This window comes from Prevotella sp. 885, from assembly GCF_002265625.1.
Taxonomy (GTDB): Bacteria; Bacteroidota; Bacteroidia; order Bacteroidales; family Bacteroidaceae; genus Prevotella.
Genome location: NZ_NOVE01000014.1, coordinates 1 through 57,671, shown reverse-complemented (window position 1 = coordinate 57,671; position 57,671 = coordinate 1). Strand labels below are relative to the sequence as shown.

Here is a 57,671-nt window from a genome sequence, read left to right as displayed (position 1 = left end):
GAACCTTGCCGGGGCAGGCGTTGACCGTATTGTAGTCAACGTACATCACTTTGCCTCACAGATAACCGATTATCTGAAGCAGAACCGTAACTTCGGACTGGACATCCGAATATCCGACGAAAGCGAGCGCCTTCTCGATACTGGCGGAGGCATACGCCATGCCGAGCCGCTCTTCGATGCCAATTCCCCAATACTCATTCATAACGTAGACATTCTCAGTAATGTGGACCTGCGCAGCTTCTACGACCTTGCCTCGGCAAGCCACGTAGACGCCGTGCTGCTCGTAAGCAGCAGAAAGACCAAGCGTTACCTGCTCTTCGACGATGACATGCGTCTTGTGGGTTGGACCAACATCGAGACGGGCGAGGTGCGCAGCCCGTACCCCGACCTCGATCCTAAGTCATGCCGCATGTACGCCTTCGCCGGCATACACGTGCTGTCGCCACGTCTGCTGACTGCCATGCACGACTGGCCCGACAAGTTCGGCATCATCGACTTCTATCTGAAGTCCTGCGCCACGCATAACATCGTAGGCTATGTGAAGGACGACCTGAAGCTGATGGACATCGGCAAGCTCGACACCCTCGCACAAGCCGAAGACTTTCTTAAGATGCTCAGATAGTTCTCAAAGAGGCCTAAATAGGCTCAGATAGGCTTAGTAAGGCCCATCCCCCAATAAAAAAACAACAAACACAAACAATAAAACAACCAAAGTAATGCAACAGAAGATAATTATTCTTGATTTCGGTTCGCAGACCACGCAGCTCATCGGCCGCCGTGTGCGCGAGCTCGACACCTTCTGCGAGATTATGCCCTACAACAAGTTTCCCAAGGACGATCCCAGCGTTATTGGCGTAATCCTCAGCGGAAGCCCTTACTCGGTGCATGACAAGGAAGCTTTCAAGGTGGACCTCAGCCAGTTCGTAGGTAAGATTCCGGTGCTTGGCATCTGCTACGGCGCACAGTTCATCTCTTACGCCAACGGTGGAAAGGTGGAGTCGGCTGACTCACGCGAGTACGGTCGTGCAAACCTTGAGCATTTTGACGCTTCCAATCCCCTCTTCAAGGGATTCGAGGAGAACTCGCAGGTATGGATGAGCCATGGCGACACCATCACAGCCATCCCCGAGGACTACAAGTGCATAGCCTCTACCGCCAACGTAAAGTTTGCGGCATACGCATCCACCAAGCAGCCCGTTTGGGCAGTACAGTTCCATCCTGAGGTGTTCCACTCTCTCCAGGGCACACAGCTCCTCAAGAACTTCGTAGTGGACATCTGCGGAAGCCGTCAGGACTGGAGCGCTGACTCGTTCGTTGAGACCACCGTTGCAGAGCTGAAGGCTCAGCTTGGCGACGACAAGGTAATCCTTGGTCTTTCTGGCGGTGTAGACTCAAGCGTTGCAGCCGTACTCCTCAACAAGGCCATCGGCAAGAACCTCACATGTATCTTCGTCGACCACGGTATGCTCCGCAAGAACGAGTTCCGTGACGTTATGGAGGACTATAAGTGCCTCGGTCTTAACGTAATCGGCGTTGACGCCAGCGAGAAGTTCTTCTCAGACCTTGCAGGCGTAACCGATCCCGAGCAGAAGCGTAAGATCATCGGTCGCGACTTCGTGGAGGTGTTCAATGCTGAGGCTAAGAAGCAGACCGGCGCCAAGTGGCTCGCACAGGGCACCATCTATCCGGATCGCATCGAGAGTCTGAACATCACCGGTAAGGTAATCAAGAGCCACCACAACGTGGGTGGTCTGCCTAAGGAGATGAACCTCAAGCTCTGCGAGCCCCTTAAGTGGCTCTTTAAGGACGAGGTTCGTCGTGTGGGACGCTCAATGGGCATGCCCGAGCACCTCATCACACGTCATCCTTTCCCCGGACCGGGTCTTGCCGTACGTATCCTTGGCGACATCACTCCCGAGAAGGTACGCATCCTTCAGGACGCTGACGACATCTACATCCGTGGCTTGCGCGACTATAAGGTTCGCCTCTCTGGTGAGGACGCACGCCGCGTACTTGCAGCCGGCGTTCCCGCCGACATGCAGAACGGTGAGATTGAGGTTTCGCTCTACGATCAGATCTGGCAGGCAGGCACCGTGCTCCTCTCGACAGTACGCTCTGTAGGCGTAATGGGCGACGAGCGCACATACGAGCATCCCGTTGCTCTCCGTGCCGTTACCTCTACCGACGCCATGACCGCCGACTGGGCACACCTCCCTTACGACTTCATGGCAAAGGTGTCTAACGAGATCATCAACAAGGTGAAGGGTGTAAACCGCGTCTGCTACGACATCTCGTCTAAGCCACCATCAACAATTGAGTGGGAGTAATCGGAATACCGATAAACAGCCACTTAAATAAAGATGAATTAATTTAAACTCAATAAGTTAGGGGATTTGTTGACGTAACAGCTTGATTGTCAACAAATCCCCTTTCTTGTACATTTTATCCAAAACCGTCCCCGATTTCGTCCCTGCTTATCACCGTTTGGATAGCTATCCGATAGAGTTGAAATCCAATAGCTTGGCAATCTGTTCGGGGGTTGCCTTTACATATTTGTAGAACGTGCGTTCGTTGGTATGACCTGTCAGCTGCATAATGGTATACATTTCACAAATGCCTTCCAAATGAATTTCTTTTCCGTTGAGGGATGGAGTTATGTCTATATCAAATTTGTACATGCCACTTGCTTATTAGAACAATCCCCACTCGGCAAATTTCTCGAATCCGCCAATTCTCGTGATGTAGTTACGAGCGATTTCCACTATTTCACGATAAGGCTTACCATCTATCTCTGTGTCACCGATGGCACAAAACAACTCCACAGGCTTGCCTGTTTTTTGAGCTTTCAAGAAAGCGTAGATATTGACGGAAACATCTGCCTTGGAAAGGTCCTTTCCCATTAGACCGCCACCCGAAACAGATTGCGCCATATCACTGCCCAACTTTCTGTTTGTTGCACCCGAATCGACATCAATGCCGCCTGTCCAATACCCCAAAGGATTAATTACTGCTGTAGGGTAAGAAACTCTTAACTCCTCAGTCTTTGCACAACTCTGACAGATAATTAGCTTATTGTCTCCCAACACATATTTTCCATCAGTAGGGTATTTCATATAAATGTCATGTGCGATTTTACTGAGGTTACGCTCCTCCTCAGTAAGTGGAACTCCCTTAAAGATACCATTATCACCACAACGAACTTCCTTGTCTTGGTTGCTTGCAAGTATTGGGTCTTGAGCTACCATAATGAGCGAAACCTTCAAGTCTGTACGCTTCGTGATACGGCTTACAATAGCCTCAGCCTCAGCGTCTGAAATGTTCACGCTACTCTCAATAATGAGATTAACAATACCATGTCCGAGCAGTACTTCAACTGCAATTTTCGGATCCTCTACCTTTGAGTACGCAAGGTCTACAATAGCTCCTGCGATACGGTCTGCCACCTTATCTGGATGGCTTGGATTTACTTTTTCAATCATTGTTCTTACTTTTAAATGTTATTCTTTTTATTCATGTAACTTTCTATCGTATCGTAACTTATACCCTCTGAGATGTATTTGTTGATTAACTCATACTTTTTAGTACTTACCCTAAACTCCAACTCTCTTATTTGCTTGTTCAGCGGCGTTAATGTGCGCTGATAAGTGATGTTATCCATGCGACCGCTTTTCAGTTCTGCCTTCAATGCTCGCTTACGCATCTTGATAGAGTTGATTTGAGCCTCACACTCCTCTCTGAAGGATTGAATAGTTGAAAAAGCCTCACTAATCTCAGCATCCTTGTACTTCATATAGGTATCTGCATACATAGAGTACCATTTTTCTGATTCTTTGGTTAGTCGCTCTACTTTCTTTTTCAATTCGTTTATCTCAGATTGCATAAAGCGTTCATTGATTTCTGCTGAATAGTCCTATCTTTCATCATCCTCAGCGTGCAGGATGTCAAGCACCTGTTCAAGTGTATAGGCTTGATAGATGTGCTTTGCCTCGTCATAACGTGTATTGATAGCAGCGAATGGTCGCCAATGGCTTATAAATGAAGAAACTTGTACCGATTCTGTCCTGCCATCCTCGTAAACCTCGGCACAGTGGTTCGCACCGCTTAACGGACTGCCTGCCAAGTGAAATACAAGGCTTCTTCGGTTCTCTTTATCTACTCGTAAAGCCATAGAACATTCATTCCACCATTCCAAGTATATGCCCAATGTTGGAGCATTGAATCCCGAAGTACCTGTGTAGGCGAGTCCGTTTTGTACAGCTACAGGAGCAAGAAACATTCTACTGTCACGCATGATGCGCTCTTGATGCGCCAAAAGGTAGAAAGCGTTATCCGTGAAGAGTTTCTTCTGTTGCTCCACGTCTTCTGTTGTTCTTGGTAGGGGCTTACATGGCTTGTTGCCAATTCTCAGATATGTACCTGTTGCATCCAATTTCATTTTATCGGGTACAAAGTCGCCTTGATGTGATTCTTTTGGGATACATTCAAGTACAGCACCATTCATTAATGTGATGCTGTTCTTTGGTTGTTCTGTGTTACTATGTGTCATGTTCTAATCTATTTAATGTATGAATGAAATACGTTTGCCTAAAATGTGAATATCTTTCGTCTCCAAGAGGTTGTAGTCTATTGGTGGTTCTACGCCTTGTATAAGACAATCACGGCAAATCATGAGAATCTTGCCAAGGTTATTCTGACCAACAAACACACCGAAGCTATTCACTTTGCAAATCTCCATGTTGACTAAGCGTTTCAAAGCTGCCTTGCTAATCTTTGGATTGTCCGTCTTAGCCTGTCTTGTAACTTTCTTTTTAAGCTCAGCTCTTCTTATAGCCAACTCTGTATTGGTACATCCCCAAACTTCTTTGGTGTCACCATGTTGCTTGGTAGTGTCCTCTATGATGATAGCGTCATGTGGTAGCTTTAAGAGTAAATTTGCAAAGTCGGCATTACCCATACACTTCTGCCATACAACGTAGAGCATCCATTGTATGCGGAAATCGGCAAAATCTTGGCGGATGAGGTTACTGTTTCTTTTCTTGATGAAACGTTTAGCTGCAAAGCCACTTGTCTGACGTTGCATATCCTCTTGTACCAACAGATGCTTTTCTGATGAGTCCGAAAACTCACCACATAGATAAAGCGTCTCACTATCACGCCAAGTTACACCTCCGAATGAAAATGGATAGCCACCTGCCATGTTAGAAAGACGCACGTTAATGCCATTCACTATGTCCGAAGCCTTGGCGAAAGACAAACAATTAAAGTGTGAAGCGTTGATGTGCTCCACACGACCTAAAATGATTTCTGATGTTTTTGATGTTGCCATAAAATTTTAATTTAAAGATGAATAATCAAGCCTTAAACTCACATCTATTTTACCACCGTGGCAATGGCTAATCTGCTCGGTTGGTTCTGTACTTAAACAGTCTCTTGATGCTTGTCAATAAATAAAAGAACAACTCCCCATTTTGGAAAGTGAGTGCAAAATTACAGTCTTATTTTGAAAAAGACGAAAAAACTATGCTAAGAATAGTTAACGATGAATAGTTTGGAATTATGGATATTTGCCGGAATGCTTCCACGAAGATCCAGCAGTGTGTGCATTTTGACTGCGCCTTTGCTATACTTGCCCAATGCCCATGCAGCCAGAACAATGCTTGTTGAGATAGTTGTTGGAGTCAAGCGCATAGAGGACATTGTCTATCGTTATCTCAGCAACCTTTGTGTTTGAATACATTGGCCGGACGATACCGATTAATTTGTTCTTTTTAAATTGTCTATAATTTCTTTCAATGTAATAGCTTCTATACCTTCAGCCTCTTTGGATAATTCTTGTTGTGTAACGGCAAGAGTATGTGCTCGACAGAGAAAGCCATCTACTTGAGCATTGCCTTGTTTGTGGCAATGTACACATTTGTAGGATATGGATGTTGTTCCGCTCAACGGACTACCTGCAAAGCTGTATATGAAAGCTTTGTGACCACATACACAAGGATGTGTCAGCCACTTGTCTTCATTTGCCCAAAGCTTCAGCATCGTGCCAATATGGATTGGCAGCTGTACCATATATACTTTAAGTGGTATTGCAGCCATCGCCCAATCTTTATGAGTAAGGATTTCTTCTCTGTGCTTATATAGCAATTCTATGTTGTCTCTGTATGGACTCCATATCTTTTCAATTTTCCTTTCCTCCTCTCTTTGCTTGGCTAATGATGCAACTGTATCATACACATTCTTGAGGCTTAGATGCTCAAAGTCACGTGCAACCTTGCTGTATCGGCAACAATGTTCGTCTAAGCTACGTGTTCTATCTACATAATCGCCGAGAAGAGAAAACTCTTTGACCTCGCCCGACATAGTTACAGTAATGAAACTCTTTGATAGTTCCTTGGGGTAAGATGATGCAGTTAATATATAACATGTTACACCTTCATCATTGATAGTTGCCATTTGTGGCATACATTTCCACCACTCCAACAAACCTCCTAATGTATATATACTATCTCCTTTTTGATAGACATGAGCTAAGAACAATCTGCTGTTGTTAAAGATAATGTCTTGATGCTCATAAAAGAAAGCTGCATGTTCACAAAAATATCTTATCGTATTGTTGTTTCTATGCTTTTGGCCTCCAAAGAGTTTAAGTACTTTTCCGTTTACCAATGTTATAGAATCAAATGTTTTCATACTTCTATACTTTTAGTTTGACATTGATGTTTTATCTGTTGGAAACGAAAGCCGTCTCCCCAAGATGTATATGTTTGAACGATTAAGAAGAGCATAGTCTATTGGTGGTTCTACGCCTTGTATAAGACAGTTACTGCAAATCATTAGTATCTTTCCTAAGTTGTTTTGTCCTGTGAATATCCCGATATTGTTAATCTTACCTGTTTCCTGTGCAACAAGTTCAATCAACGCCTTCTTTGAAATCTTTGGATTAGACACTTTAGCTTGCTCTACGACTTTGTTAGCTACTAAGTCACGATAAATAGTCAACTCATGGTTGCTACATCCCCATACCTCTTTACTTTCACAACGTTGTTTAGTTGTGTTTTCTATGATAACGGCATCTTGGGAGATTTGTGACAATAAACGAGCAAACTCAGCATTGATTAATCCCATCAACAATGTCCGAAGCCTTTGAAAATGATATGCAATGGACCTGTGTGGCATCATAGCGTTCCACACGTCCAAGGCTATTGATAAGATTGCTGACTGAGCGACTTGAATCGCACAAGATTGAATATAATTCTTTCATAATCAGAAGTTTATTAGTGTTAAACTAATCGCATCCTTTTTACCACCGTGTTTCTGTTATCGGTTGGTGCTGAATCTAATCAGTCTCTTGATGCTTAAAAATGAATTGCTATGTCATGTTGTAAAGACACGTCCTTTTGATTCATCTTGTTTGTTGATGAATCGAGCTAAATGCTTCTAAACTTGATTTGATTTTACCATAAAAGATTTTATTTAAAAGTTAGACTTTTCATGTCGTTGCTCCACCGTGGCTTCTTGTGCTCGGTTGGCTTCACCTCAAAAGGTTACTCTTGACATTTTCAGCAGCAAAGTTAATATGTTGTTTTGGAAAAGACGAATATTTTAATATAATATTTGTTAATGAAATGATTATGGGCAGCTATTTACAAAACAGCTACCCATAGAAAATAATACGATGATAGGCATATTCTCTGCCGATGACCTACGGTATAGCTACCCCTAATTGGATTATCTCGGATTTTACAATTACCACCTTTTTCTTGGCGCGGCTAATCATCACGTTGAGTCGATTTCGATTCAGTAGAAAGTCCATAGTTTGTCTGTAAAATTCATGGTCAGTCACGCTAAAGCTGAGGATGACTAGATCAACGTCCTGCCCTTGAAGTCGTTCGACAGTATCAACGAGAGGTATGTCTGAATTCAATTTAGATCGGAGGGAAGTTCTTATCGCTAAGACTTGTCTTCTAAAAGGAGTTACGACCGCAATATCTTTTGCATCTATACCCAAGGATAGAGCGTGTTCGACAAGATTGGCAATGAAGTCTGCTTCCTCTGGATTTGAATCTTCCCAGGTATGAGTGGTAGAAACATCTATTGTCTCGATAGATGAGCCTGAGGATAGCAACTTTTTGATACGCTGATCGAGGTTCGGTCCTTGGATTTGCAAACTGCGATTTTTGGAAAAATCAGAAGCAATGATTTTCTCACCAAAAGGCTCGTAAAAGTTGCTGCTGACACATTGCGTAATATCCTCATTCATGCGATAGGTGACACGGAGTTTGCCTTCGAAGGAGGGGTATAGATGTATGATGTGTGAAAAGATGGATACCGACAACTCGTCACTTTGTTGCTTTTCGTGGAAGATAGGCGGCATCTGCTTGTCATCACCGAAAAAGACGATGGTGCTAGCACCAAACACACCTAGTACGCTTGCCTCAGCCAAAGTCAGTTGGCTCGCTTCATCGACAAAGATGATTGACGGGCGGAAGCTTGTATGCAATAAGCCTAGGTTGATGATGGCACTCTGTAGGGTCATGCCCACAACATCGGCAATTCGTCCTCTGTAAGCAGGTCGCTTTTTATAGGCGGCTTGATACTTGAAGTATTTCTCATAAATGCAAATAGATTTGTCCACATTATCAGACTTCAATTTGGAGCCAATCTTAGATATGGGGGCATTGGCACACATTTTACGTATCTTGTTCAGTGCATTGTTGACAGCGTGGTGAGTTTTGGCGATCACGACGACATTTTTTCTCCTTTTGGCAAACGTTCGTGCTAAAACTCCAAGAACATCGGTCTTACCAGTACCCGGAGGTCCTTGAACACAATAAACAGACGGACATTGAAGTACCGCTTTGCAAATCTCCTGCTGCTCGTGGTTGAGGCGGGCGTAGCAGGAGTCAGAAGTTGGAACATCCAATGTCGTGAAACCTTCTTCGTCTGGCTCTTCGATATTTGCCAATAGTTTCAAGAAATATGCGCCGGGTAATCCAGACGCTATACCCTCAAGTAGATTAATGAGTGGGTCTAGCATCACTATGTTATTGACAGATATGCGGTAAGAGAGGGAGAGTGACAGTACGCCATCATATTGGATGGTCATTGACTCTAGTTCATTCTCAATGACAGAGACAATTAACTTTTGACCATCGGATGACTCTAGAGTCACTTCGTCGCCTGGTCGCACCTTTGTATAGTTGACTTTGAATCCCAGCAGATATTCGTTGTCTTCATGACGGAGCACAGTGGCATCAACGATGAGAAGACCGTTGTCGATCTTCTCGTCGTCTGTCAATTGGCTGCTTGCGTCAATATCCTCTTGCAGAAACTGCTTCTGTTCCTTGAGATATGTCAGCAAGTGGTCGCGCATTTCTTCCAACTTGGAATATTTCGTCATATTAGTAGTTCATGAACCGTTTGAAATAGTTTGATACTTTTGGGTCGCAGCTATACATGTAGCATCCCTTACGACCTCTTGTCAGCAGCACCTTGTAGATGTTGCGAATCAGTCGGTCGCCATTCTCATCTTTCTCTGTGAGGTTACGTTCCTTATTCAACTTCGGCAAGCAAATCAAGGCATCTTTTTTAGCATCGTACTTGATATCTGGACCTAGGATAACACCAACATAGTCGAACTCGAATCCCTGTGCCGAGTAGATGCATCCCACTTGGTTGATGCCTTGCGGATCTTTCGCCCAAAAGTCTGCGCTTCGAGCGTATTGGGATTTAAACTCCTTGGAAGGTTTAGCCTTCGTTTCCCAAGGCATGCTCCAGTCGCCTATCTGAATCTCTTTTTTGAGGTCACCATTTTCATCTGCCTTGCTCGACCAATCCCAACACCAGCCTGCCACAATACGAGCCGTAGTCTTAGGTTCTTTCTCTTGGTCGTTGAGCTTGCGGATTTCCTGTTCCAGTTCCTGAGGGGATTGGAAAATCTTAAAGTCGAAATCCTCTTTATCCAGTTTGAATTTCTTCTCGTTGGGTACTTCTTTATAGAGTACGTTGTCCACCCAAGTTACAAAACGGTCAGCTCCCACACATCTGAATTGTGTCGTAAGCTCATGCGTATAGACATTGACGTTTGGCAAAGGATCCTTTGTGAGATACTTGAGGCCTTTTATCCGATCAATATTACGCTCTTCAGTTGCAATATTGCGCTCAATCTTTGCCATTTCTGCATCAGAATGATCACCATCCAAAGCTTGGCGATAGGCTTCTAGCTTTTTCTCGGCGTTAGGCTTTGTCTTATTAGAGTACTCTGCTTTAAATTCTTCAATCTGCTTAATGTACTCACCTTGATAGTTCCCTGCAAGTTTCTTGATTGCCTCGGAGTAACCAATCTCTTGATTCTTGACGGCTTGATGGTCATCAATGAAGAACACTGTCACCTTAGAGCAGTAGATGAGCGAGAGGGCTTGATTGAGTGGGCAATACACAGATTCCACTCCACACTTTTTCTTAAGCGATCCATCTGTTTGGTCGTTAGACTTTTCCTGAACACGATGTGCTTCATCGACAAGCAGGACATCTATTTGACTTTCTTTATAGCAAGCAGGGCGGAATTGGTAAGTCTTCTGTATCAAATCTTCTACTCCGCCAGTATGCTTCTTTCGGTTGCCGTTACTGCAATGGAGTGCCTCTGAAAGTTGCTTGGTGAGGGCTGTAGAACGAGTTGCATAATAAGCGTTACACTCCTTGCCGTTCTGCATAGCTTCTTTGTAAAGCTCAGAAAGAATCTTCAGTGCGATGACCGTCTTTCCTGTGCCTGGACCACCTTTTACGATGAAGACGCTCTTGTCGTTACTGTCAAGAGTCTTCTTCAAAACATTCCAAAACGTCTTGTATGCGTCGTCCTGATCGCCGAGCAACACGAACGTGTTGTCGTTTGGATCAATCATCATGTTGGCAGCAGCTTCAATCAAGGCCTTAGTTGGCTTAAGGTCTGTGCCCGCCAAGCTCTTCGCAATGCCTTCACCCTGTCCGTTGCAGAGCAGATTGTGCAGATTCTGGCTCAGTTCTGCCGTCATATCTTTAGAGTAAAGTGGACATCTCTCACGGAGTTCGGCAAACATATCATCGAACAAACCTTCCTTGCCTTTGCTCTCATAGTTGTAGCAATAAGCCAAGCTTGTCAACTCGTACTCCTCTTGGTCGAAGAGGTTGACAAAGTTGCGGAAGTGAATTTCGTATCTCTCTGCCTGCTCTGATGGGTGATCGACAATCTTGTCACTTCCACCAACGAAAACATTTACCCAGCGTTTTCCATAAGCAGAGAAAACTTCCACTTGATTACCCCACTGCTTTAGCTCAATCAGGATGACATTCTTTTTCCCATCCTTACCTGTGCCAAACAAAACGCAATCCACACGACCACCCACGGGTGCTGCATATTCGAAGGAAACATACACGTCGTCAGGATTTGGCAAATTGGCATCGCTCAACAATTTAGAGATGACTTTGGCGTTCTCTTCCCACGATTTTGTCTCGCTGTTGTACGTATCCAATAGGAACTTTCCACCCAATAGCATCTTTTCGATGTATTGGCCACGTTCAACATCCTTTTGAAACTCTGAAACTGTTGCCGTGTAATAGGCTTGTCTTAATTCTTTGGTTTTCATTTTCTTGTTGATAGTTAGTTACACAATATACGAATAGTGTTCACCATGTTTGATGGTGAACATAAATACCTCTAAACTTAATTTGATTTTCTTGCCATAAAAGATTTTATTTAAAAGTTACTATACTTTTCATGTCGTAGCTCCACCGTGGCTTCTTATGCTCGGTTGGCTTCACCTTGTTCACAAGGCTACTCTTGACATTTTCGATTGCAAAGTTAATATGTTTGTTGGAGAAAGACGAAAAAACAGTGCTAAGAATGGTTAATGAAATATTGTTTAGAACAACAATTCCTTTAAAGAAAGCCCATAGATTAGCGTAGACAATTGTTTTGAATATCAAGTTGAAGAAATAGAATATGTTATTGATTACCGCATACTCCTCCTTCTCGCTTTCATTCTTGCAAGTGAGATACCAAGGACCAAACAACCATCCCAAGAAAGGATGTTTTTTCTCAAAGGCTTTGCGTGGGTAATTCTTTAATGGCCAAGGGTCGGCGAAAAACCATGACGTTGGTGAAAATGGAGAGTATTGGCCATTCTCATTGAAATCTTCCTCATAGTCTGTCTGATTAGACATTGTAGATTCTTGGGGCTTCTCCTCTTGCTTTGGTTTCCAACTATCATTAGGGCAACCACAGTTAGGGCATGACTGTAATTTTTCTGAATATAATTCACCGCAATCGGGACATTTTACTTGGCTCATAGTCTGTATTGTTTAAAGGTTTAGTTCAGCAGTCCTTGTATGCCAAAGACCGCTGAACTATTGTTATTATTAAAGATTTATCTTGCAAAATTGAAATCAACGGTTGCTGTTCCGTTGAAAGTATAGGAATACTCGCCACCTGCCATTTTGAGGTTGTCGAATTTGATAGTCATATCATCTTTGCTCTTGTCGATAGATACAACCTTAGCAGAACCGCTTTTGTAAGTAAGGGTAGTGTAGCAAGCATCGGATTCATCCTGTGCCCACAGCTCCAACGATTTCTTGGAGAAATCATCACCTACCTTTGGCTTTTCTGAATCCGTGTAAGAGAATTGATAAAACCAACTGTCTTTAGTGTTACCAACTTGGTTGAATACACCAACACTAAATTCGCCTTCACCATTTTCCGCATCGAAACTTCCCTCTTGAACAACATACGGGTTAATTTCGTAACTCTTACCATTGATTTGGATTGTGTTTGATGAAAAAGGATTATCATCATCATCGTCACTTCCGCAACTGATTAGTGCAAATGGCATCAAAGCGAGCAATGCCAACATCAACAACTTAAAATGCTTTTTCATTTTGTTTCATTTGACGCACCATAGCCCAAACAGTGCTGTTAGTAATTTGATGTTAGGGAGCATAAAAAGAAAAGTGAGGCTTTATTGCTCCTTTTCCCTCTGTGTGACGGCTTGGACTCCGTTGGTTTATGGAAAAAGGAGAATAAGCCCCACCTGTACGTATCTCGTCTTTGTATACGAATACACGTCAAGTAGAGGCATATTCTCACTACACTCCTATAAACCATTTTGCGAAAGTGTCCAAGTTTCACACGGAGGAGTATGGCGAAATACGCTTCTCTAAATATGTCCGTCAATAAAGCCTATTTCGGCAATATGACGCTGTAAAATTAACTAAAAATGTTGAGACTAAAGAATTTCTCTTCATGAATTTGCTGTTTTGTGTTTGTATTTAGAATAATTTCACTTTATCCGTGCAATCTATACTGCATCTGTGTCACAATAACCTTTTAGATTTGATTGATACATTTTTTATATGGTTTTATTTCTATCATTTATTCTCATGTTGCAAACATACTACTTGAGAGACTACTATTGCAAAATTGAATATTAAAAAATCTGAAGACTTGAAAGGAAAGGCATTTGATTTTAAGTATGATAAATCTTGTAAGTAGCTGATTGTCACGGAGGTGTCCGATGCTTGTGCTGTCCCCGATAAATATCCCCGACAATAGCTAACTCTCTGAATATCAGATATAGAGTATAATTGAGTGGGAGTAAGCTTCAATAACAATTCTCTATAACGCATACGTAGATATGTGCAAAAAAACTCATTGAGGGATAAAAATATTTAAATTCATCCCTCATTAAGGGAACTTTTTGGGATAATTTATCCCTCAATGAGGGATTGTTTGTATCTTTGCTACAGTTTTAAATGATATTCATCTAAAAGATCAAGATATGATAGACAATAAACTATATGAATACATGGCGGAGTTATTGAAGCGTACTCCGCTTGATTTCATCAGATATAAATATGATGAAATCAACTGGAATGGACGATTAATAGGTATCATGGGACCGCGAGGCGTTGGAAAAACCACCATGATACTTCAGCGCATCAAACTATCTAAGGAAGGTCATCACCTGTATGTGTCTGCCGACAACATTTAGAGGATGTGAAAAATGGACGTATCGTAAAAGACGATATCGAGACGGGGCATGGAATCATCATCACTCTCTGGTACTTCGGAATGAATTATTAGAGTCTCAAAACAGCAAAAAGAGGATGTTTCAGCCACTGAAATTCCTAATTCCTTACTTTTGACACAGCCTCACTTAGCCTAAATGTTAGGCAGGGCTTTGACAAAAACCTGACTCCACAATCCGCTTATGCTTTTCGAGCCTTCGGCAATTCCTTTATGGTATATATGGTCTTATGAGAACAAGTTCTCACGCCCATATATGCCATAAATGAATGAGAAGTTTTCGCCTCTCTCGAAAAGCACAAACGGAAAAACAAAGAAAAACACAAACAGGTGGCTCCCACCATCCGAATTTTGAGTTTTGATTTATTCTCGGCTTCGCCTCCGATTATGAATTATTCAGTTTGAATTGGAAGATTTCATCCTATTAATTCAAATGAACAATTCATAATGCGCCTTAGCGCACAATTCCTCGCTCGGCTTTGCCGCTTGCCTAAGCAAGAATTCTAAACTCAAAATTCCTAATTCGGACGGCGGGTGCCGTCCGCTACCTTGTGTTTTTATATGTTTTTCCGATTATGGGCGCGTGCTGTGCACAAATAAAAGGCTTTACGTTAGGTTGTCGAGAACAGGTTCTCGTAAGACCTAATGTAAAGCCTTTTATTTAAATCCGATAGGATTTGCGCCCATAAGCGGATTGTGGAGAAAGGTTTTTGTCAAAGCCCTGCCTAATCTAATTAGGAGTTAGGAATTTTGAATTTTGCGCCAAGACGCATTGTGAAATGTTCAATTTGAATTGGTGGAATAACAATAAGTGATACAGCATTTTACCCTATCAATTCAGTAAGCAGATTGAGTATGAGCTGCGGGTCCCGCTTTGCGGAACCAAGAGAGAGAGGGTGAGATGATGCTTATCCCACAGCTGCGCTCCTTCGGAGCTTGCAGTGGGTTTCTGATTGATACGTGTCCCTTCAGGACACGGCGCTGTACAAAGTTACGTATTACACGGCTCTGATTGATGAGCTGCTATGGGAGGCTGCGTGGCTACGGCGAGACGCCATAGCCTCCTATGTTTGCCTTTGCAGCTGTAAATTGCAGTTTAGCGGTGAGACGAATTAAAGAAACAACAAATATAATTATTACGCTCAGACGCGGGCGCTCGGCTCTGCCGCTTTCATAGCGTAGCGGAGAAAGAACAACGAATTTTATCGAATTAACGAATTGTTGGATGAGTAGTAGAACACCGCAAAAATTCGTAAATTCGTTCAAATTCGTTGTTTCGCCGTCTAAGGCAATATAATATACTTTCGTTGTTAATTCGTTTCGCTGATAAATTCCTGTTTGGCGGTTAGTTTGCATGACAATATTTGCATTTCTAACGCTCAATACTCCCAGTTGAACGCACAACAAAATCTTTGGTGCGAAATTCTTGAGTTTTGAGCGTGCAGCGACAACGTGCTGATGTGTAGATAGTTATGCGGTCGTGGAAAGAAATGTGCAATGAATAACGGAGCTAAACAAGCACAAAGGGCTGCAATAGCGCCACTTTTACTGTCTAATAGTGGCACTATTGTACTGTAAAAGTGGCGCTATCGTTAAGCATTGGTGCTGTTTGCACAGCAAAACACCGTAAAAACAGCTTTTTGATTCTCTATAATTGATTTTTATTTTGTAACAGCTTTTTACTCTTTGTACGATATTTGCATGTAGACAAGAAGACATGAAGAACATGTCTTTGAGTTTGATTTATTTGTATGTTTCGTAAACATCTTGAGAATATTGTACCTTTTTCTGAAATTATTCTCGTACTTTTGCAAGCGTATGGATTCATTATTTCTACTTCAGTTTGCATGTTTTATATTCATGCTTGTCAATGCCTTCTTCGTGGCACTCGCTATGCCGATTGCCATCTTTTCCACCACCTTATTATATATAGTAGGTCCTGCCGTATTGCTTGCCCTGCTGTTCTTCAATCTTACGTTTATCGCTCTCGGCAGCAGTTATGTCCCTACCGAAGAACTTCTGGATAAAGAAGAGGAAAATAAAGGTTCTTCGAGAACAAGATATATGAGAAGTGGGGGGTATCGTCAGGTTCTTGCCAAAAAAGCAAGATCATTTCTGCCGAGTGTGGATTCTCTTGTCGCACTCATCTTTACCGAATATTCAAGACAAAAGAAGGCTGTTCTCCTACAGAATGGAGAGCCTTCCAGTCTACAGAAGCAGCACAAAAAGATTCAAATTGAGCGTATCCATTTTTTGTAAAAACACCAAAGAAAAAGCAAAAATTTTATCGAAAAACAGCCAAAAGGGTGTCGCATTCCTACGAATGCGACACCTTTTTGGTATGAATGCGACACTTGAACAGTGAAAAACTGCACCTTCTTTCGTGTCAATGCCCTATATTTGCAACATGAAGGAAATAATAGAAACTATGCCAAGGATAGAATTAGCCCTGATTATCATCGGGGTGTTTGTACTCATATTATGCCTTATCTTCGGATATGCCATGATACATGAGTACAGGATGTACCTTGAGAATCATTGGAAGGCTCGCTATAGCTTTCGTGACTTCATCAAGAGAGAACGCTTTTATATCTTTCTGCTGTTGGCATCCATATTTATCTTACTGACCAACCTCTTGTATTTCCTGGAATGAAAAAAAATAAACGAAATAATATGGTAAATCATTTGACAACAAAAAATCGGCTGCTGGTCGCTATGCTTGCATTTGTTCTTCCATTTGCTTTTGCGAAAGCAGAAGTAAAAGAAGGCGGAAAGACTCGTTGGCAAGGCTGGTACGTCGGTATTGAGGGTGGGATGCCTTTCGGCTTCTCCACTTTCTCAAGTTTCGGACACGACAAGACGCACCTCGGTTGGGCTGCCGGCGTATATGGCGGCTATCGTTTTGGTTCCGTCTTCTCGGCAGAGCTGTCCGCCAAGTATGGAGAGATGAGCTTGTCTGCACAAGACTGCTGCGTAGAACGCTGCTATTGGCTTGGTAGCGACGGTGTGCTTTACAAGGCAGGTGTCTTAGGCATGGACAGTTGGGAGTATGCCGATCTGAAGAGCCATGTCAGGATGGGACAGTATGGGGCAAGAGTGAACATTAATCTCCTGGGGCTGTTCCATAAGACGGCTGACAGCCGATGGGATTTGGCTGTCTCGCCTCATATATATGCTGTAACGACCAAGGCTGACATCCGGACTATAGCCGATGATGCCAAGGTGATGAAAGGCTCAACCGACTGGCATCTTGGTTATGGCGCGGATCTGCAGGTGGGCTACCAACTTACCTCATGCCTGAAACTTGGCATCTATTCCGGACTGACTCGTCTTACTGGCGAACGCATGGACGCAATGCCGGAGCATCTGCATAAGAACAACTTCGTTTGGGAAAGCGGCATAAGGTTGGGAATAAGCTTCGCAAAGACAAAGAAGAAGAACATGGCTGTGGAAACAACGCCGACAACAATACCGGAAGTGCCGACAACAATACCGGAAGCGCCGCAGCAGGTGACCACTCCTCAGGCTGACCACCTCCAGAAGGAGACGGCAGATAAGGCTGAGACAAAGGTTGCTGAGCAAGACGTGGCAGAACAGCACAAGGTGACATTCCCCGTTGTCTACTTCGCATTCAACAGTATCGCCATCAAGCAGAGCGAGCTGTCAAAGCTGAATGATATCCTACGTACATTAAAGGAGAATCCGGACATGAAGGTGACGGTGACCGGCTGGTGCGACACAAAAGGCAGCGTGGCTGTCAACAAGCGCATATCCCGCCAGCGTGCAGAAGCGCTGAAGACATGGCTTGTGAGGAATGGCATTGAGGCAAGTCGCATTACTGCCGTAGGAAACGGAAGCGACGGCTCTCTGGAAGCCGGAAAAGCACGCCGAGTAGAGACCACGGACAATAATAAGTAACCCATAAAACACGGATAGAAGATGAAAGCAAAAAGAAGATTTAATATTTGGTTATGGGTGCTGTTATGCGTCCCATGCCTCTTGGCAAGCTGCGACCATAATGCTCATGATGGTGAGGACGAGGGTGGCTTGTCAGTATCGCTCACTTGGGCGGATGAAGCCGACCAAGGTACGGAAGTGAAGGACGTGAAACTCTGGATATTCAATGCCGATGACGGTTCATTAGTAGAGGAAAAACATTATGGCAGTGCGCAGGAGGTGGCAAGCCAACGCTTCGTTCTTCCTGTAGGGCATTATCAGATTCTGGCTGCCGCCAATCTCATAGAGCCATTCTTCACCACTGACCAGACCAGGGCTTTGACTAATTGGAACAATATCCAGATAGGGTTGACCAATCCTAAAGATGTGAAGCATAATGCTTATTTTGGAGTTGCCGATGTGAAGATAGATGACAAGGAAGGCAGCTATGTGGTGCAAAACCCAATGAAGAGCGTGCTTGCCGAACTGACCATCATCATAGAGAATGTACCTAAAGGCACTGAGATGAGTGGCAAGGCTTTAGACTGTGCCTGGTGTCTATTCCCTACACTGAAGAATAGTGATGGCGACTATGGGTTGCCGAGCATAAAGCCAACGGAAGTGGAAATACCTACTATCTTGGCTACTGAGTCAACTTTGCAATCAGAAGTCATCCGGCTGATGCCGACCATACAGGGAAGTTCCGCCTCTCATATTTATCTCCGTCTCTTGCTGCCTAACGGGACCTTGCAAGAGTATGACATCACCGCTCCTGCGATGAAGGTTGGAGGAAAGTATGAGTTACGACTCAGCTACAACCAAATGCAGCCAAAGATGAATCTGGAAGCTACCATCAACGGTTGGACGAACCTCAACAATGAAGTAGAAATAAAATAATAATAACTTTTAAAATGTTTATTATATGAAAAAGATGACTAAGTTCTTCGCCCTTGCACTCTTGGCTGGTGCAATGGTTTCATGCAGTACAGAAGATACAGCTCCTTCTACCCAGAACGATAAGGTAGCCGTGCAGTTTACTGGTGGTATCAGTGTAAACACCCGTGCTGCCGGTTTAGCCTGGGCTGATGGTGACGAGATCGGTATCTTCATGACAGGAGCAAATCAGCCTCTCTCGGCGGATGCAATCAAAGAGGGTGTTGACAATATTTGCTATCAGACAAGTGGAAGTATAGGCTTTTCACCTGTTTCTGGAGGTAAGACTGTTTTCTTCCCGATAGATGGAGATGTGGACTTCTATTCTTACTATCCACAGACCACTGTCAATGACTACAAGGTAGCACTTGATGTAACAGACCAAGGGGAACAAGAAGCTATCGACTTCATGTATGCCAAGACTACAGGCTGCAACAAAGCTACGCCACAGGTATTCTTGAAGTTCTACCATAAGTTAAGCAATCTTGTTTTGGAAGTTCAACCAGGTAACGGTCTCACGCAAGAAGACCTTAAGAAAATGACTGTGACAGTGAAAGGTCAGAATACCAAAGCCACTTTCAATCTTGCGGATGGGACTATCTCTGGTGAAGGAAATCCTACGGACATCAAGATGCAAACTACCCAAGCTGGCAAGCTGTATGAGGCAATCCTGCTCCCTACAGAAGAAGCAAGCCGAGTGATAGAGTTTGACCTCAACAATGGTTACGACGCTCCTTTCGTATGGACAATGCCTGCAAAACTTGAGGGTGGCAAAAGATACCACTATACAGTAGTAAAATTGAGTCGTTCTGCCGTAGATATTTCTGGAACCATTAAGCCTTGGACAGAGGCAGGAGACAATAATGAACATATAGCACAATAATAACTCTTAAATAACAAGAGATATGAAGAAATTTAGATTCTTATACATCGCTGCTGCAGCATTGCTGTTTGCTGCTTGCGCTAACGAAGAAGATGGTATTGGCAACAATGGTCCTGTTGCTGCTACCGTAAAGGCGGATATTGTTAAAAACGCCACACGCGCCACCACTGGCAACACCTAGTCTAATAACGATGCCATAGGCGTAAATGTCACATCAACAGGCTATACAATAGGAGACAATGTGAAATATACAACTGCTGGTGACGGAAATTTCACATCTGCCAATCCAATATATTTTGCAAGCGCAACTGAAGAAGTCCAATTCTGTGCCTATTATCCATATCAAGAAAATGTTGATGGTAACGGCATTGTAAATAATTGGAATATGGCAGAGGTAAAGGAAGGCGAACCATGCCCAGCAGATTTTCTCTTTGCAAGAGATGCAACCGCCACCAAGTCTTCCCCACAGGTGCAATTTACTGGAGACAACCAATTCAAGCATTGCATGAGTATGATACGGTTGACTTTCAGGGCTGGCAAGGGCATTAATGCAAATAATGCGAACCTTAAAAATAAATTAAAATTAAAGGGTATCTATAAGACAGGTTCTATTAATACACTAACTGGTGAAGTTACAGTCTCTGGAGATAGAGGAATTTATGAATCCGATGTGGATAATAAAAGTTTGAAAAACGATGTCACCTGTTCCTGTGAGTTCATAGTATTTCCTCAGTCTTTGGACAACAACAAGATGGATATAGAATTTGAAGTAGCTGACAATGGCACAATCAATACTTACACTACTTCATTGCCTTCGTCAACAAACAATGAGTTTAAAGGCGGCTATCTGTACACATATACAATAAGTATACACAACACAGGTGTTGTTATAGACAAAGCTGGCATTACAGGATGGCTGCCAAGTGATGAAGGTGGTCTGGACGCAGAACAGCAATAACAATGATAAAGAAAGTGCAGAAATAGGAAATACAGGGTTAGTGAGCTTGGTCGCTCACTAACTCACTAACAATAAAAAACTGAAGATTATGAAGACGATAAAACAAAGAATTTCCTATGCGGTAATGGGCCTTATGGCTATGGGCTTTACAGCATGTACGCAAAATGAAGATATGGCTCCAACGCTGAAAGGGCAGGAAATCAATGCCACTTTCTCTGTTGGAGGTATGCAGACTCGTGTCAATACATTGGGATACGGTGACAATTGGGAGGATAAAGATAAACTGACAGTAAGTATATTTACGGATTATGATCCTGGTAGTACGACTGTTCTTTCTTTTAATAGTGCAACAAACGAATGGTCTCGTACAGGAAGTTTTCGTTGGTTAACAGGCTACGATCAACATACTATTTTGGCTGTATATCCATCTGACACGGATTTTGGGAAAAATAATCTACAGTATGATTTACAGACAGACCAAAGCAGCGAAGGTAATTTGAAAAACGCTGATCTCATAACTGGATATTGGTACGATATTCCTTGGAACGATATAAGCATTCCTATGAAGCATCGCATGTCGCTGGTTACAATAGTATATCATGTTGGAACTGCAGATTATCCTAATATGGATATTAGTGAACCACAAGTGTATTCTAAGCACAATAGTGTTGATTTTAGTAGAGACCAAGCCCGAGGGCAATTTGTCATGAGTACACCTACTGCTAATCCTGCTTGGGTACAAGCCTGTAAGCATGACGATGGTATGTTTTCTGCAATCGTTATCCCTGGTTCATACAAAACTGGCGAGATTTTCTTGAAATTCAAGATAGGCGACAAAAACTTCCATGCAAAAATGAAGTCAGATACGAACTTTCAAGAGGGCGAGCGCTACACCTATAAACTCGATGTAGGAAAAGACAAAGTGGAACTGACCCGAATCAGCGTAGATGATTTGAAAGGTTGGGACAGTAACAACGAAGAAGATCTCAAATAATTGGAGGAAAGAATATGAAAAAGATATTTCAATACATCATGCTGGCTGTCGTTACTATAGTAATGGCGTCATGCACAAGTGATATAGAAGAAACAACTGCAACAACAGGCAAGAGCAACGTACAGTTGGTTGTAGGTGAATTTCCGGCATTCGGAGATTCACAGACTCGTGCTATTGGTACACCTGATGAAGGCAAGACTTCATGGGCTGAAGGAGATGAGTTGCTTCTGAAGATGACCAGTAAGACTTTAGGGACTAAGTATGCTGCTTTTAAATATAATGGCAGTAATTGGGAATTGGCAAGTGGCGAGTTGTCTTATAAAGAAGACGAAGTGCCAACCTTTCCTCATGTATATTATGCCCCTAATTACAAATGGGAAGCAGGCAAATTAGTTTTGAAAGAAGGTAAGGCTGCAGGAACGGATGAATATATTGAGGGAAAAGCCAATATCACCCCTAATGGTCAGGGTATAAATGTATCTTTTGCCGATGCAACACGCAACTATTCACGCCTCCGCATTGCTACAAATCAAGATGGTTCTGTTACCGTTATTGCCAAGTTTATCACTCCAGCCAACACTAGAGGCTATTCTGATAATACCTACACTCTTACGCCTGATGAAAAAGGCAATGTGTATTTGTACGGTAAGTTTTTTAAGTATTCGTCAATAATTGTGAAAAATGCCGATGTGACTTTAGTTGATTATTTTTTCCAAAAAGAAATTGAAACCAACAAGAGCTATGTGCTGGATGCGACCGTAGTGTCTTTGGTCGGTTTGAGCACTGAGGAAATACAAAGTACTATCAAGAATGAACTGAATAAAGGGAAGGCAGACATCCGTCTTGTCCTTTCTGATGATATGACGAATGATGATATGGATGCAATAAAAAGTGCCCTTGAATATGCCAAAGATGACAATATCAACCTTACCATTATGGGATTAAAGAAGGTTGGAAATATAAATGAGCCACAGCTTTTGGTAACGGTATCTGACCCTACTATGTTGACAAAGCTGAAAAACGCCATCAAAATGATGAATGGTGTTAGTTCTATTTCTATTATGAGACCTAAGAAGACTGGTCTGGAGCTTGCCGAAGAGGACAAGGCGAAAGGTAGGGTTACCCAATGGAATTCTGTTGACGAAATGTTTGACACTGTTTTAGGAGAATAATGTATAAGTTTGGTACAACCAAAAGATTTGACAAGGCTTTAAAGCTTTGCAAAAAGCGTAGCTAACAAGAAGATAATATTCACTCGTACCTCACGGGAAAACGACAAGGGTCTATATGCCACGATGAACAGGTGGCGTATAGACCCTTGATTATATGGTGACATTCGTAATCTACATCTCCGCTTTCAGCAGCTTTATCTCCTCTGCCGTCAGCCCCGTCATATCCATGACCGATGCTTCATCCATTCCATTTGCCAGCATCTTCCTGCCAATCTCAAGGCTTCGCTGGTTCATGCCTTCTTCTCTGCCTTTTTCCATACCTTTCTGGTAGCTGTCATCTATGAGGGTTCTTTCAACGCTTACGGAATCCCAGAACTTGTCGTAGGCTCTGAGCTCGGCATCCGAGAAACCGGAAATCTCCAGCTCTTCTACGGCTTTTCCAATCTCTGGGTCATTGAGCAGGTCGGTAGGAATCTCCTTTGTGTTGGAATTGATTTCCGTGAGGAAACGGAGCCACAAGACCATCATACGCTTGTCGGCAATGGAATGAGGGGTGAACTTCGGGAGTTCTATGAAGGTAAAATGCAAGCCCTCGATGACCTTATTGCTGTCCTTGTCGTGCACGATGCGGTAGTTGTGGATGAAATCAGGAGTATCATGCGCAAAGATATCATTTATCAGGTTGAGAGAATACACAGGTTGAAGTTCGCTGTATTTGCCTCCCTTTTTAGCCTGACTCACATAGAGCTTGGATGCATTGAACAGTACTCGCTGCTGGAAGGCATCAGACCATTCCATCTGCATTTCCACGCAGAACTTCCTGCCTCTGACATCTGTGCAGAGTACATCCACAATGGTATTCTTACCCCCTTCGAGCTGTGGCACAAGTTCTGTAGGCAGATACTTTATCTTGTGTATCTGCTCCTCTTCGCTGAGTGGCAGGAGTGCGTTCAGAAGGCTGATCAGTCTTTTGGGGTGATTGCCGAATATCTTCTTGAACGTAAGGTCTGCTTTAGGGTCTAAGTATTTCATAATCATCAGTTTTAAAAAACTCTACAGCAAAGTTACGGTTTTATTTTCATATTATTTTGTTTACTTACTCAAAAATTATTAATTTTGCATCACGTTTTGAGTATACTTAAAAATCATTATAATGGAGATTTCATACAAATGGCTTAAGGAGTACGTCGATTTCGACCTTACGCCGCAGGAAACAGCTGATGCGCTGACATCATGCGGACTTGAAGTAGATGCTCTTGAGGAAGTACAGACAATAAAAGGTGGTCTTAAGGGACTGTTCGTAGGCAAGGTGTTGACTTGCGAGATGCATCCCAATTCTGACCACTTGCATATAACCACCGTCGACCTTGGTAAGGGCGAACCGCAGCAGATTGTCTGTGGCGCTCCTAACGTGGCTGCTGGCCAGAAGGTTATCGTAGCCGATCTGGGCTGCGTGCTTTACGACGGCGACAAGGAGTTTGTTATCAAAAAATCGAAGTTGCGCGGCGTCGAGTCGAACGGCATGATTTGTGCCGAGGACGAGATTGGAGTGGGAGAGAGCCACGACGGCATCATTGTGCTGCCGGAGGACGCTCCTGTAGGACAGCCCGCTGCTGAGTATTATCATCTGGAGAGCGATTGGGTGATCGAGATTGACATCACCGCCAACCGTTCTGACGCATTGTCACACTGGGGTGTGGCACGCGACCTCTATGCTTGGCTCAAGCGCAACGGTCATGAGACATCGCTGCATCGTCCTGACTGCACGGAATTTACAGTAGACAATAACGACCTCCCCATTGACGTGGAGATTGAGAATACGGAGGCTTGCAAGCGCTATGCCTGCGTGTCTATCACTGGTTGTGAGGTGAAGGAGAGCCCCGAGTGGCTTCAGAACAAGCTGAAGGTCATCGGTCTGCGTCCTATCAACAACATCGTGGACATCACCAACTATGTGATGATGGCTTACGGTCAGCCGATGCATTGCTTCGACGCTGACATGGTGACTGGCCACAAGATTGTGGTCCGCACCCAGCCGGAAGGCACCAAGTTTGTCACTCTTGACGGTGAGGAGCACACTCTCGGCGAGCACGACCTCAGCATCTGCAACGCAGAGGAGCCGATGTGCATTGCCGGAATTTTCGGCGGCAAGGGTAGCGGCACGTACGACACCACCACAAACGTGGTGCTGGAGAGCGCCTACTTCCATCCCACATGGATTCGCAAGAGTGCACGCCGTCACGGTCTGAGCACCGATGCAAGTTATCGCTTCGAGCGTGGCATCGATCCCAACGGCACCATCTACGCCCTTAAGCAGGCAGCCATCCTCTGCAAGCAGCTTGCTGGCGGTAAGGTGAGCATGGAGATTAAGGACGTTTATCCTAACCCGATGGCTGACGCCCGCGTACAGCTCGACTATGAATACGTTGACCGCCTTATCGGTAAGGCCATCGGTCATGACATGATAAAATCTATCGTGGAGAGCCTTGAGATGAAGGTTGTGGAGGAGACAGCAGAAGGTCTGTTGCTTGACGTTCCCGCATACCGTGTGGACGTACAGCGTCCGTGCGACGTAGTGGAGGACATCCTGCGTATCTACGGATATAATAATGTGGAGATTCCCACACAGCTGAAGAGCTCGCTCACCATCCTTGGCGAGGCGGACAAGACTTATCACTTGCAGAATGTTATCGGAGAGCAGCTCGTGGGTTGCGGATTCCGTGAGATTCTGAACAACTCGCTCACTAAGACATCTTATTATACAGAGCTAAACAAGTACACCGAGGAGACCACCGTCAAGGTGATGAATCCGCTCAGCTCCGACCTCGGCGTAATGAGACAGTCGCTGCTTTTCGGCGGTCTGGAGAGCATCTGCCGCAACGTCAACCACAAGATGCCTAACCTGCGCTTCTTCGAGTTCGGCAACTGCTATCACTTCTCGCCGGAGAAGAAGAACGACGAGGATCCGATAAAGGCTTACACGGAGGAAATGCACCTCGGAATGTGGATTACGGGTAAGCGCGTGGAAGGATCGTGGACTCATCCCGACGAGCAGTCGTCATTCTATGAGCTGAAGGGTTATGTGCTTAACATCGTAAAGCGTCTGGGCGTAAATCCCGGCGTCATGGTTTGCGAACACTCGGACAACAACGTCTTCGGCAAGGCGCTCGTATTGAAGACACGTGCCGGAAAGGTGCTCTGCGAGATGGGTACGGTATGTCATAAGATTCTGAAGAAGATGGACATCGCTCAGGATGTCTTCTATGCCGACCTTAACTGGGACAACCTTATGCGTGCCATCAAGAAGAACGAGACTCTCTATCACGACATCAGCAAGTTCCCGTCAGTAAGCCGCGACCTCGCATTGCTCATCGACAAGAGCGTACAGTTCGAGCAGATTGAGCAGATTGCCCGTCAGACAGAGAAGAAGCTCCTCAAGAGCGTGGAGCTGTTTGACGTTTACGAGGGCAAGAATCTGCCGGCTGGCAAGAAGAGCTATGCCGTGAACTTCATCCTGCAGGACGAGAGCAAGACGCTCACCGACAAGCAGATTGACGCCATCATGACCAAGCTTATCAACAACCTCAAGCAGAAGCTCGGTGCAGAACTGAGATAAGAGGTCAGCAAGCGAAACGAGTAAGGAAAATACAAAATACAAAATAATAAATTATAAATAAAAATGGGAAGAGCATTTGAATATCGCAAGGCTACAAAGCTGAAGCGTTGGGGCCACATGGCCAAGACTTTCACTCGTCTGGGCAAGCAGATTGCCATCGCTGTTAAGGCTGGCGGTCCGGAGCCTGAGAACAATCCCTCACTCCGTTCTATCATCGCCACCTGCAAGCGTGAGAACATGCCGAAGGACAACATCGAGCGTGCCATCAAGAACGCTATGGGTAAGGACCAGAGCGAATACAAGGAAGTGACATACGAGGGATATGGCCCTCACGGCATCGCTGTCTTTGTGGACACTCTTACTGACAACACCACACGTACCGTAGGTGATGTTCGCTCGGTCTTCAACAAGTTTAACGGAACACTCGGCACCACTGGCTCATTGGCTTACCTCTTCGACCACAAGTGCGTGTTCACCTTCAAGAAGAAGGAAGGCGTAGACATGGAAGAGCTTATCCTTGAGCTTATCGACTTCAACGTAGAGGACGAGTTTGATGAGGACGAGGAAGAAGGCACAATCACCATCTACGGCGACGACGTGAAGGCTTACGCTCAGATTCAGAAGTTCCTTGAGGACCAGGGCTTCGAGGATATCGGCGGTGAGTTTACTTACGTGCCTAACGACCTTAAGGACATCGACGCTGAGCAGCGTGCAACCATCGACAAGATGGTGGAGCGTCTTGAGGAGTTTGACGACGTGCAGAACGTCTACACCAACATGAAGCCGGAGGAGCTTCCTGCTGAGTAAGGTCAGACTTTTCTGAAAGAACAAGATAAGAAGGGGCGGTTGTCTGAACGATAGCCGCCCTTTATTCATTAATAAGAACATCCAAAAACAATATCATTATGAACCACTTGGACTATATGACGGAGGGTACATGCAGCCGCTCCATCACCATTGACGTGGACGAGAACGGCATCATCCGCGACCTCTCGTTCTTCGGAGGATGCAACGGCAACCTGAAAGGCATCTGCGCACTTGCCATCGGAAAGAAGGCTTCGGACATAAAGCAGACGCTGAAGGGAATAACCTGCGGCATGAAGCCGACAAGCTGCCCTGACCAGCTGGCAAAAGCGCTGGAAGAAATGGGCTACTAAGATATACTGTACGGTTGTCCGAATAAAATTGAAATTTTATAGACAACAATAAAAAAATATGTGTACCTTTGCTTACGTAAAACCTACTAATAAACAAAAGACCACTGCATACATAATCTATTAAGACGTAAAGTGCAGCAATTACAGGTCTGAATCTAATCATACAGTTATGCTAAAACAAATAATCAACGGTCGCGTTCTTACTCCACAAGGCTGGCTGGAAGGCGGCTCTGTTATTATCGACGGCAACAAGATATTGGCCGTATCGAACAGTGATCTCCATATCGTAGACGCAGAAATCATTGACGCTAAGGGATGTTATGTAGTGCCTGGCGGAGTGGAGATGCACGTACATGGTGGTGGCGGTCGCGACTTTATGGAAGGCAGCGAAGAGGCTTTCCGTGTGGCCATCAAGGCGCACATGAAGCACGGTACCACATCCATATTCCCGACACTTTCTTCTTCAACGGTGCCTATGATTGAGGCAGCTTGCGAAACTTGCGAAAAGCTCATGGCAGAGGAGAACAGCCCCGTGCTCGGACTTCACCTTGAGGGCCCTTACTTCAATCCCAAGCAGGCTGGCGCACAGATTCCTGAATGGATAAAGGCTCCTGTGCCGGAGGAATATGAGCCGCTGCTCGACAAGTATTCATGCATAAAGCGTTGGGATGAGGCTCCTGAACTTCCCGGTTCGGTGGAGTTTATCCAGTGCTGCCGCAAGCACGGCGTCGTGGCATCCATCGGTCACACACGCGCCACATACGAAGACGTCGTAGCCGGTCATAAGGCTGGTATGATGCACGCCACACACTTCTATAACGCCATGCCAGTAGTATATAAGGAGCATGAGTTTAAGGTGCCTGGCACAGTGGAGAGTGTTTACGCCCTTCCGGATATGACCATAGAGCTGATTGCCGACGGCATACACGTGCCCCCGGTGATGCTTAAGGTGGCTTACAAGATAAAGGGAGTGGAGAAGACCGCGCTTATCACCGACTCGCTGGCTTGTGCAGCAAGCGAAGAAGGAGTGGCTTTCGACCCGCGCGTCATCCTTGAAGACGGCGTCTGCAAGCTGGCTGACCATTCAGCCCTCGCCGGATCAATAGCCACCATGGACCGCCTTATCCGCACCTGCGTGCAGATGGCTGGCATTCCGATGGAGGACGCATGCCGCATGGCGAGCGAAACTCCGGCAAAGATCATGGGCGTATTCGACCGCAAGGGATCGCTTGAGGACGGCAAGGACGCCGACATCATGATGTTTGACAAGGATTTGAAGCTCACTTACGTGATGCAGATGGGTAACGAGGTTACCAACGAACTCTAAACCGAATCGTTATGTTAAAACAATTTGTCAATGGTCGCATCCTCACGCCTAAAGGATGGCTTGATGGCGGCTCCATCGTTACGGACGGCAACAAGATCAGGGCTGTCTCGAACATCAACCTGCACGTTGTAGGAGCCGAAATCATCGATGCCAAGGGAGGCTATATTGTTCCCGGCGGCATTGATATGCATGCGCATGGCGGTGGCGGACGCGACTTCATAGAAGGCTGCGAAGACGCTTTTCGTGCTGCGGTGAATGCGCACCTGAAGCATGGCACCACTTCCATATACCCCACATTGTCTTCATCCACTGTCCCCACTATGGAGGCAGCTTGCAATGTATGCGAGAAGCTGATGGCTGAGAAGGACAGCCCGGTGCTCGGACTGCATATTGAGGGTTCGTATATAAACCGTAAGGAGGCCGGTGCGCAGAACCCTGTTCTGATTAAAGCGCCGATTATTTACGAATACGAGACGCTGCTTAACAAGTATAAGTGCATTAAGCGTTGGGACGAAGCACCTGAGTTACCTGGTACGATAAGGTTCGTCAAGGAGCTTCGCAAGCATGGCGTGCTTTCTGCCTTGACCTGCACCCGCGCCACTTACGAGGACGTGTCTGACGCTTACAAGGCTGGAATGACCCACGCTTCCCACTTCTATAACGGCATGCCCGTTGTTTACAAGGAGCAGGAGTTTAAGGTGCCCGGTACTGTGGAGAGCGTGTATGCGCTGCAGGACATGACCATCGAGCTGATTGCTGACGGCATACACGTGCCGCCAGTGATGCTCAAGGTGGCTTACAAGATAAAGGGCGTGGAGAAGACAGCCCTCATCACCGACTCCTTGGCGTATGCCGCAAGCGAAGGCGACGTGCTGGCTGAGGCTCGCGTGATTATGGAGGACGGTGTCTGCAAGTTGGCTGACCGTTCGGTTCTTGCCGGATCAATAGCCACCATGGACGTGCTCATCCGCACCTGCATCAAGAAGGCAGACATTCCGATGATTGACGTATTCCGCATGGCGAGCGAAACTCCCGCTAAGATAATGGGCGTGTTCGACCGTAAGGGCTCCATCGAGGAAGGCAAGGATGCCGACATCATCGTCTTCGATAAGGACATCAACCTTACCTACGTAATGCAGATGGGCAAGGAGATAACCAACAAGCTCTAAACGTTATATATCACACATACAGAATAAGGGCTGGGTTCCAATCTTAGGAATCCAGCCCTTATTGCGATTATAGCGATATGTTCTGTTATGTCTTACTTGTTATAGTCCTTCGGCGTGTATTTCTTGTCGAAATACACCATCTTCTTGTCCTTGTCCGAGCGCAGTGTCCACTGGAAGGAGAATCCGGCTTTCTTGTATGCTCTGAAGTTGGTGCCCTCGTTGATTTGTGTCTGCAGCGCTTCGGCTATCTTGTCGCGGTTGATGTCGAAGATGGTCTTGTTGTCGAGGTCGCCTACGATGGAGCAATAATAATGGTATGTCTTGGTGTTGATGTCGAAACTTACGCTGTCCGTGCGCACATAGTCGCGTACCGGAGTTGGGCAGTACTTCTCTGTATACTCGCGAGCTTCCCGCTGCGCGCGTTTCTCAAGGCTCTCGTGGCAAGATGAGAGTAGGATGGCAGAAGCCATAAGTAAAAGAATGTTCTTCATATCTTTGTTTTTTATTATGCAAAGTTACCCAATTGTCGGAAAAAACAAGTAACTTTGCATTCAAAACTGATATATATCAATGGATAATATACGAAATTTCTGTATTATTGCCCACATCGACCATGGCAAGTCTACGCTTGCCGACCGATTGCTGGAGCATACGCAAACAATCAAGATAACTGAGGGCCAAATGCTTGACGACATGGATTTGGAGCGAGAGCGAGGCATAACCATCAAGAGTCATGCCATCCAGATGGAGTATAAGCATAATGGTCAGACATACATTCTGAACCTTATCGACACTCCGGGACACGTCGACTTCTCGTACGAGGTGTCTCGAAGCATCGCTGCCTGTGAGGGTGCGCTGCTCGTTGTTGACGCCACACAGGGCGTTCAGGCTCAGACCATCTCCAATCTCTATATGGCCATAGAGCACGACTTGGAGATTATCCCTGTCCTCAACAAGATAGACATGCCGAGCGCTATGCCGGATGAGGTGGAGGACGAGATTGTAGACCTCTTGGGCTGCAAGCGTGAGGACATCCTTCGTGCGTCAGGTAAGACCGGCGAAGGCGTGGAAGATGTGCTGCGTGCCATCGTGGAGCGTGTTCCGCATCCCACGGGCGACGAGAAAGCTCCGTTGCAGGCGCTTATCTTCGACTCCGTGTTCAACTCTTTCCGTGGAATCATCGCCTACTTCAAGATTGAGAGCGGACAGATTCGCAAGGGCGATAAGGTGAAGTTCTTCAATACGGGCATGGAATATGAAGCCGACGAGATTGGCGTGCTCAAGATGGATATGGTGCCTCGTCAGGTGCTTGGCACCGGTGAGGTGGGCTATATCATCTCCGGAATCAAGGACGCCACGGAGGTGAAGGTGGGCGATACCATCACTCACGTAAACCGTCCGTGCGAGAAAGCCATTTCCGGATTCCAGGAAGTAAAGCCTATGGTGTTCGCCGGTGTCTATCCTATTGACCCGAGCGAGTATGAGAACCTTCGTGCTTCGCTGGAGAAACTGCAGCTTAACGACGCTTCGCTGACCTTTACGCCCGAGTCGTCCGTAGCCCTTGGCTTCGGATTCCGTTGCGGCTTCCTCGGTCTGCTCCACATGGAGATTGTGCAGGAACGTCTTGACCGCGAGTTCAATATGGACGTCATCACCACCGTTCCTAACGTATCTTACTTGGTATATGACAAGCATGGCGAAGTGAAGGAGGTGCATAACCCGTCCGGTCTGCCCGAGCAGACCCTCATCGACCATATCGAAGAGCCGTACATCCGCGCTTCCATCATCACGACAGCCAACTTCATCGGCCCCATCATGACGCTGTGTCTCGATAAGCGTGGTGAGCTAATCAATCAGGAATATATCAGCGGTAACCGTGTGGAACTGCACTTTATGCTTCCGCTTGGCGAGATAGTCATCGACTTCTACGACAAGCTCAAGTCAATAAGCAAGGGCTATGCGTCCTTCGATTATCACATTGACGGCTTCCGTCCCTCGCGTCTTGCCAAGCTGGACATCCTGCTTAACGGCGAGCCGGTGGATGCGCTTTCTGCGCTTACCCATCAGGACAACGCCGTCTCAATGGGACGCAAGATGTGTGAGAAGCTGAAGGATCTTATCCCACGTCAGCAGTTCGACATCGCCATTCAGGCTGCCATCGGCGCTAAGATTGTGGCACGCGAGACCATCAAGTGTGTCCGCAAGGACGTAACTGCCAAGTGTTATGGTGGTGACGTCAGCCGTAAGCGCAAGTTGCTCGAGAAGCAGAAGAAGGGTAAGAAGCGCATGAAGCAGATTGGTAATGTGGAAGTGCCGCAGAAGGCATTCCTCGCTGTACTTAAACTTGACTAACTATCTAAGGACAGTATCACGAGGAAATACCCATATCGACCTAATAGCTAAAGAAAAAAGAACAATACAATAACGGGAATAAAAAAACTAATAAAGTAGAGAAGAAAGGAAAATTGACTTATGAAAGAGATAGTCAGTGCCAATAAGCGCGACATCGCTCGAGAATTGGCAAGACGTTACAGCACAATGACTCATGATGAGTTGGACATCTTGGAGAGTATTCTCGTATCGCAGAAATATGCAAAGGGTGAGATGATACTTAAGGAAGGCGAGATATGCCGTCAGTTCCTCTATATCGACAAGGGTCTTGTGCGTCAGTTCTACTTCAAGCATGGTAAGGAGGTTACTGAACATCTTGGTCAGGAACAAACCATAGTTATGTGCATTGAGAGCCTCTTTAAGGAGGAGCCTACCAAGCTTCAGGTGGAAGCTTTGGAGCCTACTACTGTCTATGCTCTGCCGAAAGCGGATCTCGAGCGTGTTGCCATGCATAATGTCAACATTCAGATACTGTATCGTAAAATCCTTGAGGAGAGTCTTATCATATCGCAGATACATGCCGACCTTGTTCGCTTCGAGACGGCACAAGACCGTTATAAGAAGTTGTGCAAGCTCTGTCCGCAGGTGGTGCTGCGTGCGCCGCTGGTGTATATTGCCAGCTATCTGCAGATGACTCCTGAGACGTTGTCACGCGTGCGTGCCTCCACGCTGCTCGACTAATAATAATACAACATACAAAAGCGCCCTGTAAAGGTGAAAGCATCGGAATGCTCTTTCCTTTACAGGGCGCTTTTTTTATTTGGCTATGCCTATGATTCTCTCATCAGTTTCTCAAACGACGGAATGGTTATGATGCCTCGGCTGAAGCTCAGCAGTCCGTTGTCCTGCAAGCGGTTTAGCTCTTCCGATATCTTCAGTCGGCTTTCGCCCGTCTCACTTGCCAGCCTTGTCATCTTTATGCGTACGGTCTTTGGTCCGCTTGGCTTCATGACGTGCGATCTCAGAAACCCGATAATCCTTCCGTGTGTGTCGTCCTTGAATGTGCGCCATGCGTTTCGTTGTGCCTTTTGCGCCACTGTCGACACGATGCCGACGAGATTAAGGCGGAAGATGATGAATTCGTCCGAGAGACGCATGACGTCGTCCTTGCTGATGGAGAGCGTGTCGCAGACCGTCATAGCCGTGAAGTCGGACGAATAGCTCTGCGTCAGACCGAAGAACCTTTCCGGCTGCATCACGTAAGGAGCCTCCTCCGTCTCCTCCACAGAGTAAGACCGGTCGTCGGCAGCAGTCTTCCTCGTCAGCGTGCCGTTTATCAGCAGCGTGAGTTCCCGACACGCATCGCCTTCCTTCTTGATAATCTGATGAGGCTCATACTTGCTGAAGCTGAAGCGCGTCTGTCCGATTATCTGCGTCAGGTTGTCGCTTGTCAGACCATTGAAGAGTGGTGAAGCCTGCAGCTTCTCGTATAGGTTGAGCATGGCGTAGGGAGTTAGTGTTTGCCTGCAGTCTGCTTCTTCATCTCCTTGTCGAGGATTTTTCCTTCCATCGACTTCGAGTGCCATGTGCACAGCTTGCCGTCCTTATCCGTATATATAAGGTAAGCCATAAGCTCCGGTTTCTTCTCGAGCACCTTCTGTGCCTTCTCCATTCCCATCACCATGAAAGACGTGGCGTAAGCGTCTGCCTCTGCGCAGGTGCGTGTGAGCACTGTGGCAGAGAGGATGCTGTGCTGCACCGGCATACCCGTTGCGGGGTCGATGGTGTGAGCATATTTCTTTCCGTTCTTATAGTAGAAGTTGCGATAGTTGCCGCTTGTTGCCATTGCCATGTCCTTGACGTTCAGCACAGCCTGAATCTCCGTGTTGACGTTGATGGAGTCGTCCGTAGGCTTCGTCACACCGATCTTCCACGGCAGACGCTTTTCGCTGATGCCGTGAGCCACCACTTCTCCGCCAATCTCCACCATATAGTTCTCCACACCTTTTCGGCGCAGCATCGCAGCCACGACGTCACAACCGTAACCCTTGGCTATGGCGCTACAGTCGAGCATCACGCGAGGGTCCTTCTTCACAATCTTATGACCTTTAAGGCTGACCTTCCCGTAACCAACGATGGCACGCAGCGAGTCGATGGACTGTCTGGTGGGAGGGTTGCCGGTCTTAAATCCGAATCCCCACGCATTGACGAGCGGTGCCACCGTAATGTCGAAGGCTCCGTCCGTCTCCTCCGACACGTTCTGCGCCAGGTTGTACACCGTCTCGAACATGCTGTCCGTCTGAACATCCTCGTTGCGGTTTATGCGTGAGATGATCGATTCCTTGTTGAACATCGACAGCGCCATGTCCACCTTGTTAAGCTCGTCCAGAATCTCCTTGTCCAGCTTCTTGTTATGCTGGTACGTGATATGATAGAACGTGCCGAAGATTTTTCCCTCACTCTTCTGATATGTGGTGCTCTTCTGCTGGTAAGTGATGTATATGGTACCGATAATCAAGAACAGCAGGAAGGGGAGGTTGAAGTATAGTTTGCGCTTTGTCATCTATTTATATGTTGAATTGTTTTACGTTTAAATCTCGAAAATCACGTTGAAGGTTCCACCCATGCGCGAACCGCCCTGCTTGCCATATCCCGGCACATACCACGTGCCGCCCATCGTACCGTCGTTATGTGCGATGCGTCTTCTGTATCTGAACGACCATCCCAGACGTAACGGACCGGCTATTTTGGCGTCCACTCCGAACACGCCTTCCAGCCAGTGATAGTTGGCCTTGACGCCTTCCGCGCCGAACTGCACGTCATCGCCCCATACGGGATCTTTCAGGTCCGTGCTCGATACGTCAAACTTATAGTAAGTCATGGCGTAGCGGAAGCCGGCGTAGATGCGATAGTCGTCGTGCTTGTTCTTGGCGATGTTGAAGTCCAGTCCCACTCGCCAGTAAGGAGCCGAAGTCTTGTATCTGAGCTTTGTGCTCGGGTCGTCAGCGTCCGCCTTTCCGTATCCAATCTCTACGACTGGGAAATAGCGGTCTTTGAGGTTCACCCTCGCCGCCGCCTCGTACTGTCCGTAGTCGCTGAACGCTATCTGCGCCAGTCCGACGAGGTCTGCCGACACGGCTACGCCACGCATCAGAGCTATGGAGTCAGTCTGGTTCTGCGCAGCTGCCGGAGCTGCCGGAGCTGCTGTCAGCGCCAGCGTGAGCAGACTAATAGTTGCGCTCTTTGAGATAAAGGAGGAAATGCGGCTTCGTGTCATTGTATGTAACCTTGTCATTGTTTATCTTTATACTGTCGATGGCGTGGTGTGTGGTCCTGACGCCCTTGATGGTATGGAACATAGCCGGATTGCAGTCCACCGACTCGAAGTGAGGCAGATTCTGCTTCTCTACCCAAACCGTGTCCGTGGTCTTCACGCCCGTCTCGTACTGTGAGATGCAGAACAGATAGATGTCCTCGTCTCTCTGATAGCTCATGGGCAGCGAGAGGCTGTCCGTAGCCGTCAGACGGTTTATCACCACCGTGTCGCTGCCGTCGTCGTCCATGTTGCGCGGAATGCTCACGCTGAGCGTGTCGGCAAGCGTCTTCACGTCGCCCGCCAGCTTCACCTTGGCGTACACCTTGTTATAGAGCGGACAGTCGAAGGTGGTGCAGGCGCCGAACGTCATCACCGCTGCGGCGGCAAGTGTGTATAGGCTTATTCTTCGCATCTCAATGTCTTCTCTATCTGATAGTCGTTGCGGTTCTGCGATGAGCGGCTGATGAGGTCGCCGATGAATCCTGCGAGGAACAGCTGCGTGCCTATCATCATCATCGTCAGCGCTATGAAGAAGTAAGGCGAGTCGGTGATGAGGCGCTGCGGTATGCCGTTGGAGAGACACCACAGCTTGTCCGCTCCGAGTATCACTACGGAGAGGAAGCCTATGAAGAACATCATCGTACCGAGGAATCCGAACACGTGCATCGGCTTCTTGCCGAAATTGCTCAGGAACCACAGCGTTATGAGGTCCAGATAGCCGTTGACGAAGCGGTTCCATCCCATAAACTTCGACTTGCCGAACTTGCGAGCCTGATGATGAACGGGCTTCTCGCCAATCTTGTCGAAGCCGGCGTTCTTTGCGAGATACGGAATGTATCGGTGCATCTCGCCGTACACCTCGATGTTCTTCACCACGTCCTTGCGGTAAGCCTTCAGTCCGCAGTTGAAGTCGTGCAGGTTGTGAATGCCGCTCACCTTGCGAGCCGTAGCGTTGAAGAGCTTTGTGGGAATGGTCTTTGAGAGCGGGTCGCCCTGCTTGCGGTTCTGCTTATATCCTGAAACGAGGTCGTAACCTTCGTCCACGATCATGTGATAGAGCCCCGGTATCTCGTCAGGCGAGTCCTGCAGGTCAGCGTCCATCGTGATGACCACGTCGCCCTCGGCAGCCTTGAAGCCGCAGTAGAGGGCAGGACTCTTGCCGTAGTTGCGGCGGAACTTTATGCCCTTCACCTTGTCCGACTTCTCCGCCAGCTGCTCTATCACCTGCCAAGAACGGTCAGTTGATCCGTCGTTTACGAATATCACCTCGTAAGAGAAACCGTTGGCGTTCATCACGCGCTCTATCCATGCGTAGAGTTCGGGCAGCGATTCCTCCTCGTTATATAGCGGTACGATTACTGTTATGTCCATATTCTGTATTTATTTTCTTCAGTTTGCTTTTTATATTGAACTTGCGAGAGTTCTGTTGTTTATGCGTTTATCTTTCCTGCGTTCTGCGTGTTGCCTTTGCGTCGGCAAACCAATGCTATTGGCAGACTTATGAATACGCCCACCACAAAGTTCTGCATCATGAACATAAACGCCCATTGTATAGGCGTGAGCATGTTTATTGTTTTTATGGCATCGTCAATCTGTGCCTTGTCGATGCCGCTCTGCTCGTACAACGGAGTTACCTCTGTAAGTGCTTTGCATATAGTCTGTGCGAAGACGCCATTGTCGAGAAACTGGAAATAGGCAAACTGCACCAGCGCGAAGGCCAGCGAGGCATAGAAGAACGTGTAGATGCCATGAAGCAGTCCACGTCTGAAAGAGATGATGCCGCCCAGCGCATAGTCGCGAAACTTGCTCATTCGCCATGCAAGAAAAATCGGCGTTGATATTGTCAGCAGGTCGGCAATGGCGCCTGCCTTCAATAGAGTGTAGCAAGCGAAGCTCGCTGTCCATAGCAACGCCATTAACATGCCGTCCTGACGGGCAAACGCTTTCACTTGCATAAAGCTTTCTATTTTTGTCATCTTTGCTTGTTATTGTCCTTACATTTAAGATGCAAACTTACTACTTTTTTTCCGATTATATGGTCAAGTGGCTTATTTATTCACTTTTTTTAGTTTTGACTCTCTCTTATATAAGTTATTCTGCAACGTAGGGCTTTATTATCTCCGCCCATTTCTGATATCCCTTGCCGAGCAGGTAAGAGGCTGATCAGAAATAGAAATCGTTTCATCTTGTTTTTGTTGTTTGTATGATTAGTTTTTTTTAGTTATATCGTTTTTACATGAATCCTCCCGCGAAATAGCTTCTGGCGATAAAGTAGGAAGGCTCGTAGTAAGCCGAGCTGTTATAGTTGTCGATGGTTTCGCAGATGTCGTCGTTGTATACCCGTATGATGCCCTGCGCATAGTCTTCCGCGTCGAGTCGCGTTTGGAGAATAAGGCGCATATACACCTTGCCCATGTCAAGCGGCGTAGGAATGTTGGTGCAAAGTTCCTTGTCCACGTCAGTAATGTCGAAGCTGCCGTTCTCCAGTTGATACTCGTCCGTCCAGTCGTCCACCACCTGTAGAGGGTTCTCCGAATGAAGCGTTTCAGCAATGGAGAGTTGTCGCAGCAGATTGTCATAACCGATTTTGTTTACCACATATTTGTTGCGTTGCTTGATATGACGCGCCACACGCTCTATCATGCTGCATACAAAGAAAAGATCATTCTCCGTAATGTCTTCCTCAGGAAAATATATATTCTTCATGTTGGGTCAGTTTTAGGGAAGTTATTATAAATTGTAATGTGAAGAATACTTGATGCTTTTTATTGCCTCTTGCGTGCAGAAGACAATCTGATGTGTCGGATGCTTGAATTTGGCAAGTTCCCAAAAGGCTGTTCTTGTGATATTTCCGGCTACCACGTCTTCTATGTAGTTCCATATCTGGTCGTCTGCCATCGGTCCTTCCACAATGTCGTAGTCATGTCGTCTTCCACGGCGGCAGTCTATGACGAAGTCGAGCCATTCCTCTGTCATTTCGCTGAATACCTTGGTTTTATATCCGTTGTGTCCTTCGAATTCATATATGTTGACAACATGATTTCCCTTTTTGCTTAAAGCCCATTTTTTAGCCTGACTTTCAATCGCAGTGCAATAGAATCCGTATCCGAAGTCTTTCTCATAGCCTCGGATACGTATGTCGGGATGTTCGACAATCACATTGCTTCCATGAAATAATTTGTCCATAATGTTTTTACTCTTTCTGCAAACTTACCAATAATTTCTCGCCCAGGCAAATATTTAGGCTTAAAACATGCCATTGCCTCCTGCTGTTAGCACATGTCTTCTTGCCTAAAAACATGTTCTTCATGTCTTCTTGTCAAAAAACACGTCTTCATGTCTTCTTGTCAAAAAACACGTCTTCATGTCCGCCATGCAAATATCGTACAAAGAGTAAAAAGCTGTTACAAAATAAAAATCAATTATAGAGAATCAAAAAGCTGTTTTTATGGTGTTATGCTGTGTCAACAGCACCAATGCTTAACGATAGCGCCACTTTTACAGTCCAATAGTGCCACTATTAGAGTGTAAAAGTGGCGCTATTGCATGATAAAAGTGGCACTATTAGAGTGTAAAAGTGGCGCTATTGCAACCCAATGATGCTTTTTTGCTCCGTCATTCATTGCACATTTCTCTTCTCGGCAGCATAATCAGCTGTATGTCAGCATACTATCGCTGCACGCTCAAAACTCAAGAATTTCGCACCAAAGATTTCTTCGTGCGTTCAACTCATAGTATTGAGCATCAGAAATGCAAATATTGTCAGGCAAACTAACCGCCAAACAGGAATTTATCAGCGAAACGAATTAACAACGAAAGTATATTATATTGCCTTAGACGGCGAAACAACGAATTTGAACGAATTTACGAATTTTTGCGGTGTTCTACTACTCATCCAACAATTCGTTAATTCGATAAAATTCGTTGTTCCCGCGTCTGAGCGTAATAATTATATTTGTTGTTTCTTTAATTCGTCTCACAGATAAACTGCAATTTACAGCTGTAAAGGCAAACATAGGAGGCTACGGCGAGACGCCATAGCCTCCTACGATTACCCTTTTCTGCTGTGCGATTTGAATGACGGTGTTTTTTATGTTTTGTTCCGCAATAGTGGCGTTCTTGCATAACCATAGCGCAATTCTTACGGAACAATATTAAGCGATTAAGAAAAAAATGTGTAACTTTGCAATTGGTCTTTCCCTTGATTTCGGACGTGGTGACAGGGCAAGTGAAAGTCTGTTAATGGAATTATAGAACAAAGAACAATAATAACTAAAATCAAATTATTATGATGAAAAAGTTAATAGCAATAACATTCGTTTTAATGTGCACATTGACAGTAAGTGCACAAACAATTTATTCTTCAATAGAAAAATATGATAAGTTTGATGATGTGGTTTGGACAAAGAAGATAAAGACAATCATCAGTAAATCTTATTCAACTATAGTGGTAGAGACTAAGGGCCAAAAACCTACAGAATATGAGTATTTGAATGAACCTTTGTTTGCAACACAAACTGGTAGCCGTGAGGATTTGGTGAATCTTGTGAATGATGTTTATGGTTATGAATCTACTTATTGCCTTTTCCCGAAAGGAACAATAGAGAAAACATATGAGACAATAAAAAGTGAGATACCTGACTCGCTTGCCACAGAAGAAATGATAGATGCAAAGGTGAAACTGAAATTAATGGTGTTAATGGACGATATGCCAACAATTACATTTAGAACCGTATCTTATTCTCAATACAGTTTTGAATATGAAACCGAACTTGCTTGGATAAGATTCAAAGACGGCTCACGTGTCATTTATAGAAAATAATTCTCTGACTGCTTATGGATAATCAGAAACCGGACTTGAAAAGATTATAGTGGATTGGCTGCGTGACAAGAATGGTTATGAGCAAGCCAGTGCCGGAAATGGAGGCTTTATCAACCATCGTTAAGGACTTTAACGAGCTGTTCGGAAACATAGACTGGAAGAACCGCGACGAGGTGCAAAGACAGATAAATGAGCTGCCGGAGAGAATTGCGGGTAGCGTGGATTTTGCAAACGCTCTGAAGAATGGCGACAGTCAGGTGGCTCAGATTACCTTCAATGATGACATGATAGCCATTGTGGCTGCAATGTTGGAGGAGAAGACAGAATTTGTGCAGACCTATTTCGGCAACAAGGACTTCCAAAACTTCGTCAATGCAAGAGTGTATCAGGCAGCAGTGAGTAGGTTGAGGGGATAGATAAATAATTAAGGACATCCATATGTTGTGGTAGTATGATGGCGTAAGCTAATAGATTGGGTATTCGGAAAAAATATGTAACTTTGCAAATAAGCAAGGTTGCATTTCAATAAAAAGGAGGTGATTATGAATACAATAACAATACAGGTTGAAGACCGTAATGTAATGTCAGGACTTATAAAAGTATTGAAGTCCATGAATGGTGTCGTTATTTTACCTATTCATAATAACAAGAAGTCAGGCATTGAAGAAGCAATGGATGATATTCGCCATGGAAGAGTGACAGAATATAAAGATGCTGATGAAATGTTTGAAAAGTTGGGTATATGAAATATGATGATAAGCTTGTGCTGATTTTAACAAATACAGGTTCTCATAGTGATGTATTTTGATTTATAGTAACGTCCCCTTGCTCGATTTCGCGGAGCAAGGGGACGTTATGTTGTTACTGTTCAAATGTTTTTTTGATTATATGTTTTTATTTCGTAATTTTGCAATTGCGGACAATCCGAAAGGTTAAATCCGTAAGATTATAGGCATAAGGAAAAAAGAGATGAAACAACTTAAGGAAAATGAAGGCATAGAGCGCAGTTTGTTGCTTGCAATGGCTGTTATAGCTGGATTGACCGTGGCAAATTGCTATTACAATCAGCCTCTTCTGGAGATGATACGTCACGACATAGGAGTGAGCCAACATGAGGCAAACCTAATAACCGTTGTCACCCAAATAGGCTATGCGCTTGGTTTGTGCTTCCTTATACCTATGGGCGACCTCTACTCGCGCCGACGCATAATAATAGTGAATATGACGGTGGCAGCCGTTATGGCTGTCGTCATAGCCGTAGCCCACAATGTATGGATGATTTGGGGAGCCTCTCTGCTATTGGGAGCCTGCTCCGTAATTCCGCAGTTTTTCATACCTATAGCAGGACAATATTCCGAGAATGAGAACAAAAGCAGGAATATGGGCGTCGTTCTGTCTGGGCTGCTGACAGGCATACTTGCATCGAGAGTGGTTAGCGGTTATGTAGGCGAATGGTTGGGCTGGCGCGAAATGTTTTTCATAGCGGCTCTTGTGATGGTGCTGTGCATGGCCCTTACACTCAAGATTATGCCACAGATAAAGAGCAACTATGTCGGCACATACGGTGGCTTGATGGCCAGCGTATTTAATATTGTGACGAGCAATGGGCGCATACGCCTTTATGCAGTACGTGCCGCCTTCAGCTTTGGCAGCATGATGGCCATTTGGTCGTGCCTCGCCTTTCGGTTGGCACAGGCTCCGTTCTATTCTGGTAGCGAGATGGTAGGAACGTTGGGATTGTGCGGCATTGCCGGGGCCATAGCGGCAAGCGGTGTTGGCAAGCTTGTAAGCCGCTTGGGCATAAGATATATGAGCGTTTATGGGGCTTGCTTGCAGCTTGTGGCGTGGGCAACAGCTTGGCTGCTTGGGGACACTTTTATAGGGCTTGTTGTGGCTATCATATTGGTAGACATTGGTCTGCAATGTCTGCAACTAAGCAATCAAAGTGGCTGTATTCAGGAGATGCCACAAGCTTCCAACAGAGCCAATACCATATTTATGACCACTTATTTTATAGGCGGCTCCTTTGGCACATATTGTGCCGGTTTGGCTTGGGCTCATAAGGGATGGACTGGCGTGTGTGCGGTGGGAGCAATATTGGCTGCAATCTCGCTCTGCATAACATGTTTTAATGGGAAGAGAATCTGATTTTCTTAATTTTGTTGTTTAAAGGATTTAATTGTTACTTTGTTGAACCATTATGAAAGTCACACTCGAATACGTAGAAAGGAAGTTTGCGGAGTTTAATGATTTGATGTTTGAGGGGAAGCTGAAGCCGCTTCCCTTCAGGCTTAGCAGGGCACGTACGTTTCTTGGTATGGTGCGATATAAACGTAAGAGGAAGTTGTTCGGCGGATGGCATTATTCTGACTTCCAGTTTGTTATAAGCTGTCTGTATGATATGCCGGAGAATGAGGTGGAGGACACCATCATACATGAGATGATACACTACTGGATATTCTCCAATCAGATGCAGGACAACAAGCCGCACGGCAATCTCTTCTGCGGAAAGATGGAGGAGATAAACCGTCGGTTCGGTAGGCATCTGACCGTCACGCACACAAAGACGGAGGCGGATCTGAGCAATGACCGTGAAATCCGTCGCCACCTTATATGTATAAGCAAGATAAAGGACAGTGATGTGCTTGGCATTACCATAGCCAGCAAGACCAAGCTGTTTATGCTTTGGGACGAATTGCCCAAAGTGAGGCAAGTGGCGGAGTGTGCCTGGTATGTATCGACAGACCCTTTCTTCAATCGGTTTCCGAGAGCGTCAAGTCTGAAGATATACAGAATATCAAAAGAAGACCTCGACGCTCATCGTCACGATTTCAAGCCTTTGGTAAGAATGGGCGATACGATAATGGTGGGGCGTCAATGAATCTGTTATGCAAAGCTAATCATAATTTTCCTTACGGGCAAATGTTTCAATATTATTAGCATATTTTCCCTTATTTTACCCAACTTTCCAATATTTATTGCTAACTTTGCAAACTGAAAATTGCAATTCGAATACTTATGAGGTATTCTACGTAGATAAAGAAACAAATTGTTTTAAAAAATTTTATGGATTCTATTTTATTAATCACAGTCATCTTGACGGCTGTTGTATTGGTAGTGGGTGCATACGTAGTTGCGAAACTCGTAGGTCCTCGTTCGTACAACCCGGTTAAGGGTCAGCCCTTTGAGTGTGGTATCCCTACGCGCGGAACATCTTGGATTCCGGTGCACGTGGGCTACTATCTCTTTGCCATCCTTTTCCTGATGTTCGACATTGAGACCCTCTTCCTCTACCCCTGGGCAGTAGTTGTCAAGCAGTTTGGAGCCATGGCGCTTGCGAGCGTTGGGTTCTTTATGCTGGTATTGGTATTTGGCCTTGCATACGCTTGGCGGAAAGGAGCGTTGGAATGGAAGTAAGAAAACCTGTCATCAAGAGTATTCCTTACGATGAGTTCAAGGACAACAAGGGCCTTGAGAAGATCGTAGACGAGCTCCATGAGGGAGGCGTCAATGTGGTGTTGGGTTCGCTCGACCAGGCCATCAACTGGGGCCGTTCCAACTCTCTGTGGTCATTAACTTTCGGTACGTCATGTTGCGGTATTGAGTTTATGGCAGTGGGCTGTGCACGTTACGACTTCTCACGCTTCGGCTTCGAGGTAACGCGTAACTCTCCACGTCAGGCTGACCTCATCATGTGCGCCGGCACCATCACCAACAAAATGGCGCCAGTCTTCAAGCGTCTTTATGACGAGATGGCTGAGCCTAAGTATGTTGTGGCTGTTGGTGGCTGCGCCATCTCTGGCGGTCCGTTCAAGAATTCGTACAACGTGGTGCGTGGCATCTCAGAGATTGTCCCCGTAGACGTATACGTTCCGGGCTGTCCTCCGCGTCCAGAGGCTATCCTATATGGTATGATGCAGCTTCAGCGTAAGGTGAAGGTGGAGAAGTTCTTCGGTGGCGCTAACCACAAGATGAACAGCGAGGAGAAGGAACTCTCAATGTCGAAGGGCGGTCTGCACGGTCTCAGCAACGAGGCACTCGCTGGCGAGAAGAAGCGCGAGACCATCGTCGTGAACAACGTTCCCGAGGATTTCGACGCAAAGAAAGGTCTAACTGATTAATATAATAAGGTATAAGATATGAAACTTGAAAACATTGAACTCTCATTCGATAATTTCTCGGGTGAGATGTCGAAACTGAAGAACCAGAAACATTTCGACTACCTTGTTACCATCATCGGCGAGGACTTCGGCGAGGAAGGCTACGGATGTATCTACATCCTTGAGAATACCGACAACAACGAGCGCTGCTCTGTACGCACCATCGCAAAGAAGGTGGACGGCAGCGACGTAATCCCGACGGTCGTGGACCTCTGGAAGTCGGCTGAGCTCCTCGAACGTGAGGTCTACGATTTCGTAGGCATCAAGTTCCTCGGTCATCCCGATATGCGCCGCCTCTTCCTCCGCACCGACTTCAACGGCTACCCATTGCGCAAGGACTTCGACATGAGTCCGGAGGCAAACCAGTTCCCGTTGACTGACGAGCCGGAGTCAGACTACACCGTGGTGTATTCTCTGGATGGCGACGGTCACCTTGTCGCTACAAAGAAGCGCCTGTTCGATGACGACGATTTCGTTGTAAACATTGGTCCTAACCACCCGTCAACACACGGTGTGCTCCGCTTGCAGACCGTTCTCGACGGCGAGAAGGTGAAGCGCATCTATCCGCACCTCGGATATATCCACCGCGGCATTGAGAAGATGTGGGAGGGTATGACCTATCCGCAGACTCTCGCCCTGACAGACCGTCTGAACTATCTCTCGGCCATGATGCACCGCCACGCTCTCGTGGGTGTGATAGAGGAGGGTATGGGCATCGAGCTTTCAGACCGCATCCACTACATCCGTACCATCATGGACGAGCTGCAGCGTATCGACAGCCACTTGCTCTACCTCGGCTGTACAGCACAGGACCTCGGCGCTCTCACAGCGTTCCTCTACTGTATGCGTGACCGCGAGCACGTGCTCAACGTCATGGAGGAGACAACGGGCGGACGCCTTATCCAGAACTACTATCGCATCGGCGGCTGCCAGGCTGACATCGATCCGAAGTTCGTGGAGAACACAAAGAAGCTCTGCAAGTATCTGCGCCCGATGATTCAGGAATATCTCGACGTATTCGGCGACAACGTCATCACACACAACCGTCTTGCAGGCGTTGGTCCGATGGGTCTTGAGGACTGTATCAACTACGGCGTGACCGGTCCTGCCGGACGTGCTGCCGGATGGAAGAACGATACACGTAAGCGTCATCCGTACGATCTCTACGACAAGGTGGAGTGGGAGGAGATAACCATGACCGGTTGCGACTCTATGGACCGCTACTACTGCCACATCAAGGAGCTTTATCAGAGTCTGAACATCATCGAACAGCTCATTGACAATATCCCGGAGGGCGACTTCTATATCAAGCAGAAGCCTATCATCAAGGTGCCCGAGGGACAGTGGTATTTCTCTGTAGAGGGAGCCAGCGGCGAGTTCGGCGTTTATCTCGACTCGAAGGGCGACAAGAGTCCTTATCGTATGAAGATGCGTCCGATGGGCCTGACTCTGACCGGCGCTCTCGACCCGATGCTTCGTGGACAGAAGATCGCAGACTTGATTACAACAGGTGCGGCTATCGACTTCGTTATCCCTGACATAGACCGTTAATCGCACATTCATTAATAATAAACATTAGACAGAATGTTTGACTTTAGTATAGTAACAAACTGGTTCCACAATCTCCTCGCAGTAACCTGCGGCCTCGGAGATTTCTGGACAATACTGATCGAGTGTATCCTGGTTGGTGTCTGCATTCTCGCAGGTTACGCCATCCTCGCCATCATCTTGATCTTCATGGAGCGTAAAGTCTGCGCCTACTTCCAGTGCCGTCTTGGCCCGATGCGTGTAGGTCCATGGGGCGTGTTCCAGGTATTTGCCGACGTGCTGAAGATGCTCATCAAGGAGATCTTCTCCGTTGACGGTGCCGATAAGGTGCTCTATTACGTCGCTCCGTTCCTCGTGATTATCGCTTCGGTGGGCACATTCTCGTTCCTGCCTTGGAACAACGGCGCTCAGGTACTCGACTTCAACGTTGGCGTATTCCTCATGTCAGCTATTTCGAGCATCGGTATCGTTGGTATCTTCATGGCAGGTTGGGGTTCAAACAACAAGTACTCAGTGGTTTCGGCCATGCGTGGTGCTGTGCAGCTTATCTCTTACGAGATGTCTCTCGCTCTCTGCCTTATCACAGCAGTGGTGCTTACCGGCACAATGCAGGTGTCTGGCATCGTTGAGGCTCAGACAGGTGCTTTCGGTTGGCTGATTTTCAAGGGACATATCCCTGCCATCATCGCCTTCCTCGTGTTCCTCGTTGCAGGTAACGCCGAGGCAAACCGTGGCCCGTTCGACTTGGCTGAGGCTGAGTCAGAGCTTACAGCCGGTTATCACACCGAGTATTCTGGTATGGGATTCGGCTTCTATTACCTCGCCGAGTACCTCAACCTCTTCGTAGTATCAGGTATCGCCACCACAGTGTTCCTCGGTGGTTGGGCTCCGTTCAACATCGGCGTAGAAGCCGTTGACAACATCCTCAACTTCATCCCGGGCATCGTATGGTTCCTCGGCAAGACATTCGCCGTGGTATGGCTGCTTATGTGGGTGCGCTGGACATTCCCCCGTCTGCGTATCGACCAGATACTTAAGCTCGAGTGGAAATACCTCATGCCTTTGTGTCTCATCAACTTGATTCTCATGACTGTAGTTGTGGCATTCGGTTGGCACTTCTAAAAACATCATTAAAACAATGGAAGAAAACAAAAAATCATATTTCGGTGAAATCGGAGCTGCTGTGAAGACACTCGCCGTAGGTATGAAGACCACCTGGAAGGAGTACTTCACACCGAAGAGCACAGAGCAGTATCCCGAGAACCGCAAGACCACGCTTCACATTGCTGCCCGCCACCGCGGACGCCTTGTGATGAACCGCGACGAGAACGGAGCGGTGAAGTGTACGGCTTGTACGCTTTGCGAGAAGGCTTGCCCGAACGGCACCATCAAGATTGTATCGCAGATGGTGGAGAACCCGGAGACCGGTAAGAAGAAAAAGCAGCTCGTCGACTATCAGTACGACCTCGGTGACTGCATGTTCTGCGAGCTTTGCGTGAACGCCTGCAACTTCGGTGCCATCAAGTTTGTCAACGATTTCGAGAACTCTGTGTTCGACCGCGAGGCACTCGTGCTTCACCTCGACAAGGAGGACTATAAGGGCGGTTCGCTGCCTAACATCATCGACGGCGGCGCCGACTTCGAGATCGGAACATTTAACACTAAAACCAAATAAGGAGTAAGAAAACAATGGCAAGTTTAGTAATGTTTTGCATCTTGGCAGTGGTCATCCTTGGCTCAGCTGTCATGTGCGTGATGACAAAGCGCATCATGCGTTCTATCACGTTCCTGCTTTTCGTGCTCCTCGGAGTGGCAGGTCTCTACTTCCTGCTCGACTACACCTATCTGGGTGCTGCTCAGATCAGCGTTTACTGCGGTGGTATGGTGATGATGTATATCTTCGCCGTGCAGCTCGTAAGCAAGCGCACCCTTCAGGGCTTGGTGGAGCATGTCAAGGGCAGCCGCGCTCTTTCTGGTGCATTGCTTTGCATCGTAGGTTTGGTTACCGTTGCTGGCATCCAGCTCAAGAACGGCTTCTTAAGTCTCGCTGTTGAGGGTGAGGAAGTTCCGATGCAGACCATCGGTGAGGCTCTCCTCGGCACAGAGAAGTATCAGTATGTATTGCCCTTCGAGTTTATCTCAGTGTTCTTGCTGGCATGTATCGTAGGCGCAATCGTTGTTGCACGTAAAGAAAAGGAGGACAAGTAATTATGGTACCAGTAGAATGTTATTTCGTGCTTAGCGCACTTCTGTTCTTCATCGGCGTCTTCGGTTTCATCACACGCCGCAACCTGATAGCAATGCTCGTCTCCATAGAGCTCGTGCTCAACGCTGTCGACTTGAACTTTGCGGCTTTCAACCGTCTGCTCTTCCCCGGTGAGTTCGAGGGATTCTTCATGACTCTCTTCTCCATTGGCGTAAGCGCAGCCGAGAGTGCCGTAGCTATCGCGATTATTATCAACGTTTACCGCAATTTCCACAGCGATCAGGTGAACAGTATTGAAAACATGAAATATTAATTTTAGATTATGGATTTTACATATTCAATATGGATTCTTCTGTTGCCGCTGATCAGCTTCCTGGTTATCGGTTTGCCAGAATTCCTGAATAAGAAGTATGCCTGGTCGCACAAGGTAGCCGGATTGATCGGTACCAGTTCGCTTGGATTGGTGACTGTATTGAGCTACCTCACAGCGTTCAAGTATTTCTCAGCCGATCGTCTTGCTGACGGCACATACGCAACCTTCGTTCCGTATAACGTGACATGGTTGCCGCTGGGTCATCTCCACTTCGACCTCGGCATCCTGCTCGACCCCATCTCGGTGATGATGCTTATCGTCATCTCTACGGTCAGCCTCATGGTTCACATCTATTCTTTCGGCTATATGCACGGTGAGAAGGGATTCCAGCGCTACTACGCTTTCCTCTCTCTCTTCACCATGTCAATGCTCGGACTGGTGCTCGCCACCAACATCTTCCAGATGTATATGTTCTGGGAGCTTGTGGGCGTAAGCTCTTACCTCCTCATTGGCTTCTATTATTCTCTGCATGCAGCCGTACACGCTTCTAAGAAGGCGTTCATCGTGACCCGTTTCGCCGATATGTTCTTCCTCATCGGTATCCTTATCTTCGGTTACTACACAGGAAGCTACAACTTCTCGTTCACGGGCACAGAGATTGCCTACGGAGCAGGCGCTTCTGCCTTCACTGTTGCCGACAACGCACGCGCTCTTGCTGCCGGCGGTATGATTCTGCCTACAGCTCTCGTGCTGATGTTCATCGGTGGTGCTGGTAAGTCAGCTATGTTCCCGCTGCACATCTGGTTGCCGGACGCAATGGAGGGCCCGACTCCTGTTTCTGCCCTTATCCACGCTGCCACCATGGTGGTTGCCGGTGTGTTCCAGATTGCACGTCTCTTCCCCGTATGGATTGAGTACGCTCCCCAGGCTCTTGAGGTTGTCGTAATTGTCGGTGCTTTCACCGCTTTCTACGCTGCAGCCGTTGCTTGCGCCCAGAGCGACATCAAGCGTGTGCTTGCCTTCTCTACGATTTCTCAGATTGCCTTCATGATGGTGGCGCTCGGCGTTTGTCTCCCAGGTCATCACGGAGCTGTTCTCGACAATCATGCACAGCTTGGCTACATGGCTTCTATGTTCCACTTGTTCACACACGCCATGTTTAAGGCTTGTCTGTTCCTCGGAGCAGGTTGCATAATCCACGCTGTTCACTCTAACGAGATGTCTGCAATGGGTGGTCTACGCAAGTATATGCCTATCACTCACATCACATTCCTTATCTCATGTCTTGCCATCGCAGGTATTCCGTTCTTCTCAGGCTTCAGCTCAAAGGACGAGATTATCACCGCTTGCTTCGAGTATTCTCCCGTTTGCGGTTGGTGGATGACAGGTGTTGCAGCAATGACAGCATTCTATATGTTCCGTCTTTACTACGGCATCTTCTGGGGTACAGAGAACAAGGAGCTTCACGCTCACCACACTCCGCACGAGGCACCTCTTGCAATGACATTCCCGCTCATCTTCCTGAGCATTGTCACTGTCGGTGTCGGTGTATTCACCACCCTCGGAGGCTTCTGCGACTGGAGCTGGGCAAGCTTCGGCTCAATCGTGAGCGCTGCAGGTACAGCCTACACCGTTCACTTCGATCCGCAGGTTGCAGCCACTTCTACAGTTATTGCAATCCTCTCTATTGCGCTCGCCACCTATATATATAAAGGTGAGAAGCAGCCTATCGCAGACAAGATGTACGCTACATTCCCGCGTCTGCATCGTTGGGCTTACAAGCGCTTCTACATGGATGAGGTTTATCAGTACGTCACACACAAGATTCTGTTCCGCTACGTAAGCCGCACGGCACAGTGGATTGACGAGAAGATTATCAACGGTCTTATCGACTTCTCTGCTTGGGGAGCCAACGAGGCTGGCGAGACCATCCGTCCTTGGCAGAGCGGCGACGTTCGCCAGTATGCAGTATGGTTCCTCACAGGTACGGTAGCTTTAACATTGTTATTACTTTGCTTATAATTAAAATATGAATATATTAAGTTTATTCGTAGTAATCCCTGTCTTGATGTTGCTCGGTCTTTGGATCGCACGCAATGTCAATCAGGTGCGTGGTGTGATGGTTGCCGGTTCATCCTGCCTCTTGGCACTGAGCGTATGGCTCACACTCCACTTCATCGGCGAGCGCGCAGCAGGCAATACCGAGGAGATGATTCTCCGCGCCACTACGGAATGGTTCCCCGCACTCCACATCAACTATGAGGTGGGTGTTGACGGTATCTCCGTTGTGATGCTTCTGCTTTCGAGCATCATCGTGTTCACTGGTACATTCGCTTCATGGAAGCTTAAGCCGCTTACCAAGGAGTTCTTCATGTGGTTCACGTTGCTCTCTACTGGTGTTTATGGCTTCTTCATCTCGATAGACCTCTTCACCATGTTTATGTTCTATGAGGTTGCCCTCATCCCTATGTACCTCTTGATTGGTTTCTGGGGTTCAGGTCGCAAGGAGTATGCAGCCATGAAGCTTACGTTGATGCTTATGGGCGGTTCTGCTCTTATCATCCTCGGCTTGGTGGGTATCTACTTCTTCAACGGTGCCTCTACAATGAGCATCCTTGAGATTGCCCACAACAACCACATCCCGGCAGCCGTTCAGAACGTGCTCTTCCCGTTTGTGTTTATCGGATTCGGTGTACTCGGTGCTCTGTTCCCGTTCCACACATGGTCACCTATCGGTCACGGTTGTGCCCCGACATCAGTGTCAATGCTCCACGCCGGTGTGCTTATGAAGCTTGGTGGTTACGGTTGCTTCCGTATCGCCATGTTCCTCCTGCCACAGGCTGCTCATGATCTGGCTTGGATATTCCTTATCCTCACCACCATCTCAGTAGTATACGGTGCATTCTCGGCTTGCGTTCAGACCGACTTGAAGTTCATCAACGCTTACTCTTCAGTTTCACACTGTGGCTTGGTGCTCTTCGCTCTCTTGATGATGACCCGCGTGTCTTGCACAGGTGCCATCCTTCAGATGCTCTCTCACGGTCTTATGACAGCACTCTTCTTCGCCCTCATCGGTATGATTTACGGTCGTACACACACCCGTGACATCCGCGAGCTTGGCGGTTTGATGAAGATTATGCCGTTCCTCTCAGTTGGTTATGTGATTGCTGGTCTTGCCAACCTTGGTCTTCCGGGTTTCTCAGGCTTCATCGCTGAGATGACCATCTTCAACGGCTCGTTTGAGAATGCCGACACATTCCATCGTTGCTGCACCGTCATCGCCATTACATCCATCGTTGTGACAGCCGTATATATCCTCCGTACAGTCGGTTTCATCCTCTTCGAGAAGGTGAAGAACCCGCACTTCGAGGAGCTTACCGACGCCACATGGGACGAGCGTTTCGCTGTGTGCTGCCTTATCTTCTGCGTAGCCGGTCTCGGTACGTTCCCGATCTGGGCAAGCCACGTCATCAGCAATGCAGTAGCTCCAATCCTCAGCGTAATTCCAACACTTTAATAACAGTTCAGCAGTAAAAAATGGATTATAGTCAGTTTTTTAATATGATACCCGAGGCTGGCCTCATGGCAATCCTCGTGATAGTATTCCTCGCCGACCTCTTCTTGAAGGGCGAGAAGAAACACACTACATTGAGCATGCTGACATGTGTTTTGTTGGTAGCTCAGGTGGTATTATGCTTCAATGCCCAGCCTGCTGAGGCATTCGCAGGACTCTATACAGCCACAGCAGCTGCTCAGGTGATGAAGGTAATCCTTACAGCCGGAGCGTTCATCGTTGTGGTTATGGCTCAGTCATGGATTGAGCGAGAGGACGTGCTGCGCAAGGAGGGTGAGTTCTATGAACTCGTCATCTCTACATTGCTCGGTATGTACATGATGATTTCGTCTGGACACTTCCTCATGTTCTTCCTCGGTCTGGAAATGGCTTCCGTACCTATGGCTTGCCTTGTGGCATTCGACAAGTATAAGAAGAATTCTGCTGAGGGCGCCGCCAAGTTCGTGCTCACCGCTACATTCTCAAGCGGCGTGATGCTTTACGGCATCTCTTTCCTCTATGGTGCTTGTGGTACACTCTACTTCGACGACGTTGCTGCTAAGATCAGCGCAAGCCCCTTGACCATCATGGGTCTGGTGTTTTTCTTCAGCGGTCTCGGCTTCAAGATTTCGCTCGTTCCTTTCCACTTCTGGACAGCCGACACCTACGAGGGAGCTCCTACAGCCGTAACAGGTTATCTGAGCGTTGTCTCTAAGGGTGCTGCAGCCTTTGCCTTGATGACAATCCTGCTGAAGGTGTTCGGTCCGATGGTTGAATACTACGAGACACTGATGTATATCGTCATCGTTCTCACCATCACTATCGCCAACCTCTTCGCACTTCGTCAGACAGAGCTTAAGCGATTTATGGCATTCAGTTCCATCTCTCAGGCAGGCTACATAATGCTTGCTGCCGTTGGCAACGAGGCAATGGGCTTGACAGCCTTGATGTACTACGTACTCATCTACGTGGCAGCCAACATGGCAGTGTTCACAGTCATCAACGTTGTTGAGACACGCGGTAAGGGCAACACAGAGATGTCGGTGTTCGATGGTTTCTACACCACCAACCCGAAGCTCTCGTTCCTCCTCACACTCGCACTCTTCTCATTGGCAGGTATTCCCCCGTTCGCAGGTATGTTCTGTAAGTTCTTCGTGTTCATGGCAGCAGCCGAGCAGGGCTCTAATATCGCCTATGCAGTAGTGTTCCTGGCATTGGTCAACACCGTACCGTCACTCTACTACTATCTGAAGATCGTAAAGTGCATGTACATCAACAAGACAGACACTCCGCTTCCTACATTCCAGAGCGACTGCGCCACCCGCACAGCCCTCGCTCTCTGCACAGCAGGCGTACTTCTCTTCGGTGTATGCAGCTGCGTTTACGGATGGCTGGTAGCGGCTACAGCTATGTAGAATTAGGAATTAGGAGTTTTGAGTTTTGAATTCAAAACAACATAACGACATAGAGACAATGACTGGCAACTCATCACAAGAGAATTGTCAACCATTGTCTCTATTGTCGTTTTTTGTTTTATTAGTTTATAGAATTGAGGGCGATATGTATGCTGAATTTATATCATCTTGCTCAAAGAAATCATAAGTGAAGATGTTCAATTTGTATAAGGATGGACTTGATTTGGAGTTTCTGCGTCTTTACTGCGTGGAACATGGAGAAGAACGCTTATTGAAGCGTGGTGAGATATTTGAGGATGCAGGCAAACCGTCACAATATGTAGCTTATGTGGAGCGTGGATGCTTCAAGTATATGGTGAATAACGAAGAGGAAGGTAAAGACTACTGTACTGGTTTTGCCTTCGAAGGAGAGTTTGTGGCTGACTATCCGAATTGTCTTACAGGCAGAAAGTCTGAGTTAACTATTGTGGCTGGAACTACGTGTAAGGTATTCCAAATATTAGGGAAAGAACTGGGGACGTTATTAGATTCTGTAAATGCCAAAGGACTCAAACAGGCTATATCCGATTGTCTTTTTGCTCAAGTTTATACACAATATCTTGATACTTATCGTATGACAACCAGAGAACGATATAAGCGTTTGCTAATTCGTTGCCCTGAATTAGTTCAAAGTATCAACTTGAAGGATATAGCATCTTATCTGAAAGTTACACCAACAACAATAAGCAATATACGTAGGGAATTTACTTTTGGGTAGCAAACTCTCAAAACATTTTGAGAGTTTGCCCATATAATGTTTTATAGTCTTAGAATACGTGCTGTTTTTAATGGGCAAGCATTAACTTTGCACAAAAAATTACAGTATGAATATTCTTATAATCGGAGCTACATCTGGTATTGGTAAAGCTCTTTTTGTGAAGTATGCCAATGCAGATAATCGTATTGGCATTGTAGGTCGGCGAACAAACCAGCTTAATGTATTAAGTCAGCAGTATCCGTCCAAAACCATTGTTTCAAAAGCAGATGTCACAAACTTAAATGAGATAGAACAAGCGATAAACATTCTTCTAAAAGAGTTTGGTCATTTTGACCTTGCTATTATGTGTGCAGGTGTTGGTGACATTAATGCCACGCTTGACTATGCGATTGAGCGTCCTGCCATTGATACTAATGTTGTAGGTTGGACATATGTTATTGATAGATTGTATTGCATTTTTGAACAACAGGGTTATGGTCATCTTGTAGCTATAACTTCTGCTGGAGGATTGCGAGGCGAACCCGCTGCACCAGCCTATAGCGCAACAAAAGCTTACCAAATTAATTATATGGAAGCAATACGCAAAAAGGCTTTCAGAAACGGTGGTTGCATAACCGTAACAGATGTCAGACCAGGTCTTGTTGACACAGCTATGGCAAAGGGAGAAGGCTTGTTTTGGGTTATGCCGGTAGATAAAGTTGTTAGTCAAATCATTGCTGCTATTAGCAAGAAGAAGTCAAAAGTCTATGTCACCAAACGATGGCACATACTTGCTCTAATATACAGAATTCTGCCATTTTATATTTTCAAACGATTGTAGCTTCTAACATTTTATGAAAACATTTTGCCGTATGGATTAATTGTTGTAGATTTGCGGTGAGATACTAATGTTAAATAAGCCATGATTCATCAACTCAATCACCGCCTCTCCCAATCCGACATCCATGAGCTATGCGCCTTGACCCAAGGCGGGCGTAACAACAGTCTTAAGGAGAAGCTATACCAATTGACGTTGGACGACGACCGCCGTGTGGCTGTCAATGCGCTTTGGACGTTCACCCATTTCGCAACGGCAGACAACGAGTGGCTTTACGCCAAGCACGACCAGCTTATTGACCGTTGTTTGAAAGAGGAGGACGCTACAAAGCTTCGCCTAATGCTCAATCTACTTCTTCGTCAGCCTTATACCGAAGAAGACATCCGAACCGATTTTATTGATTACTGTCTGATGCGACTTACTGACCCCAAGTCTCCTTGTGCCGTTAGAGCGCAATGCATCAAGCTTGCCTACGAACAAATGAAATACTGGCCCGAATTGCTTAATGAACTGCGTCAAACGCTTGAAATGATAAGTTGTGAGCCTCTGTCGCCTGGACTGCGCTCGGCATGGCGGCAGGTGATGAAAAAAGTGTAGTTTAGCTTATCGCTTTATAATTTCTTTGTTATACCATCATATATGATGGAAAGGAGCTAACTTTGTTTTTTTGACCCAAGATAGGATTGTGTATATATCATCCTCTCTAAGATTGTAAAAGAAGTACGACTTACCTCTCCAAGTAAGCAGTACTTCTTTTTTTTATGTCACTTATTGACTTAACTTTTTAATTCGAGATTTAATGGCACCTTCATTACGAGCAAAGATTTTGCACAATTCTTCTATTGTTTTTCCTATAGCATGAAGTTCTATTAACTTTTTATCTTCATCTTCCGTCCATTGAACATAAGCCTTTGAATGCTTCAACCTTTGTTGCTCTATATACGACATATTTTCTTTTTCTTGTTCTTTCTTCTTTTCCCATAACACACGCGTCCTTGGCAGATCGGCATAAGATGCCATTAGTTCTTCAAATTCTTTATATTGAGTATGGGTCAAAGGTCTTATATCATGATTTATTTCTTGTTGCCATCTACGAAGAGAGCATTCGTATTCACCAGATGTAGCAAATGGGAGATGCCCATTCTGCTCAACAAACTGTTTAAATTTATCAAGAGCCTCCTCGAAAGATACACCTTCTAAAGAATGTACGGGTTTTCCGTTCTCGTCATATTCCGTTCTAACTGGAATTATTACTGTTTGATAATCCGGAGAAACCTCCACGTTATATACTGCCGATATTATTTCAGCAAAACGCTTTACAACCATATCACGACATTGTACATCTTCACTTATATATCGAGTCATAGGGTAACGGTTTTCCTGCCAAAGAGTATAATATACATCCTTGCTTACATTTCCTATAGTTGTACGCCATTTGATACACCCCATTAATTCACTTCCTATATGATATTCTGTTCCATTGAATGTAACAAAGTCCCTTACTGACTTTTTAGCTTTAGGAGTAGTGACCGAATCATTAATTTCAATGTCTTTGTTGATATTTTTATCATTCCATTCTTCTGTTTCGTTCGTTGAGAGTCCTTTATATTCTCTAATAGCCTTAACAAATATAGTTCCAAGACTTTCGAGCTTATGAGTGCCTATACCAGATATAGAACCAAATGCGATATATGTTATTGGTTGTACGATAGCAAGTTGATGCAAAGTTTTATCGCTAAAGATAACATAAGGAGGAACACCTCTTTCGGATGCAATCTTCAAGCGCAACTGACGTAGATTCTCAAAAAGAGTTTTATCTTCAGCCATTTCTGTTTGCTGTTCTTCAAATTGTGATTGTTGACGTTCCTTTTGTTTTCTACCCTTTACTGTAAAATCTTCACGATTAATAATTGCCAACTGAGCCTGTTTGCGTTTATACAAAACTTCCTCGCCTTGGGATGTAATTTTGATATGGGAATTATCTTTATAATCAATTTCTATATAACCCAAATGAAGCATTTGTAAGAGATAATCTTGCCAATCTTTAAATATAACATCGCGACCACATCCGTAAGTCTTAATCAAATGATAACCTTTCTGATAAACCTGGCTCATCCGATAAAGTCCGTGGCATCCCTACCCAAATATCAACGATACACGATAGAAAAAGAACGGTATGTCCCTAACTCCACGCAGTTGGCCTCTAAATGCCTTAAGCTTGGAGTTGAGTGATTC

General features: G+C 46.1%; 57 protein-coding genes and 2 riboswitches (1 of these 59 running past the window's edge). Of the genes, 36 read left to right on the top strand and 21 right to left on the bottom strand.

Annotated elements, in window-relative coordinates:
• Positions 1-622: the 3' portion of a nucleotidyltransferase family protein gene (locus CHL74_RS06380; protein WP_094880335.1), read on the top strand. It extends 119 nt beyond the left edge of the window; the window shows 622 of its 741 coding nt (coding positions 120-741); its start codon lies beyond the left edge, outside the window; it ends in the stop codon at positions 620-622.
• 94 nt (positions 623-716) lie between these two features.
• A complete protein-coding gene (gene guaA, locus CHL74_RS06375) occupies positions 717-2,327 on the top strand; it encodes a glutamine-hydrolyzing GMP synthase (RefSeq protein WP_094880334.1) in 1,611 nt (536 codons plus the stop codon).
• A gap of 363 nt (positions 2,328-2,690) precedes the next feature.
• Here guaA and CHL74_RS06365 read toward each other — a convergent pair whose 3' ends face one another.
• The 10 genes from CHL74_RS06365 to CHL74_RS06315 form a co-directional block, all read right to left on the bottom strand.
• The gene (locus CHL74_RS06365; RefSeq protein WP_094880332.1) at positions 2,691-3,479 is read right to left on the bottom strand and encodes an S-adenosylmethionine synthetase N-terminal domain-containing protein; all 789 of its coding nucleotides are present in this window, start codon (positions 3,477-3,479) and stop codon (positions 2,691-2,693) included.
• An 11-nt stretch (positions 3,480-3,490) separates the two neighbouring features.
• Positions 3,491-3,859, bottom strand: coding sequence for a hypothetical protein (locus CHL74_RS06360; RefSeq protein ID WP_141241256.1), 369 nt, complete (start codon positions 3,857-3,859; stop codon positions 3,491-3,493).
• 51 nt (positions 3,860-3,910) lie between these two features.
• Positions 3,911-4,546 carry a hypothetical protein gene (locus CHL74_RS06355; protein WP_094880330.1) on the bottom strand — a complete coding sequence of 212 codons (636 nt, stop codon included), beginning with the start codon at positions 4,544-4,546 and terminating at the stop codon, positions 3,911-3,913.
• Between the two features lie 12 nt (positions 4,547-4,558).
• The gene (locus CHL74_RS06350) at positions 4,559-5,326 is read right to left on the bottom strand and encodes an NADAR family protein (protein WP_094880329.1); all 768 of its coding nucleotides are present in this window, start codon (positions 5,324-5,326) and stop codon (positions 4,559-4,561) included.
• Positions 5,319-5,442, bottom strand: a riboswitch (SAM-I-IV-variant riboswitch). It overlaps the preceding gene by 8 nt.
• Before the next feature lie 312 nt (positions 5,443-5,754).
• The gene (locus CHL74_RS06340; RefSeq protein WP_094880328.1) at positions 5,755-6,687 is read right to left on the bottom strand and encodes a hypothetical protein; all 933 of its coding nucleotides are present in this window, start codon (positions 6,685-6,687) and stop codon (positions 5,755-5,757) included.
• A 12-nt stretch (positions 6,688-6,699) separates the two neighbouring features.
• Complete coding sequence (locus CHL74_RS06335) at positions 6,700-7,122, bottom strand: hypothetical protein (protein WP_094880327.1); 423 nt, start codon at positions 7,120-7,122, stop codon at positions 6,700-6,702.
• 132 nt (positions 7,123-7,254) lie between these two features.
• Positions 7,255-7,357, bottom strand: a riboswitch (SAM-I-IV-variant riboswitch).
• A 342-nt stretch (positions 7,358-7,699) separates the two neighbouring features.
• A complete protein-coding gene (locus CHL74_RS06330; protein WP_094880326.1) occupies positions 7,700-9,397 on the bottom strand; it encodes a DEAD/DEAH box helicase in 1,698 nt (565 codons plus the stop codon).
• A gap of 1 nt (position 9,398) precedes the next feature.
• Positions 9,399-11,618 carry a DUF2075 domain-containing protein gene (locus CHL74_RS06325; protein ID WP_094880325.1) on the bottom strand — a complete coding sequence of 740 codons (2,220 nt, stop codon included), beginning with the start codon at positions 11,616-11,618 and terminating at the stop codon, positions 9,399-9,401.
• Positions 11,619-11,724: 106 nt separating this feature from the next.
• Positions 11,725-12,321, bottom strand: a complete 597-nt coding sequence (locus CHL74_RS06320) for a hypothetical protein (protein WP_094880324.1) — start codon at positions 12,319-12,321, stop codon at positions 11,725-11,727.
• Between the two features lie 77 nt (positions 12,322-12,398).
• Positions 12,399-12,905, bottom strand: coding sequence for a hypothetical protein (locus CHL74_RS06315; RefSeq protein WP_094880323.1), 507 nt, complete (start codon positions 12,903-12,905; stop codon positions 12,399-12,401).
• Positions 12,906-13,832: 927 nt separating this feature from the next.
• Here CHL74_RS06315 and CHL74_RS15520 point away from each other — a divergent pair.
• The 9 genes from CHL74_RS15520 to CHL74_RS06260 all read left to right on the top strand — a co-directional run bounded on the left by CHL74_RS15520 (position 13,833) and on the right by CHL74_RS06260 (position 22,929).
• Complete coding sequence (locus CHL74_RS15520) at positions 13,833-14,018, top strand: AAA family ATPase (RefSeq protein WP_176452185.1); 186 nt, start codon at positions 13,833-13,835, stop codon at positions 14,016-14,018.
• 1,853 nt (positions 14,019-15,871) lie between these two features.
• Positions 15,872-16,312 carry a hypothetical protein gene (locus CHL74_RS15740; RefSeq protein ID WP_176452181.1) on the top strand — a complete coding sequence of 147 codons (441 nt, stop codon included), beginning with the start codon at positions 15,872-15,874 and terminating at the stop codon, positions 16,310-16,312.
• A 456-nt stretch (positions 16,313-16,768) separates the two neighbouring features.
• Positions 16,769-17,971 (top strand): OmpA family protein, encoded by a 1,203-nt coding sequence (locus tag CHL74_RS06285; RefSeq protein WP_176452184.1) that lies wholly within the window; start codon positions 16,769-16,771, stop codon positions 17,969-17,971.
• Positions 17,972-17,992: 21 nt separating this feature from the next.
• Positions 17,993-18,886, top strand: coding sequence for a FimB/Mfa2 family fimbrial subunit (locus CHL74_RS06280; RefSeq protein ID WP_094880318.1), 894 nt, complete (start codon positions 17,993-17,995; stop codon positions 18,884-18,886).
• 25 nt (positions 18,887-18,911) lie between these two features.
• Complete coding sequence (locus CHL74_RS06275; RefSeq protein ID WP_094880317.1) at positions 18,912-19,805, top strand: fimbrillin family protein; 894 nt, start codon at positions 18,912-18,914, stop codon at positions 19,803-19,805.
• A 22-nt stretch (positions 19,806-19,827) separates the two neighbouring features.
• Positions 19,828-19,986 (top strand): hypothetical protein, encoded by a 159-nt coding sequence (locus CHL74_RS15735; RefSeq protein WP_176452183.1) that lies wholly within the window; start codon positions 19,828-19,830, stop codon positions 19,984-19,986.
• Between the two features lie 15 nt (positions 19,987-20,001).
• Positions 20,002-20,763 carry a fimbrillin family protein gene (locus CHL74_RS06270; RefSeq protein ID WP_094880316.1) on the top strand — a complete coding sequence of 254 codons (762 nt, stop codon included), beginning with the start codon at positions 20,002-20,004 and terminating at the stop codon, positions 20,761-20,763.
• 88 nt (positions 20,764-20,851) lie between these two features.
• Positions 20,852-21,757, top strand: a complete 906-nt coding sequence (locus CHL74_RS06265; protein WP_094880315.1) for a fimbrillin family protein — start codon at positions 20,852-20,854, stop codon at positions 21,755-21,757.
• 14 nt (positions 21,758-21,771) lie between these two features.
• Complete coding sequence (locus tag CHL74_RS06260; protein WP_094880314.1) at positions 21,772-22,929, top strand: hypothetical protein; 1,158 nt, start codon at positions 21,772-21,774, stop codon at positions 22,927-22,929.
• A gap of 171 nt (positions 22,930-23,100) precedes the next feature.
• Here the strand turns inward: CHL74_RS06260 and CHL74_RS06255 are convergent, their stop codons facing one another.
• Entirely contained in the window at positions 23,101-23,967 is an 867-nt protein-coding gene (locus tag CHL74_RS06255; protein ID WP_094880313.1) for an Rpn family recombination-promoting nuclease/putative transposase, read from the bottom strand.
• A 115-nt stretch (positions 23,968-24,082) separates the two neighbouring features.
• Here CHL74_RS06255 and pheT point away from each other — a divergent pair, with 115 nt between their 5' ends.
• From pheT to nagA (CHL74_RS06230), 5 genes are all read left to right on the top strand, one after another.
• A complete protein-coding gene (gene pheT / locus CHL74_RS06250) occupies positions 24,083-26,545 on the top strand; it encodes a phenylalanine--tRNA ligase subunit beta (protein ID WP_094880312.1) in 2,463 nt (820 codons plus the stop codon).
• A gap of 63 nt (positions 26,546-26,608) precedes the next feature.
• Complete coding sequence (locus CHL74_RS06245) at positions 26,609-27,352, top strand: YebC/PmpR family DNA-binding transcriptional regulator (protein WP_094880311.1); 744 nt, start codon at positions 26,609-26,611, stop codon at positions 27,350-27,352.
• 98 nt (positions 27,353-27,450) lie between these two features.
• Positions 27,451-27,702, top strand: coding sequence for a TIGR03905 family TSCPD domain-containing protein (locus CHL74_RS06240; RefSeq protein ID WP_094880310.1), 252 nt, complete (start codon positions 27,451-27,453; stop codon positions 27,700-27,702).
• Positions 27,703-27,871: 169 nt separating this feature from the next.
• Positions 27,872-29,029, top strand: a complete 1,158-nt coding sequence (gene nagA / locus CHL74_RS06235; RefSeq protein ID WP_094880309.1) for an N-acetylglucosamine-6-phosphate deacetylase — start codon at positions 27,872-27,874, stop codon at positions 29,027-29,029.
• Between the two features lie 11 nt (positions 29,030-29,040).
• Positions 29,041-30,198 carry an N-acetylglucosamine-6-phosphate deacetylase gene (gene nagA, locus CHL74_RS06230; protein ID WP_094880308.1) on the top strand — a complete coding sequence of 386 codons (1,158 nt, stop codon included), beginning with the start codon at positions 29,041-29,043 and terminating at the stop codon, positions 30,196-30,198.
• 92 nt (positions 30,199-30,290) lie between these two features.
• Here nagA (CHL74_RS06230) and CHL74_RS06225 read toward each other — a convergent pair whose 3' ends face one another.
• A complete protein-coding gene (locus tag CHL74_RS06225) occupies positions 30,291-30,689 on the bottom strand; it encodes a hypothetical protein (protein WP_094880307.1) in 399 nt (132 codons plus the stop codon).
• Between the two features lie 79 nt (positions 30,690-30,768).
• On the opposite strand from CHL74_RS06225, the gene lepA reads away from it, so the two are divergent.
• Together lepA and CHL74_RS06215 are read left to right on the top strand one after the other, a co-directional pair.
• The gene (lepA, locus tag CHL74_RS06220; RefSeq protein WP_094880306.1) at positions 30,769-32,550 is read left to right on the top strand and encodes a translation elongation factor 4; all 1,782 of its coding nucleotides are present in this window, start codon (positions 30,769-30,771) and stop codon (positions 32,548-32,550) included.
• 120 nt (positions 32,551-32,670) lie between these two features.
• Entirely contained in the window at positions 32,671-33,270 is a 600-nt protein-coding gene (locus CHL74_RS06215) for a Crp/Fnr family transcriptional regulator (RefSeq protein ID WP_094880305.1), read from the top strand.
• A gap of 89 nt (positions 33,271-33,359) precedes the next feature.
• On the opposite strand, the gene CHL74_RS06210 is transcribed toward CHL74_RS06215, so the two are convergent.
• From CHL74_RS06210 to CHL74_RS06175, 8 genes are all read right to left on the bottom strand, one after another.
• Positions 33,360-34,031, bottom strand: coding sequence for a Crp/Fnr family transcriptional regulator (locus tag CHL74_RS06210; protein ID WP_094880304.1), 672 nt, complete (start codon positions 34,029-34,031; stop codon positions 33,360-33,362).
• An 11-nt stretch (positions 34,032-34,042) separates the two neighbouring features.
• On the bottom strand, positions 34,043-35,092 hold the full coding sequence (locus tag CHL74_RS06205) for an FAD:protein FMN transferase (protein WP_094880303.1): 1,050 nt from the start codon (positions 35,090-35,092) through the stop codon (positions 34,043-34,045).
• Positions 35,093-35,119: 27 nt separating this feature from the next.
• Positions 35,120-35,824, bottom strand: coding sequence for a DUF6048 family protein (locus CHL74_RS06200; RefSeq protein WP_254923236.1), 705 nt, complete (start codon positions 35,822-35,824; stop codon positions 35,120-35,122).
• Entirely contained in the window at positions 35,757-36,257 is a 501-nt protein-coding gene (locus CHL74_RS06195) for a DUF6452 family protein (RefSeq protein WP_094880301.1), read from the bottom strand. The genes CHL74_RS06200 and CHL74_RS06195 overlap by 68 nt, the downstream gene beginning before the upstream one ends.
• Entirely contained in the window at positions 36,245-37,216 is a 972-nt protein-coding gene (locus tag CHL74_RS06190; protein WP_094880300.1) for a glycosyltransferase, read from the bottom strand. Before CHL74_RS06190 ends, CHL74_RS06195 begins: the two co-directional genes overlap by 13 nt.
• 59 nt (positions 37,217-37,275) lie before the next feature.
• Complete coding sequence (locus CHL74_RS06185) at positions 37,276-37,821, bottom strand: DUF4199 domain-containing protein (protein ID WP_094880299.1); 546 nt, start codon at positions 37,819-37,821, stop codon at positions 37,276-37,278.
• A gap of 256 nt (positions 37,822-38,077) precedes the next feature.
• A complete protein-coding gene (locus tag CHL74_RS06180; RefSeq protein WP_094880298.1) occupies positions 38,078-38,551 on the bottom strand; it encodes a hypothetical protein in 474 nt (157 codons plus the stop codon).
• Positions 38,552-38,575: 24 nt separating this feature from the next.
• Positions 38,576-39,031: a DUF3990 domain-containing protein gene (locus CHL74_RS06175; RefSeq protein WP_094880297.1), complete on the bottom strand. Its 456-nt coding sequence runs from the start codon at positions 39,029-39,031 to the stop codon at positions 38,576-38,578.
• Positions 39,032-40,133: 1,102 nt separating this feature from the next.
• Here CHL74_RS06175 and CHL74_RS06170 point away from each other — a divergent pair.
• The 18 genes from CHL74_RS06170 (at position 40,134) to CHL74_RS06085 (ending at position 56,033) form a co-directional block, all read left to right on the top strand.
• Entirely contained in the window at positions 40,134-40,667 is a 534-nt protein-coding gene (locus CHL74_RS06170) for a hypothetical protein (RefSeq protein ID WP_094880296.1), read from the top strand.
• Between the two features lie 77 nt (positions 40,668-40,744).
• Positions 40,745-41,083 carry a hypothetical protein gene (locus CHL74_RS06165; RefSeq protein ID WP_254923235.1) on the top strand — a complete coding sequence of 113 codons (339 nt, stop codon included), beginning with the start codon at positions 40,745-40,747 and terminating at the stop codon, positions 41,081-41,083.
• Positions 41,084-41,209: 126 nt separating this feature from the next.
• The gene (locus tag CHL74_RS06160; protein ID WP_141241254.1) at positions 41,210-41,413 is read left to right on the top strand and encodes a hypothetical protein; all 204 of its coding nucleotides are present in this window, start codon (positions 41,210-41,212) and stop codon (positions 41,411-41,413) included.
• Positions 41,414-41,636: 223 nt separating this feature from the next.
• On the top strand, positions 41,637-42,815 hold the full coding sequence (locus CHL74_RS06155; RefSeq protein WP_094880294.1) for an MFS transporter: 1,179 nt from the start codon (positions 41,637-41,639) through the stop codon (positions 42,813-42,815).
• 52 nt (positions 42,816-42,867) lie between these two features.
• Complete coding sequence (locus tag CHL74_RS06150; protein WP_094880293.1) at positions 42,868-43,548, top strand: SprT-like domain-containing protein; 681 nt, start codon at positions 42,868-42,870, stop codon at positions 43,546-43,548.
• A gap of 185 nt (positions 43,549-43,733) precedes the next feature.
• Positions 43,734-44,084, top strand: coding sequence for an NADH-quinone oxidoreductase subunit A (locus CHL74_RS06145; protein WP_094880292.1), 351 nt, complete (start codon positions 43,734-43,736; stop codon positions 44,082-44,084).
• On the top strand, positions 44,075-44,788 hold the full coding sequence (locus tag CHL74_RS06140; RefSeq protein WP_094880291.1) for an NADH-quinone oxidoreductase subunit B: 714 nt from the start codon (positions 44,075-44,077) through the stop codon (positions 44,786-44,788). Before CHL74_RS06145 ends, CHL74_RS06140 begins: the two co-directional genes overlap by 10 nt.
• An 18-nt stretch (positions 44,789-44,806) precedes the next feature.
• The gene (locus CHL74_RS06135) at positions 44,807-46,378 is read left to right on the top strand and encodes an NADH-quinone oxidoreductase subunit C (protein WP_094880290.1); all 1,572 of its coding nucleotides are present in this window, start codon (positions 44,807-44,809) and stop codon (positions 46,376-46,378) included.
• A gap of 33 nt (positions 46,379-46,411) precedes the next feature.
• On the top strand, positions 46,412-47,497 hold the full coding sequence (gene nuoH, locus CHL74_RS06130; protein WP_094880289.1) for an NADH-quinone oxidoreductase subunit NuoH: 1,086 nt from the start codon (positions 46,412-46,414) through the stop codon (positions 47,495-47,497).
• Positions 47,498-47,513: 16 nt separating this feature from the next.
• Positions 47,514-48,050 (top strand): NuoI/complex I 23 kDa subunit family protein, encoded by a 537-nt coding sequence (locus CHL74_RS06125; RefSeq protein ID WP_094880288.1) that lies wholly within the window; start codon positions 47,514-47,516, stop codon positions 48,048-48,050.
• 14 nt (positions 48,051-48,064) lie between these two features.
• Positions 48,065-48,583 carry an NADH-quinone oxidoreductase subunit J family protein gene (locus CHL74_RS06120; RefSeq protein ID WP_094880287.1) on the top strand — a complete coding sequence of 173 codons (519 nt, stop codon included), beginning with the start codon at positions 48,065-48,067 and terminating at the stop codon, positions 48,581-48,583.
• Between the two features lie 2 nt (positions 48,584-48,585).
• Positions 48,586-48,894 carry an NADH-quinone oxidoreductase subunit NuoK gene (nuoK, locus tag CHL74_RS06115; RefSeq protein ID WP_094880286.1) on the top strand — a complete coding sequence of 103 codons (309 nt, stop codon included), beginning with the start codon at positions 48,586-48,588 and terminating at the stop codon, positions 48,892-48,894.
• 9 nt (positions 48,895-48,903) lie between these two features.
• Positions 48,904-50,916 (top strand): NADH-quinone oxidoreductase subunit L, encoded by a 2,013-nt coding sequence (gene nuoL, locus CHL74_RS06110; RefSeq protein ID WP_094880285.1) that lies wholly within the window; start codon positions 48,904-48,906, stop codon positions 50,914-50,916.
• Positions 50,917-50,923: 7 nt separating this feature from the next.
• Positions 50,924-52,411, top strand: a complete 1,488-nt coding sequence (locus tag CHL74_RS06105) for a complex I subunit 4 family protein (protein WP_094880284.1) — start codon at positions 50,924-50,926, stop codon at positions 52,409-52,411.
• A 20-nt stretch (positions 52,412-52,431) separates the two neighbouring features.
• The gene (locus CHL74_RS06100) at positions 52,432-53,862 is read left to right on the top strand and encodes an NADH-quinone oxidoreductase subunit N (protein ID WP_094880283.1); all 1,431 of its coding nucleotides are present in this window, start codon (positions 52,432-52,434) and stop codon (positions 53,860-53,862) included.
• A gap of 187 nt (positions 53,863-54,049) precedes the next feature.
• Positions 54,050-54,619, top strand: coding sequence for a Crp/Fnr family transcriptional regulator (locus CHL74_RS06095; RefSeq protein WP_141241253.1), 570 nt, complete (start codon positions 54,050-54,052; stop codon positions 54,617-54,619).
• Between the two features lie 106 nt (positions 54,620-54,725).
• Positions 54,726-55,439, top strand: coding sequence for an SDR family NAD(P)-dependent oxidoreductase (locus CHL74_RS06090; RefSeq protein WP_094880281.1), 714 nt, complete (start codon positions 54,726-54,728; stop codon positions 55,437-55,439).
• A gap of 81 nt (positions 55,440-55,520) precedes the next feature.
• Complete coding sequence (locus CHL74_RS06085) at positions 55,521-56,033, top strand: hypothetical protein (protein ID WP_094880280.1); 513 nt, start codon at positions 55,521-55,523, stop codon at positions 56,031-56,033.
• Between the two features lie 171 nt (positions 56,034-56,204).
• Here the strand turns inward: CHL74_RS06085 and CHL74_RS06080 are convergent, their stop codons facing one another.
• Positions 56,205-57,551: an HRDC domain-containing protein gene (locus tag CHL74_RS06080; RefSeq protein WP_094880279.1), complete on the bottom strand. Its 1,347-nt coding sequence runs from the start codon at positions 57,549-57,551 to the stop codon at positions 56,205-56,207.
• Positions 57,552-57,671: the final 120 nt, after the last annotated feature.

Coding starts and splice junctions, on each gene's coding strand:
- guaA (WP_094880334.1), top strand. CDS start 717: ATGCAACAGAAGATAATTATTCTTGATTTCGGTTCGCAGACCACGCAG.
- CHL74_RS06365 (WP_094880332.1), bottom strand. CDS start 3,479: ATGATTGAAAAAGTAAATCCAAGCCATCCAGATAAGGTGGCAGACCGT.
- CHL74_RS06355 (WP_094880330.1), bottom strand. CDS start 4,546: ATGACACATAGTAACACAGAACAACCAAAGAACAGCATCACATTAATG.
- CHL74_RS06350 (WP_094880329.1), bottom strand. CDS start 5,326: ATGGCAACATCAAAAACATCAGAAATCATTTTAGGTCGTGTGGAGCAC.
- CHL74_RS06340 (WP_094880328.1), bottom strand. CDS start 6,687: ATGAAAACATTTGATTCTATAACATTGGTAAACGGAAAAGTACTTAAA.
- CHL74_RS06335 (WP_094880327.1), bottom strand. CDS start 7,122: ATGGGATTAATCAATGCTGAGTTTGCTCGTTTATTGTCACAAATCTCC.
- CHL74_RS06330 (WP_094880326.1), bottom strand. CDS start 9,397: ATGACGAAATATTCCAAGTTGGAAGAAATGCGCGACCACTTGCTGACA.
- CHL74_RS06325 (WP_094880325.1), bottom strand. CDS start 11,618: ATGAAAACCAAAGAATTAAGACAAGCCTATTACACGGCAACAGTTTCA.
- CHL74_RS06320 (WP_094880324.1), bottom strand. CDS start 12,321: ATGAGCCAAGTAAAATGTCCCGATTGCGGTGAATTATATTCAGAAAAA.
- CHL74_RS06315 (WP_094880323.1), bottom strand. CDS start 12,905: ATGAAAAAGCATTTTAAGTTGTTGATGTTGGCATTGCTCGCTTTGATG.
- CHL74_RS15520 (WP_176452185.1), top strand. CDS start 13,833: ATGGCGGAGTTATTGAAGCGTACTCCGCTTGATTTCATCAGATATAAA.
- CHL74_RS15740 (WP_176452181.1), top strand. CDS start 15,872: ATGGATTCATTATTTCTACTTCAGTTTGCATGTTTTATATTCATGCTT.
- CHL74_RS06285 (WP_176452184.1), top strand. CDS start 16,769: ATGCTTGCATTTGTTCTTCCATTTGCTTTTGCGAAAGCAGAAGTAAAA.
- CHL74_RS06280 (WP_094880318.1), top strand. CDS start 17,993: ATGAAAGCAAAAAGAAGATTTAATATTTGGTTATGGGTGCTGTTATGC.
- CHL74_RS06275 (WP_094880317.1), top strand. CDS start 18,912: ATGAAAAAGATGACTAAGTTCTTCGCCCTTGCACTCTTGGCTGGTGCA.
- CHL74_RS15735 (WP_176452183.1), top strand. CDS start 19,828: ATGAAGAAATTTAGATTCTTATACATCGCTGCTGCAGCATTGCTGTTT.
- CHL74_RS06265 (WP_094880315.1), top strand. CDS start 20,852: ATGAAGACGATAAAACAAAGAATTTCCTATGCGGTAATGGGCCTTATG.
- CHL74_RS06260 (WP_094880314.1), top strand. CDS start 21,772: ATGAAAAAGATATTTCAATACATCATGCTGGCTGTCGTTACTATAGTA.
- CHL74_RS06255 (WP_094880313.1), bottom strand. CDS start 23,967: ATGATTATGAAATACTTAGACCCTAAAGCAGACCTTACGTTCAAGAAG.
- pheT (WP_094880312.1), top strand. CDS start 24,083: ATGGAGATTTCATACAAATGGCTTAAGGAGTACGTCGATTTCGACCTT.
- CHL74_RS06245 (WP_094880311.1), top strand. CDS start 26,609: ATGGGAAGAGCATTTGAATATCGCAAGGCTACAAAGCTGAAGCGTTGG.
- CHL74_RS06240 (WP_094880310.1), top strand. CDS start 27,451: ATGAACCACTTGGACTATATGACGGAGGGTACATGCAGCCGCTCCATC.
- nagA (WP_094880309.1), top strand. CDS start 27,872: ATGCTAAAACAAATAATCAACGGTCGCGTTCTTACTCCACAAGGCTGG.
- nagA (WP_094880308.1), top strand. CDS start 29,041: ATGTTAAAACAATTTGTCAATGGTCGCATCCTCACGCCTAAAGGATGG.
- CHL74_RS06225 (WP_094880307.1), bottom strand. CDS start 30,689: ATGAAGAACATTCTTTTACTTATGGCTTCTGCCATCCTACTCTCATCT.
- lepA (WP_094880306.1), top strand. CDS start 30,769: ATGGATAATATACGAAATTTCTGTATTATTGCCCACATCGACCATGGC.
- CHL74_RS06215 (WP_094880305.1), top strand. CDS start 32,671: ATGAAAGAGATAGTCAGTGCCAATAAGCGCGACATCGCTCGAGAATTG.
- CHL74_RS06210 (WP_094880304.1), bottom strand. CDS start 34,031: ATGCTCAACCTATACGAGAAGCTGCAGGCTTCACCACTCTTCAATGGT.
- CHL74_RS06205 (WP_094880303.1), bottom strand. CDS start 35,092: ATGACAAAGCGCAAACTATACTTCAACCTCCCCTTCCTGCTGTTCTTG.
- CHL74_RS06200 (WP_254923236.1), bottom strand. CDS start 35,824: ATGACAAGGTTACATACAATGACACGAAGCCGCATTTCCTCCTTTATC.
- CHL74_RS06195 (WP_094880301.1), bottom strand. CDS start 36,257: ATGCGAAGAATAAGCCTATACACACTTGCCGCCGCAGCGGTGATGACG.
- CHL74_RS06190 (WP_094880300.1), bottom strand. CDS start 37,216: ATGGACATAACAGTAATCGTACCGCTATATAACGAGGAGGAATCGCTG.
- CHL74_RS06185 (WP_094880299.1), bottom strand. CDS start 37,821: ATGACAAAAATAGAAAGCTTTATGCAAGTGAAAGCGTTTGCCCGTCAG.
- CHL74_RS06180 (WP_094880298.1), bottom strand. CDS start 38,551: ATGAAGAATATATATTTTCCTGAGGAAGACATTACGGAGAATGATCTT.
- CHL74_RS06175 (WP_094880297.1), bottom strand. CDS start 39,031: ATGGACAAATTATTTCATGGAAGCAATGTGATTGTCGAACATCCCGAC.
- CHL74_RS06170 (WP_094880296.1), top strand. CDS start 40,134: ATGATGAAAAAGTTAATAGCAATAACATTCGTTTTAATGTGCACATTG.
- CHL74_RS06165 (WP_254923235.1), top strand. CDS start 40,745: ATGAGCAAGCCAGTGCCGGAAATGGAGGCTTTATCAACCATCGTTAAG.
- CHL74_RS06160 (WP_141241254.1), top strand. CDS start 41,210: ATGAATACAATAACAATACAGGTTGAAGACCGTAATGTAATGTCAGGA.
- CHL74_RS06155 (WP_094880294.1), top strand. CDS start 41,637: ATGAAACAACTTAAGGAAAATGAAGGCATAGAGCGCAGTTTGTTGCTT.
- CHL74_RS06150 (WP_094880293.1), top strand. CDS start 42,868: ATGAAAGTCACACTCGAATACGTAGAAAGGAAGTTTGCGGAGTTTAAT.
- CHL74_RS06145 (WP_094880292.1), top strand. CDS start 43,734: ATGGATTCTATTTTATTAATCACAGTCATCTTGACGGCTGTTGTATTG.
- CHL74_RS06140 (WP_094880291.1), top strand. CDS start 44,075: ATGGAAGTAAGAAAACCTGTCATCAAGAGTATTCCTTACGATGAGTTC.
- CHL74_RS06135 (WP_094880290.1), top strand. CDS start 44,807: ATGAAACTTGAAAACATTGAACTCTCATTCGATAATTTCTCGGGTGAG.
- nuoH (WP_094880289.1), top strand. CDS start 46,412: ATGTTTGACTTTAGTATAGTAACAAACTGGTTCCACAATCTCCTCGCA.
- CHL74_RS06125 (WP_094880288.1), top strand. CDS start 47,514: ATGGAAGAAAACAAAAAATCATATTTCGGTGAAATCGGAGCTGCTGTG.
- CHL74_RS06120 (WP_094880287.1), top strand. CDS start 48,065: ATGGCAAGTTTAGTAATGTTTTGCATCTTGGCAGTGGTCATCCTTGGC.
- nuoK (WP_094880286.1), top strand. CDS start 48,586: ATGGTACCAGTAGAATGTTATTTCGTGCTTAGCGCACTTCTGTTCTTC.
- nuoL (WP_094880285.1), top strand. CDS start 48,904: ATGGATTTTACATATTCAATATGGATTCTTCTGTTGCCGCTGATCAGC.
- CHL74_RS06105 (WP_094880284.1), top strand. CDS start 50,924: ATGAATATATTAAGTTTATTCGTAGTAATCCCTGTCTTGATGTTGCTC.
- CHL74_RS06100 (WP_094880283.1), top strand. CDS start 52,432: ATGGATTATAGTCAGTTTTTTAATATGATACCCGAGGCTGGCCTCATG.
- CHL74_RS06090 (WP_094880281.1), top strand. CDS start 54,726: ATGAATATTCTTATAATCGGAGCTACATCTGGTATTGGTAAAGCTCTT.
- CHL74_RS06085 (WP_094880280.1), top strand. CDS start 55,521: ATGATTCATCAACTCAATCACCGCCTCTCCCAATCCGACATCCATGAG.
- CHL74_RS06080 (WP_094880279.1), bottom strand. CDS start 57,551: ATGAGCCAGGTTTATCAGAAAGGTTATCATTTGATTAAGACTTACGGA.